Below are 46,791 nucleotides of genomic sequence, written 5' to 3' on the forward strand. Positions count from 1 at the left end.
GGCCCCCCGGGGGGGCCGCCCCCCCGGGCCCCCCGGGGGGCGCGCGGCGCGCCGCGGGGGGGGGGGGGGGGGGGGGGCGCCGCCCGCGCCGCCCCCCCCCCCCCCCCCCCCCCCCCCCCCCCGCGACGAGGAACCCAGGGGGAACGAATGACGGTCAACCAGCCCGGTCAGGTCCTGATCACCGGAGCCGCCGGCCGGATGGGCAGCTGCCTGCGGGAGTTGCTGCCCGGGTACGGCCACCGGCTGCGCAGCTTCGACCGGCTGCCCGTGCCCGGCGAGCCCGGGGCCGTCACCGCCGACCTGCTGGACGTCGAGGCGCTGGCGGCGGCGATGGACGGGGTCGACGCCGTGGTCCACCTGGCCGGGATCCCGGGGGAGGCGCCGTTCGCCGACATCCTGGCCGCCAACATCGAGGGCACCTACCGGCTGTACGACGCGGCCCGGGCGGCCGGCGTCCGCCGGATCGTGTACGCCAGCAGCAACCACGCGACGGGCTTCACCGAGCGGCCCGCCGACGGCGGCACCGTGCCGGTGGACGCGCCGCAGCGGCCCGACACGTACTACGGGGTCTCCAAGTGCTTCGGCGAGAGCCTCGCCTCGCTGTACGCCGACCGGCACGGCATCGAGACCGTCTCCCTGCGCATCGGCTCCTTCACCGACCGGCCCCGCAGCATCCGGATGCTCGCCACCTGGCTCAGCCCCGGTGACTGGGCCCGCCTCGCGCACGCCGCACTCACCGGCCCGGTCACCGGCCACACCGTGGCCTACGGGATCTCCGCCAACACCCGCGCCTGGTGGGACCTCTCGACGGCCCGGGCGCTCGGCTACGAGCCGCAGGACGACGCCGAGCCCTTCGCCGCCGAACTGATCGCCGAACTGGGCGAGTTGTCCCCGGAGGACCCGGAACACCGCTACCTCGGTGGCCGCTTCACCCAGGCCGGGCGATGACGGCCGCCCCGGGCATGGAAGACTCGGCCGGATGATCGTGATGCAGCCCGTCCTGGAGGCGCGCCCCCTGGACGACTTCGACCTCTGGCCCGTCGCCGACACCGGGTCCACCGAGTTCCTCGCCCTCGACGGCGGGCTGTCGCCCGCCGAGGTCGGGACGGCCGTGCTGCTGGTCGCCCGCTGCAACGGCAGCGGTCCCGACCTCGATCCCGAGGGCGAGCGGCCGCCCCGGCCGGCCGACCCGCTGGGCTCCTTCCTGTACGGACTGCTGACCGTCGAGGACGTGTACGCGGCGGGCGGGCTGCGGGTCACCGACCGGGCCACCGGCATCGTGTTCCAGCCCGGCTGCTGCGACGGCCTGGAGGACTGGCGGGACTGGCACGGGCTGGCGGAGCACGGCGGGCTGGTCGGCTACGGGCACGAGCCGGTCTCCCCGGTCGCGGAGCGGTTCGGCAGCACCGTCCGGCTCACGGTCAACGCCGACGAGCCCGACAGTCCGGTGATCGTGCTGCCCGTCGTGGACCTGGGTGGGCTGCTCGCCGGGGTCGAACGGGATCTGGCCGACTTCCTCGGGCTGGCCGCCGACTGGGCCCGGCAGTACCTGCCGCCCGTTCATCGGGCCCCCGTCACCGCCGCCCTCGCCCGGGCCCTCGACCTGCCTGTGACGAGCGTGCCGACCGTGCCGGGCTCGCCGCCGGAGGGGTAGGCCGGCGGCTCGCGCTGCTCCGGCTGCCTGAGCAGGAAGTCGTGGACCGCCTGCCGTCCGACCGGGTCGGCCGCCCGGTTCTGCACCGAGTGCGCCGCCCCGGGGACGATCACGATCTCCGGGTCGTGCGCCAACTGGGCCTGTTCGTAGAGCAGTTCGTACGGGGTGGCGATGTCCCGATCGCCGCCGAGCAGCAGCACCGGTGACGGTGTGCACCCGGGGGCGGTGTGCGACCAACAGGCCTGGCAGTGGGGCGCGCCGGTCGCCCTCCCCATCCGGCGGGGAGGGCGACCGGTCGTGGCTCAGGAGACGTTGACGGCGGTGTCGTCGAGGACGAAGGAGGTCTGCTTGGTGTAGTCCTCGGCGCCGGAGAACTTGAGGGTCACGCTCTGGCCGGCGTAGCCGGACAGGTTGAAGCTGTGCTGCTGGTAGCCGGTGGCCGCGTTGACGTTGGAGTAGGTCGCCAGGGTGGTCCCGTTGGCGGTCACGGTCAGCTTGTCGAAGGCGGTGGTGCTGCTGGCGGCGGTGTCGATGTGCAGCCAGAAGCTGAACGTGTAGCTGCTGCAGCCGGCCGGGAGGGTCACGGTCTGGGCGAGGGTGTCGGTGTTGGTGCTGCCGTACCCGTCGAGCCAGGCGTCGTAGCTGCCGGAGCGCGGCGGCTCGCTGGAGCTGCTGTTGATGGTGCTGGTGCCGCTGGTGTTGGTCTCCGTCCAGCCGGTCGTCGAACCGGCCTCGAAGCCGGGGTTGGTGAGCAGCTGGGCGGCGGTGCAGCCGGTGCCGCCGCCGGTGGGCTGGACGGTCCAGGTGAAGGTGACGGAGGAGGACGGGCCGGTGGAGTCGGTCGCGGTGGCCGTCACGGAGTACGTCCCGGCGGTGGTCGGCGTGCCGCTGATCAGGCCGGTCGTGGCGTTGACGCTCAGGCCGGCGGGCAGGCCGGAGGCGCTGAAGCCCAGGGTGCCCCCGGCGGTGTCGGTGGCGGAGAGCTGGAGGCTGGTGGAGGTGCCGGCGGTGGCGGTGCGGGCGCCGGGGTTGGTGAGGGTGACGCCGCCGGTGGTGCTGCCGCTGCCGCCGGCGGCGAGCCAGGCGGTGGCGTTGAGGCCGAGGGCGGCGTCGGTGCCGGCCGGGTCGTTCCAGCCGTTGTAGACGGTCTTGCCGGGCTCGCCGGTGCCGTCGTCGATGGCGGAGCTGTCGCCCCAGATGGCGACCCGGCCCTTGCCGAAGCTGCTGGTGGCGAAGAAGGCGCCGGTGGTGCCGGAGTAGCCGGTCCGGTAGACGATGCCCTTGACGGCGGGGTTGTCGGCCGGCTTGAGGGTGAAGGTGGTGCCGTTGCGGATGATGCTGCCGGTGACGGTGCCGAAGGGGCCGTGCAGGACGGGGTCGGTGGCGTCGTTGACGGCGGTCGGGTTGTCGGTCTGGATGTTGAGCAGGTCGACGGAGAGCCCGAACGGGTCCTTGCTGTTGACCGAGTTGGTGGTCATCAGGTCGTTGATGACGGCGGGGGAGTCCCAGCCGTCGTTGTTGCGGTCGCTCTGCGTGTGGTCCGAGATCAGGAACAGGCCGCCGCCGTTCTGGACGAACGTCATGACCGCGGTCTTCTCGGCGTCGCTGAGCCGGACGTTGGGCTCGGGCAGGACGAACTCGTCGAAGTTGGCGAGGTCCAGCGCGCCACCGGTGCCGTAGGTGATGGTGGAGCCACTCGGCAGGGTCTTGAGGCTGTACTGGCCGGTCTTCTGGAGGGCGACGCCCCAGCTGGAGATGGCGCCGGTCCAGTCGGTCTCGGACTGCGGGGCGGCGTTCTCGGCGAGCGGGTCCGGCTGGCTGGTGCTGATGATCCAGTCCGCATTGCCGGCGGTCTCCGCCTTGCTGTTGTCGAACAGGACGCGGTGCTGGGTGGTGGTCGCGGAGGTGGTGGCCGTCCTCGCGGCCGCGGTGGTGGCTGCGGCGGCCGGGTGGGGGGCGGTGCTCGCGACGGCGAGCACGGTCAGGACGGCGGCGCCCAGGGCGAGCGGGCGTGTCGCGTTGACGCGTCTGAGCATGGGTCAAGTCCCTTGGCTTGTGGGGATGCAGGGGAGAGCTACGCGCGTAGGCGCAGTGGCACCGTCCCATGATGGGGTAATCGGAGCTTGAACGGAACGCGACGAAACGGCTCATCAGTGCGCCGTCGGGCCTTTCGGCGGAAGTCTGCACAGCTGCGACACGGCTGGGCCACCGGACCTCCGCGCCCGGGGCGCGGCCCTTGCCGAAGCCTTTAACGAGGGCTCAGGCAAGGGCCGCGGGGACGGGGCCCTGGCGGGCGGCGCGGGACTCCGGTGAGCGGAGTCGCTACCCCCGGAGTCGCCACCCCCGGAGTCGCTACCCCCGGGCCAACCGCCCCAGGGCCAGGCCCGCCAGCAGTGCGGCGCCGTCGCCGAGCACGCCGTCGTCGAACTCGGCCTCCGGGGAGTGGTTGTAGGGCGCGGTGAACGGGTCGCGCCCGTCGGCCGGGACGGCGCCGAGCAGCAGGTACGCCGACGGGACCAGCTCGCCCAGCACGCCGAAGTCCTCCGAGCCGGCGATCGGCTGGGGCATCTCCAGGTACCGACCCGACCCGAACAGCCGGGCCGCCAGGCCGGACGCGAACTCCGTCTCCACCGGGTCGTTGACGGTCACCGGGTAGCCGGGCTCCACCTCGGCCACCACCTCCAGTCCGTGGGCCGCCGCGATCCCGTGCACCACCCGCAGGGCCTCGGTGCACACCAGCTCGCGCGAACGCCGCGAGACGGAGCGGATGGTGGCCTCGAAGCGCGCCTCGTCGGGGATCACGTTGGCCGCCGTACCGGCGCCGAGCGTGCCCACGGTGAGCACCACCGGGTCGAAGGCGTCGATCCGGCGGGTCACCATCGACTGGAGCGCCAGGACCGTTTCGCAGAGCGCCGGGACGGGGTCGAGCGCCGAGTGCGGGCTGGAGCCGTGCCCGCCGCGCCCGCGCAGGGTGGCCCGGAGGGTGTCGGAGGCGGCGAGCACCGGCCCGGGACGGGTGGCGACCACCCCGTTGGGCAGGATGGCGGCGGCCACGTGCAGGGCGTAGGCGGCCACCACCCGTTCCCCGGCCGCGTCCAGCACGCCCGCCTCGACCATCAGCCGGGCGCCGTCCGCCCCCTCCTCGCCCGGCTGGAACATCAGGACCACGTTCCCGGCCAGCTCCGCGCGTCGCTCGCACAGCAGCCGGGCCGCGCCGACCAGCGCGGCCATGTGCAGGTCGTGCCCGCAGGCGTGCATCACGCCGGGGGCCTCGGAGGCGTACGGCAGCTCGGTGCCCTCCTGCACCGGCAGCGCGTCCATGTCGGCCCGCAGCAGCACGTTCGGGCCCGGTCGGCCGCCGCGCAGGACGGCGGTGATCGAGCTCAGTCCCTTGCCGAGGGAGATTTCCAGGGGGAGGCCGTCGAGCGCGGCGAGCAGCCGGGCCTGGGTCCGGGGGAGGTCCAGTTCGAGTTCCGGATGGCGGTGCAACTCCCGTCGGAGTAGCGCGAGTTCGGGTTGCAGACGAGCGGCCGAGCGAAGTAGTTCGGACAGGTCGAGCCGCTCCCACGGTGCGGCGGGCGCGCCGGGGGCGGCGCTGGGCAGGTCGGACACGGGGACCTCCAGGGGTGGACGGACCCGGGGGAGCCCGGGGCGGCTGGTGCCATGATCGGAGGTTGCCCACCCCGGTCCGGCCCGGCACACAGGACGGCCGGGAATCCGCTCCGGACGCCACGGGAAACGCTCCGGGGCGCGGCCGACCTCCGGGTTCGTTGAGATGGTCCGACGGAGTGACTATCTTCATGGGGTGAGTGAGCGTGTGATGCAAGAACCCACCGTGATGGTCCTGACCGCCCTCGCGGACGCCCCCCGGCACGGCTACGCCATCGCCCAGGAGATCAAGGCGATGACGGACGGCCGGGTCGCCCTGCGTACCGGGGCGCTGTACGGGGCCCTGGACCGCCTGCTGGCCGACGGCCTGATCGAGGTCGAACGCGAGGAGGTCGTCGACGGCCGGGCCCGACGGATCTTCACCCTCTCCCCGTCCGGCCGCGAGCGGCTGGCCGCGGAGGCCGAACGGCTGGCCGCGACGGCCCGGGAGGCCACCCGCCGGCTGTCCGCCGCCCGCCCGGCGGCGACCGGCACATGATCGACCACCTGTTGCGCCTCTACCCCGCCGCCTACCGGCGCGCCCACGGCGCGGAGATCGCCGCGACCTACCGTGAGATGACCGCCGGAGAACCGCTGGGCACGCGCCTGCGGGACGCGGCGGAACTGGCGGGGCACGCGCTGCGGCTGCGCGCGGGGCTGGGGCCGGGCTCCGCCGCCGCGCGGGTGCTCGGGACGGCGTACCCGCTCGTCCTGGCCGCCTCGGCCGCCGCCTGCGGACTGCACCTGCTGCGCTGGTACGCCGGCGTGGCCGCCTCACCGGCCCCCTTGGGGCTGCAGCTCCGGTCCGACCTGTCCGGGCTGTGGGGCGCGTTGCTGGTCTCCTCGCTGCTGGTGTTCGCGGGGGCGGCGGCCGCCCTGGCCGGACGGTGGCGGGCGGGCGTGCCCTGCACCGTGGCCGGGCTGCTCTCCTTCGCCGCGGCCGCCGTGGCCAGCGGTCCGGCGTTCGGCGACCCGGTCGCCGGCCCGGCCGCCGCCGTGCTGGCGGCGGCCGCGCTGCTCGGCTGCCCGCCGGACCGGCGTACGGAGGCCCTGGCGGCCGGCCGGGCGGGCACCGCCGGGGTGGCGGTCGCGCTGGTGCTGGTACCCCTGGCGGCGGTGGCCGCGCACGCCGTGCCCTGGGTCAGCACCGACTACGGGTGCTGGCCGTTGCTGGTGCTCGCCGCGGCCGCGGCGGTGACGGCCTGGCGCAACGGCTCCCGGGGCACCCGCGAACTGGCCGCGCTGGCCCTGGCCTCCCCGCCGTTGCTCGCCCAGGCCGGCACGGTGGCCTGGGGTGACCGCACCGCGCTCGCAGCCCTGGCGACCGTCCTGACGGCAGCCCTGGCGGCCGTCCCGCTCGCCGGGCGCCTGGGCCGGGCCTCGCGCTGAACGATCCGACCCCGCCGAGCGGCCGGTAGGACCCGTACCGGCCGAGCAGCGGGGTTCGTCGCGCTCGTATTACTCCGTTTGACGTAGCATTCCGTTCAACGGACTATTGGGCCGTCGGCTCCACCGGATCCGGCGGGCCCGCGCGAGAGGATGCCCATGCCGTTCACCCTGTCCCACCCGGCAGCCGTCCTGCCCCTGCTGCGCACGCCGTTCAGCCGGGCCGCGCTGGTGGCCGGGGCCGTCGCGCCGGACCTGCCGTACTTCCTGGTCGCCACCGGACTGCCGGTCAGCGCCCAGTCCTGGTACGAGCCCTTCGCCAACGCCACCACCACCCACACCCTGCCCGGCGCCCTCACCGTCGGCCTGCCGTACACCCTCGCGCTGTGGGCGCTCCTGCTGGCCGGGCGGCGGCCGCTCGCCGCGCTGCTGCCGCTTCCGTCGCCCACGGCGCCGACGGTCGGAGCGCCCGGTACGGCCGGAACGCCTGGTGCACCCGGTACGGCCGGGGCGGTGGCGCGGCGGGCCGGGTGGGTCCTGCTGTCCGCACTGATCGGCCTCGCCACCCACCTGGTCTGGGACTCCTTCACCCACTTCGACGGCTTCGTGGTCACCCGCGCGCCCTGGCTGAACACCACCCTGGCCGGCAGCCTCAGCTGGGCGCGGGCCCTGCAGCACGCCAGCACCATCGGCGGCCTGGCCGCCATCGCCGTCTTCGGCTGGCGCCGACGGGCCCGGCTGCGCACCAACGGCGGCCTGGCCGCCATCGCGGGCCGGCGCCGCCACGTCCTGCTCGCGCTGGCCCTGTGCACGGCCACCGGGGCCGTCGCGCACGCCTGGTGGTGGCTGGCCGGCCCGCAGGCGGTGGCCGGCGGGCGGCCGCTGGACGCCCTGCTCGAAGGCGTGCTCTCCGACGCGGCGAAGGGCGCGGGCGCGGGCCTGATCGCCGCGCTCCTGCTGTACACCGCCGCCTGGTGGGCCCGCCACGCGGCCGTCGCGCTGCGCGGCCGCACGGGCGCCGCACAGGCCGGTACCACGGCCTGACCGCGGTGGGCCGTCGTGCCGCCCGACGGGTCGGCAACTCCCGCCTGCCAGGCAGGACTTCGCTGCCGTTCGACGTTTCGGGGGCGCCCACCGGGCGCCCCCGAAGGGCCGGACGCTGGGTCCGGACGGTGGCCGGCTCCGCTGCATCGGAGGGCGGCCGTGGTCCCTGGGTGTCGATTGCTCGCGACCGGGACATCGGGTTCAAGGCTGGCGGGGAGCGCGGCCGGAACGCCCAGTTGCGTGCTGCGGAGCCGGACGGAGCGGTGGCGGCGGCGATGGAACCGGCCGGGTCGGCGGCGGATGACCTGGGCCTTTTCCCGTTCCGCCGGGCGAGATTGTTGCGGCGGGTTCCGGACTGCTGCGCAAGAAATACCGGGAGTGGCGTTCGTCGGGGAGGAAAACCCGGACATGGGCGCGATCCGGCGTGTGCGGGGGCGCTCACAGTGGCCGCGAGCTGCGGATACCTCCGTTGATCATGCGATGTTCTTTCAGAGAGGAATGCCGGTTGGGCCGTTCGGGGAAATCGCGGGGCTCGTCTTACCCGAGAATGAACGCCGGGTGCTGGGCGGGAGCTGCAATCTCCGGCCCGGGTCTTCACGACTCGATTGAACGTCATTTCGATTTTAGGGACTTCGTATGAGTGTGCCGCGTCCGCGGCGGACGGCGGCGGGCAGCAGTGTGCTGCCCGTTCCGGTCGTCGTCCTGGCGTTGGGTGTCCTGACCGCGGTCGTCGTTCTCGCCCTGGCCGGGGTGTCCACCGAGACGATCATCGCCCTGTCGAGCGCAGCGGTCTTCGCCGCGGCCGAGCTGACCAGAAGGCTGGTCGCCGCCGTCGCCCGCGGACGCCGGCGCAGGTGAGCGTGCGGTATGGGACGGCACAAGAAGGCGGTGCCGGACGGTGCGTTCGCGAAACGGCTCGCCGTCTACCTGCGCGGCCTGCGGGAACGCAGCGGCAAGACCTACGAGGCCATGGGACCCTACTCCGTCGCGACCTTCTCGCGCGCGGACTCCGGTGCTTCCAAGCCGAGTTGGCCCGTCGTCGAGGCCTACGTACGGGCCTGCGGCGGACGGCCGTCGGAGCTGCGCAAGGCCGCCCGGCTGTGGCAGGAGACGCCCGCGAGCCAGTCGGCGGCGGACGCCCTGGCCGACGGCGCCGACGCCTGGCCCGAACCGGACGCCCTGGTGGAGCCCCACCAGCTCGGTGAGGCCATGCGGATCGCGCGGAAGGCGTGCGGCGGCCCGTCGCTGCGCGAGCTGGAGGCGCGGGCGGCGCGGCTCGGCGAACAGCTCTCCCGCAGTACGGTCAGCGACGCGCTGCGCTCGCCCGGCGGGCCGCAGTTGCGGACGTTCTGCGCCTTCATGCGGGTGATCGCGGACTATCCGAGGTCACCGGCCGCCGGCTACCCGGCCCGGGTGTGGGCCGAGGCATGGCACCGCGTGCAGGAGGGGAGCGGCAGGGCGGTGCCCGACGTCGGGCCGGGGCATCCGACAGCGGCCCGCGGGCGCGCGCCGTCGGCCGGGGAGGGGCGGCGGCGCCCGCGGTTACTGACCCGTCCGTGGGCGCCACCGGGGCCGCTGCGCGACCTCAAGGACGCCCTGCACGACCTGTACCTCTCGGCCGGCGCGCCGTCCCTGGCCGACATCGCGGGCGCCGTCCGGCTGGACGACTCGCTCGCCGCCGCACCGGAGCGGGACAGCATCCGCCGGCTGCTGCGCTCGCCCCAGCTGCCGCCCAACCCGCACGACGCGGTGGCGGTGGCGTCGGTGCTGGCCCGGATGGCGGGGGTCGGGGCGGGGGAGGCCGCCCTGCGCGCCCGGAACCTGTGGATCGCGGCGGCGGCGGAGCCCCCGTACGGGCACGCCGTCGCGGACCTGCTCGATCCGATCGCCCTCGGGGTCCGTCCGACCTTCGCGTTCCCGGACATGCCCGACACCCTGCCGACCCTGACCCCGTACGTGGACCGGCTGCACGACCGGGCGCTGCTGGACGTGGTGCGGATGGGGGTCGGCGGGCACAGCGGCATCGTCATCGCGCGCGGTGAACCGTCGACCGGCAAGACGCGCAGCTGCTGGGAGGCCGTGCGGTCGCTGCCCGCCGACTGGCGGCTGTGGTACCCGGCCAACCCCTCCGACACCGGGCAGGTGCTCCAGGCACTGGCGGGGGCCGGGCCCAGGACGGTGGTGTGGCTGGACCGGATCGACCGCTACCTGGACACCGCCCAGGGGGTGACGGCCCAGCGGATCCACGACGAGATCAGGCAGGCGCTGTCCGACACCCGCCGCGCCCCGGTCCTGGTGATCGGGACGGTCTGCGACTCCGCCCGGATGCTGACGGGGGAGGGGAGCGAGGACCCCCCGAACGCCGCCGCCCTGATGCTGATCGAGGAGGCGGGCGTCAACGTCCCCAACTCCCTGACGGGCAGTGAGCTGCTCGGGCTGGCCGCGCTGGCGCACCGGGACCCCCGGCTGTCGCTGGCCCAGGCCACCGCCAAGGAGACGGCCGTGCAGTTCCTGGCCAGCAACCACGGCGCCCACCCGGTGGTCAACGCGTACTCCTTCCACACGGCCGTGACCACGAGGGACACCGACACGCTCGTGGTGGGGGCGCGGCTCCTGCACGAGACCGGTCGGCCGCGGGAGGCGGTGGCCTGGTACCAGGCCGCGGCGGAGGCCGGCGACAGCCAGGCCGTCCGGTCGGCGGCGAGCCTGCTCAGCGAGAGCGGCGACCTGGCCGAGGCGATCTCCTGGCTGCGCGAACGCGCCGACGCCGGCGACACCCACGCCGCCCTGGAGGCGGCCCGCCAGCTGGAGCACGACGGGCAGGACGAGGAGGCGATCACCCTCTACCAGCGCGCCGCCCAGACGGGTGGCAAGAGCCAGGCGCTGCGCTCGGCGGCGGCGGTGCTGCGCCGCCACGGCCGGGCGCCCGAGGCCCTGGCGTGGTTGCAGGGCCGGGCGCGGGACGGCGACGAGAAGGCGCACCGCGAGGCCGCCCACCTGCGCTGGACCACCGGTGACCGGGAGGGCGGACTGCGCTCCTACGAGGAGGCGGTGGCGGCCGGCGACACCACCGCGCTGCGCGAGGCGGCGGAGCACCTGCAGGCCGCGGACCGGGTCGAGGAGGCGATCGACTGGTACCGGCGCGCCGTGCGCGGCGGGGACAAGGTGGCCCTGCGGCCGCTGGCCGACCTGTTGAAGGCCGAGGGCGACCTCGACGGCGCCCTGCCGTACTACCTGCGGGCGGCGGAGCTGTCCGACGTGCTGGCCATGCACCAGGCGGCCGCGCTCTACCGGTTGGGGAAGCAGCCGGCCCGGGCGTTGCACTGGTACCGGGAGGCCTCCCGGCACGGGGACGACTCCGCGCTGCTGCACATCGCCGCCCTCCACCAGGAGGCCGGACGGATCGACACCGCGCTGACCTGGTACGCGAGGGCGGCCGACAGCCGGATCCGGGACGCCTACCGGGAGGCCGTCTGGATGCTCTGGGACGCGGGGCGGCTCGACGACGCCTACGCGTGGCTGGCGGGCCGGGTCGACAACGGCGACCGCCGGGCGCTGCGCGAGCTGGGCGACCTGCTCCGCGAGGCCGGCCGGCTCCCGGAGGCGCTGGCCTGGTACCGGCGGTCCGCGGAGCTCGGCAGCAGGTACTCCCTCCGGCACGTGGCCCGACTGGAGGCCCGGCTGGGCAACCCGCCGGTCCGGTGATTCTCGGCCACGCCGCGGCCGGATTCCCCTGCGAACCCCACGAGTTACTTCACCTGCGAACGGTGCAAGGGCATCGCGTACTGGCCGGGCACGGGCATCGGCCACGTGCCGGGCAAGGGCATGGCCTGGCGGGACGTATCCGCGCCGGTGGCGGGCTGTGCGGGCCCCTGCCAGCGGTACACCGACACCCCGGCTCCCTGGGCCACCCGCCGGTAGCCGCCGCCGTCGACCAGCCGGGCCAGGAACCGCCGCTGCTCCTCCTCCGGCACCGGGAAGTCCTCCAGCGCGTCCCGCACCGCCACCCAGTCCGCCACGGGCCGTCCCCAGTCGTCAGGACCGCCCGGCGGCGTCAGGTACGGGAACAGCGACACCGTGCAACGCCCGGTCAGCTGCGGCGCCAGGTGGTTGCCGGCGGCGACCCGGGCGCCGTCCGGGACGACCGCCAGCACCGCGCGCACCCGCGCCGCCCGTCCGTCCCCCCGCCAGGTGTGCGCCGACAGCAGGTCCGCCACCGGACCGGGCGTGGTCAGCGCCACCGTGACCGCGAGCATCCCCACCGCCACCACCGGCCCCCGGCCCGGGCGCGGCCGGAGGCACAGCGGCCGCAGCAGCGCGGCCCCGTGCAGGCCGGCCGTGAACAGCAGCGGCACCAGCACCGCGTCGTAGTGCTGCCCCGTCCGCCAGTACACCGGATTGTCCACCCAGAACCGGGCGGCCAGCAGCACGGCGGGAAGCAGCACCAGCGGCGAGCGCAGCGCCAGCAGCAGGGTCGGCGCCAGCAACAGCAGGACGGTCTGCCCCTTGACCGCCGGCAGCAGCAGCCGGGCCAGCGGGTTCACGCCGTCGAACTCGCCCATGTGCGCGTACGTGTACTCGCCGCCCGGGTTGAGCGCCGGGATCACCACCAGGGTGACCAGCAGCCCGACCGCCACCGCCACCAGCACGGTGACCGTCCCCAGCCGGCGCCTTCCCCGCCACCACACGTAGGCGCCGACCACCGCGACGAGCAGCCCCTGGTCCTCCTTGACCAGCAGCAGCGGCAGCGCCCACGCCACCGCCGGGCCGTACCGCTCCCGGGCCAGCGCCACCGCCGCGGCCGCCGCGAGCGGCACCGCGAAGGCCACCTCGTGGAAGTCGAACACCACCGCGCTCTGCAGCCCCGCCGACAGCCCGTACGCGACCCCGGCGAGCGCCCCGCCCGCCGTCCCCAGCACCCGCGCCGCGTACGCCGTCACCGGCACCGCGGACAGCGCCACCAGCACCGCCTGCGCCACCAACAGCGTCCCGGCGCCGGGCCAGAGCCGGTAGAACGGCGCCAGCAGCGCCAGCACCGGACTGAAGTGGTCGCCCAGGAGGTTGAAGCCCGCGCCCTTGAGCGCGACCACCGGCGCTTCGAGCCGGGAGTAAGCGCGCACCGCCTCCTCGAAGATGCCCAGATCGAACCCCACACTCTCCAACCGGCCGTGCCGGGTGAGCGAGACGGCCGCGTACAGCGGGGCGAACAGGGCGGCCACCGACCACGGCAGCACACGTCGGATATCCATGCCCCGGACGCTAGGAATTCCCCGCTGAAGGGAAACTGAGGAAAGCTGAGGAAAACTTCAGCCCGGATATCCCGGGCAAGCCGGTCAACGCCGTTGCGGGAAACCAGGATTCCCCTAAGGTTGGTCGACATGCGGCTACTGATCGTCGAGGACGAGGAACGGCTCGCACAGTCCCTCAGGCAGGGGCTGGCGGCCGAAGGGTACGCGGTCGACCTGGCCGCCGACGGTATCCGAGGGCTCGAACTCGCCCGCACCGAACCCTATTCGGTGATCGTGCTCGATCTGATGCTGCCCGGCCTCAACGGCTTCAAGGTCTGCCGCGAACTGCGCGCCGCCGGGAATTCCGTACCGATTCTGATGCTCACCGCGAAGAACGGCGAGTACGACGAGGCCGAGGCGCTGGACTGCGGCGCCGACGACTTCCTCAGCAAACCGTTCTCCTACGTCGTACTGACCGCCCGGCTGCGCGCCCTGCTGCGCCGCGGCGCCACCGCCCGCCCGCCGGTGCTCGCCGTCGGAGCGCTGCGGATCGACCCGGCGGCCCGCCGCTGCACCGCCGCCGACCGGCAAGTCCGGCTCACCACCAAGGAGTTCGCCGTACTGGAGTGCCTGGCCGGCCGACCCGGCGACGTGGTCCCCAAAGGCGGCATCCTGGACACCGTCTGGGACGCCGCCTTCCGCGGCGACGTGAACATCGTCGAGGTCTACATCGCCGCCCTTCGGCGAAAACTGGACGTGCCCGGCATCGGCTGCCGCATCGAGACGGTGCGCGGCGCCGGATACCGGTTGGTCCCCGATGCGCGCTGACCGCCTCCGTCCGCTGCTGCGCCCCTGGCACCGGTCCTCGCTCCGCGTCCGCGCCGCCCTCGGCGCCGCCCTCGCCTCGGCGGTGGCCTTCTCGGTGGCCGCCCTCTGGGTCGGCGGCGCGGTCCACGACCAGTGGACGGCGGTCGCCGAGGAACAGGCCCGGAACAGCGCCCGGCTCGTCACCGACGACATACCCACCGGCTCCCAGGTCTGGGACGCGACCCTGAAGGAGTCGTTCCTGCTGGTGCTGGCCGACGGCCGGCCGGCCTTCCCGCTCGCCCCCGACGGCCAGGGCAGCATCACCGTCCACCGCGGCAGGACCGGGACCGCGGCCAACACCCTGCTGGGCGAGTACGCGGGCCTGCCGCCCCAGCCCTTCGCCGCCCTCCCGCCCTACCCCCAGGACGTCGCCCCCGCGCGCACCGAGCGGGTCCGGGTCGCCCTGCCCGGCCACACCCGGCTGTGGCACCGGCCGGAGAACGGCCCCTCCCTCACCGGCCGGGATGTCGCCCTGATCAAGCGGGTCACCGACCCGGCCACCTCCGAGGCCCTGCGACGGTACACCGGCATCGAGGGCCTGCCGGACCAGCGCGTCACCGTCTACGTGCTGGTCAACCCCACCGTCGCCGACCAGGCCGAGGACCGGGTCACCGGCATCCTCGCCCGCTACGTGCTGCCCGGCGCCACCCTGTTCACCGCCCTGACCGCCTGGCTGGTCACCGGCCTGGCGCTGCGGCCGGTGGAGTCGATCCGCCGGGGCATGGCCCGGATCGGCGCAGGCGCCTTCCACGAGCGGGTCCCGGTGCCGCCCTCGCGGGACGCCATCGCCCGGCTGGCCGAGACCACCAACACCACCCTCGGCCGCCTCGAACACGCGATCGACGAGCAGCGCCGACTGGTCTCGGACGCCTCGCACGAGCTGCGCAGCCCGCTGGCCGCGCTGCGTAGCTCGCTGGAGGTCCCGCTGGCCCACCCCGCGGGCGTGGAGTGGCCGCAGGTGGTCCGCGACGCGCTCGCCGACACCGAGCGGCTGCAGCGGCTCACCGACGACCTGCTGCTGCTCGCCGCCGTCGAGGAACCCGACGGACCGCTCGCCGGCGAACCCGTGGACCTCGCCGACCTGGTCGGCGAACAGGTCGCCGAGCGCACCCACCTGTCGGCCGGCCGACCGGCCTTCCTCGCCGTCTCCCTGGAACCCGCACCCGTCCCCGGCGGCGAGCTGCGGCTGGGCCGGCTGGTGCGGAACCTGCTCGACAACGCCGCCCGGCACGCCCGTACCGCCGTCGCCGTCTCGGTGACCGCCGAGGACGGGCTCGCCGTGCTGACCGTCACGGACGACGGCCCGGGCATCCCTCCGGAGGACCGGGAGCGGGTCTTCGACCGGTTCGTCCGGCTGGACGACGCCCGCTCCCGCGACGCCGGCGGCACCGGTCTGGGCCTCGCCCTGGTCCGCGCGATCGCCCGCGGCGTCGGCGGCACCATCGCCTTCACCGACCCGCCGTCGCCCGGCCCGGGCGCCCGCGCGGTGGTCCGTCTCCCGCTCGCCCTTGGGGACGAACCCGCACCGCGTGAACCCGCACCGCGTGAACCCGTCGCGCGTGAATCCGGTCCAGCGGCCTGATACCTCTCCTCCTGGATGCCGCCCGAGTCCGTGATCACAAGAGCCGGTCCAGACGCGGTCCGACGTTCTCGCGCCGGTGCAGTGCCAGCACGATCGGCGGGGCGTCGTGCGGCAGGAGCTGCTTCTGGGACGTGTATCGGAAGCGAGCAGTGCGCATAGGGTGTCGGCATGTCGCTGAGCCACATAGTCCTCTCGTCCGGTCGTTCGATCGAGCTCACTCACCTGCGGATGTCGTCGACCTACGGCGGATTCCTGGAGGGCTATCCATGCAAGCCCGTCAACGACATGACGGTCAGCGGCCTCCAGCGGGAGGCCGAACACGCGTTTTCCACGCCGGTCCATCTCGTTCCGCCCTGCCGCGAGTACCCGGACCAGACCGCCGGTGCCTTCGGCCCTGTTGAGGTGCTGCCCAAGGTGGCTTGCATAGGCCTCTTCCGCTCGGCAGCGGTCGCTCCTGAGCTCAACCCGGTGCTGCACCGTTCCGCCCTCACCGTGGTCTGGTTCCAGCCTGTCCTGGATGTCCCGTCAGGTGAGAACGCTGGTCCTGAGCTTCGTAGCATTCGCTGGGAGGAGCTGGCCCAGGATTACGAGCTCTGACGACGCGTAGTGATCACAGCCACTCGTCGATGGCTGCGATGAGGACGGTTGTTTCGTAGCGGACCGCGAGAGCGCGCTGACGGCCTCCCCCCAGCGGAAGTGTCGGGTCAACGTCGGGTGAACGTCGTGGTCGGGCGGGACGGGCCGCGGTGAGGATGGACCCCGCGCCGACGACGGCGATCCCTACCGACTGGGGGGCAACGAATGAGGTACCGGTACACGGCCGTGCTCGGCCTGGCGGCCGCGCTCGTCACGGTGATCGGCACGTCGGGAACGGCGAACGCCTACTACAACCAGGACAACCTGGTCATCGGCAGTGTCCAGTTCATCGACCACCACCTCGGGAGCGTGTACGGCAGCTACGAGCTGAGCTCGACCACCTACAGCACCGGCGCGGCCAACCTCCGCTGGAAGGTCGCGTCCGCCGCGCCCGACACGGGCTACCCGAACGTCCAGCTCCGCAACGACAGCAGCGGCCGCTGCATGCGGGCCATGAGCGCCGGCACGGTGCAGATGAAGTCGTGCGACGACAAGGACCCGTACCAGATCTGGGCGATGACCAACGGTGCGTACGGCACCCAGTTCTTCAACTTCGCCGTGCGCTCCTGCCTGGACAACGGCAACAACAGCCCCTACCTCTTCCACGAGGAGGGCTGCAACACCAACAACCCGTACCAGAGCTGGTACCTGACGCAGTAGAGCGCGGGCCGGGACCGGAGAGCAACCACCGACAACACCAGGAGACACCGATGATCACGAAGCGCACCGCCGTCCGCCTCGGCGCCGTCGCCACCGTCGCCGCGGTCGGCTTGGGCCTCAGCACGGGGATCGCGTCGGCGAACACCACCTACCCGGCCAACGTTCCCGGCTGCGCCGGGGGCATGGTGGTCTCGTTCTACAGCGGGCACGACCACGTACAGGGCTACGCCACCTCCACCGGGGGAAACGCCTGCAGCGTGGTCCTCCAGCAGTCCAACGGCGGGAGCTCGAGCAACTGGACCAACATCCCCCACGACACGGCCTGGACCGACACCCTCCTGGACGCCGGGATCACCTCGTACGTCGTGGTGTGCAACGGCGACACCGGCCGGTGTGCCACCAGCGCCTCGTACTGACGGGCGCCGCCGGTCCCGGCCCGGCCCCCGAGCGGGGGTCAGGACGGGACCGGTGCCGGTTCCGACCGCTCGGCCCACGGGGCCGGGCGGTCGGCCGCGATTCACCTCGTGATGTCGCCGTCCGGCAGGTCCTGGACGGTGACCTTCCCGCGCGGCTGGCCCAGCAGGCGGGCCACCGCGTCGCCGATCCCCTGCGCGTCGCCGGTCGGTCCGGGCGGGGCCGTGTCGGTGTACCGCTCGATGGCCTTCCGGAAGTACGAGGGGTTCCAGGCCCCGACGGCCCCGCTGACATCGACGGCCTGCACCGGCCGGTGGCCGACGGCCCGCCTGATGGCGGGGAGGATCTCGTCCGAGCTGTACTTCCCCGGGACCTGGAACAGGCTCGCATGGCCGCCGACCTTGCCGCCGTCCCGCAGCAGGACGGTGACGACCAGGCAGCTGGTCACCGACGGGTAGGTGATCGTCCCGCGCGGCCCCACCTCGCCGACCTCGCCCTCCGTGATCCGGACATCGGCCGGCTCGGCGGCGGGCCGGACCACCGCGCCCGACCCGAGCGGGGCCGCTGACGCCCGGTCACCCCCGCCGGTCGCGCCGACCGCCAGCACCAGCGCTGCTCCGAGGACCAGCCCCGCCCTCGCCACGCCCCGCCCGGACATCACCAACGTCATGACCCCACATCACATCCCAGAGAACCGGCCCGCGCACACCTGCGCACACCTGCGCACACCCGCGCAATGCACGCGGCCACACATGCTCCCGAGTACGAACGATCACGTCAACTCGATGCCCCGAGGCTCATCCTCTCGGGCAGTGGCCGGGACGGCCGGGCGGCGGCCACCACCTGTCCCGGCACCTGTCCCGGCACCCGTCCCGGCGCCAGTGCTGCCGCTGACGCGGGCAAGGTCAGTCGGCGGCCCGGGCGGCGGCCGGCAGCGGTTCGACCCCGACGACCCGGCGGATCCGGGTGGGCTCGATGAACACGGTGACCCGCCGCTCGCCGGGGATGCGCCAGCCGTACTCCTCGACGCCGAGGTACTTGTGGGCGAGTCGGTCCATCTGCCGGTCGGCCTGCTCGCCGGTCACGAACTCGACCGCCCGGCCGTGGATCTGGACGCGGTCGTAGGGATCGGCCGGGTCGGAGCCGGAGAGGCAGACCCGGGGGTCGTGCCGCAGGTTGCGCTCCTTGATCCGACCGATGGAGGTGTTGAAGTACACCCGCTCACCCTCCAGGCCGACCCACATCGGCGTGACGTGCGGGGCGCCGTCCACCCCGCTCGTCGCCACGAACCAGATCCACGGCTGCGCCAGCCGCGCCCGGAGGTCCTCGGTCCAGATGCCCACCGGCCGTCCTCTCACGTCGTTCCGCGGCGGTCCCCGACGGACACCGCCCACCTGATGCCGCCTCAGCGTAGCGAGCCGCCCGTAGCGGAGTAGGAAGTCGACCGGGCCGACTTCCTACTCCGCTACGGGCCGCACCGTGTGGCCCGGTTGCGTGGCCCCGGAAGGCATCCGCCGAGACCAGCTGGGAACCTGACCCCGACCCCGACCCCGACCCCGGGGACTTCGCCGAGAGCGCACGGATTACGCCGTTCGGGTGAGCGCGGGGTTCGGTGGGGCGGCCCGGTGGGCAGAGCCTGCGACATGACGACACCCGGAACCAGCCGCCGCCACCGCCGCCGTTCCACCGCGCCCGCGTCCGCCGCCCAGGCCCGGTCCGTGCGGCAGCCGGTTCCGGCTCCACCGGGCGGCCGGTGCTGCCGTACCTGGTCCAGCGAACACCTCACCCGGAGCGGCCGGGCCGTCCGCACCACCTGGCACGAGCCCGCCTGCCCGTCCTGGCACACCGGCCCGTGACGGACGGTGGCCGTGCCGGGGGAGCGGCGACCGGTGCGTCGCAGTTGGTGACCGGGCGGGCGCCGGACCTGATCGGCGGCACGACGGGGACGCCGCCGCTGCCTGGCCCGGCTGCCGGGCGGACCCCCGGCCCGCCGCGCCGAACGCCCGGGCGATCTACCCTGAGAGGCGAGGTCTGCTGAGGCCCGTACCTTCCCTCGCTGAAACGGTAGGGAGGCCGGCATGGAGTTCGGGACCGGATCCGTAGGAGGGGGCGGGGGCGGAGCGCGCTATCTGCCGATCGCCGAGCACGGGTTGATCGGTGACCTCCGCACCGCCGCCCTGGTGGGGACGGACGGCACCATCGACTGGTACTGCTGCCCGCGGTTCGACGCGCCCAGTGTGTTCGGGTCCATCCTGGACGCCGAGCGGGGCGGGTCGTTCGAGCTGGCCGCCGACGTGCCGGCCCGGACGCGGCAGTTCTACTTCCCCGACACCAATGTGCTGATCACGCGGTTCTACGCGGCCGACGGCGTGGCGGAGATCCAGGACTTCATGCCGGTCGTCGACGAGTCCCGCGAGGCCTCCCGGCACCGGCTGATCCGGCGGGTGGTGTGCGTGCGGGGGACGCTGCCGTTCGCGGCGCGGATCGCACCCCGCTTCGGTTACGGAGCGGAGCCGCACACGGTGCGGGTGCGGTCCGGCGAGGCGGTCTTCGAGGCCCCGTCGATGGCCCTGGCACTGACGTCGACCGTGCAGCTGGAGGGCGACGGCCGGGACGTCCGCTCGCACTTCAAGCTCCTGGAGGGCGAGTCCGTGGTGTTCGCGCTGGACCGGATCGGCGAGGACGTGCGCCCCCGGGCCTGCCCGCACGCCGAGGCGCAGGCGCAGTTCGAGGCGACCGTCCGGTTCTGGAGCAACTGGCTGAGCCGCTCGCGCTACCGCGGCCGGTGGCGGGAGATGGTGCACCGCTCCGCGCTGGTGTTGAAGCTGCTCACCTACGCGCCGACCGGCGCGATCGTGGCCGCGCCGACGACCAGCCTGCCCGAGCGGGTCGGCGGCGAACGCAACTGGGACTACCGGTACGTGTGGGTGCGCGACGCGGCCTTCTGCGTCTACGCCATGCTCCGCCTGGGCTTCACCTCGGAGGCCGAGTCGTTCATGGGCTTCCTGTCGGAGCAGGGGATCATGCGGGGCGCCGGCCCGTCCGGCCCGCTGCAGATCATGTACGGCATCGACGGGCGCAAGGACCTGCCCGAGTCCGAACTGGACCACCTCGAAGGGCACCTGGGCTCGGCGCCGGTGCGGGTCGGGAACGACGCCACCCACCAGCTCCAACTGGACATCTACGGGGCGCTGATCGACTCCGTCTACCTGTACGACAAGTGGGGGCAGCCGGTCAGCAGCGCCCACTGGGACGAGGTCGGGGCCGTCGTGGACTGGCTCTGCGACCACTGGGACCAGCCCGACGAGGGCATCTGGGAGACCAGGGGCGGCCGACGGGACTTCGTCTACTCGCGGCTGATGTGCTGGGTGGCGATCGAGCGGGCGATCCGGATGGCCAACCGTCGCGGCCTGCCCGCGGACCTCGGCCGCTGGCTGCGGAACCGGGACGCGATCTACCGGCAGATCATGCGGGAGGGCTGGTCCGCCGAACGCGGGGCGTTCGTCCAGTCCCTGGGCGCCGACGTGCTGGACGCCTCGGTGCTGATGATGCCGATGGCCAAGTTCGTCTCGCCCACCGACCCCAAGTGGCTGGCGACCCTGGACGCGCTCACCCGGGACCTGGTCTCCGACTCGCTGGTCTACCGCTACGACCCGGCGGCCAGCCCGGACGGCCTGCACGGCACCGAGGGCACCTTCTCGATCTGCTCCTTCTGGTACGTCGAGGCGCTCACCCGGGCCGGCCGCCTGGAGGAGGCCCGGCTGGCCTTCGAGAAGATGCTCACCTACGGCAACCACCTCGGCCTCTACGCCGAGGAGATCGGCCGCACCGGCGAGCAACTCGGCAACTTCCCCCAGGCGTTCACCCACCTCTCACTGATCAGCGCGGCCTTCAACCTCGACCGCGCCCTCGGCTGAGGGCGCGGTCGAGGATCAGGTGAGGGAGGCCGCCCGGTCAGCGCGTCAGGGACGGCTCCGAAGGTCGGCGACCATGGTCAGGGAGCCCTCGCCCTCGCGGGGGCCGTGCGCCAGGAAGCCTTCGCGCTCGTAGAGCCGCAGGGCGGGGTTGGCCCGTTCGACGCTCAGCGAGACGCGGTCGACGCCGGACTCCCGGGCGATCCGCAGCAGGCGCCTGAGCAGTACGGTGCCGACGCCGCGGCCGCGCTCCGCCGCGTGGACGCCGATGCTGAGCTCCGGGACGTCGGGGGCGACGAAGCCGTAGCCGGGTTCGTCCTCGGTGAAGTAGCGCAGCCACGCGGCGCCGACCGGGGCGTCACCGTGGGCCGCCCGGGACGCGACGGCCACCAGGCCCAGGTCGCCGTGTCGGGGCCAGCCCTCCACGTAGCGGGAGTTGGCCGGATCGGACAGCACCGCCTCGGGCGAAAGGCCGTGACCGGGTGCCCAGTTGACCGCGGAGACCAACAGCTCGCGGAGAAGTTCGGCATCGCCGGTGAGCGCGAAGCGGGTGTCGATGTGCGAGGGTGCGCGAAGGGGTTCGAACTCCCGGTCCCGGCCTTCGGGTGCCAGCTGCCGCAGCTGTGCGCCGTGGAACATCCACACCCGGAAGTAGAGGTCGGACTGGTCCTTCACGAACAGCTGGAAGAAGTCGGGCTGTTGCCACGGGATGCGCTCGATGTGGGCGATCAGCCCGGCGAGATCGGCGTGGTTGAGCGCCCCGGCGTAGACCTCACACTCCGGGTACTTGCCGCCGCCCCAGGTCGTGTCGCGGCCGGTGGTCTCCCGGAGCGCGCCGACCCAGCCGACGACGCCGGGGCCGAAGCCGCGCTTCGGGGCGGCGGTCTGCAACCACCGGCTCAGTTCCTCGACCGCCGGGACGTCGTCCATTTCGACGGAGATCATGACGTTCGTTACGTGACTCACCCCGGCATTGAACGCAGATCGATGATCTTCGCGCCAGTGAGTTCCCGCACGATCGGCCCGGTCCGGGGCGCCGGGCGGGGGTGGTGGTGCAGTTCCGGGCACTGAGTGACATGTTCACGACAGTAGCGTGATCTCCCCGTCACTGTACGTGCCAGTAGCGCCATGCTGTTCCTACGGAGACGAACGGGCTGCCGGAGCATTGATGGCCCGCCGTCGCCTCCCGTGACGCGTCCACATGATCGAGTGGTCGTCGTCCCATCCTGCGGGCAAGTGACGCGACGTCCGTCCTGGCCACGGCTGACGAGCAGCTGCTGCAGGTCTCAACGTCCTTATGAGCAAAGGGGATCGATTCATGCTGCCCACCATGTCGCAGAACGCCCGGGAGGCCTTCCTCGCCGACCGCCGAGTCGGGGTGCTGAGCGTCGCGGACCCCAGAGAAGGCGACCGGGCGCCCCTGTGCGTGCCGGTCTGGTACGGCTACGAGCCCGGGGGCGAGATTCTCGTCCAGACGGGGCGCGAGACGGTCAAGGGCCGACTGCTGCGCGCCGCCGGCCGGTTCAGCCTCTGTGTGCAGGACGAGCGGCGGCCCTACCGGTACGTGAGTGTCGAAGGGCCGGTCGTCGCCGTCGAGGACCCGGTGCCGCCGGCCGTCCGGGACGCCCTGGCCCACCGCTACCTGGACCCGGACGAGGCCCGCGGCTACCTCGATGCCACCGCCGACCAGCTCAAGGACGACATCCTGTTCCGGCTGCGCCCGCAGCGCTGGCGGACCGCCGACTTCTCGGCCTTCGCCGCCGACTTCACCGAGCCCGCCCACCCGGCGGCCGACTCCGCCGAACCGCCCCGGCCCGCCGAGCCCATCCGGTCGGCCGAGCTCACACGGCCTGCCGAGCCGACCCGGCCCGCCGAACCCGCCGCCGACAGCGCGGACTGACCTGGCGTGCCGTCGGCACCGGCCCGCAGCCGCGGCCGACGGAGCCACCTCCTGAGAAGGATCCATGACCGACATCGACGTTTCGTCGCGCCCGCTCCACCTCCCTGCCCCCCGCCCCGCGGCCCGCGCCTCCCGCGCCGACCGGCCGCAGGACCTCACCCTCCCGGAGCTCTTCGCCCGGCAGGCGGCCGCCCGCCCGTGCGCACCGGCGGTCCGCCACCGCGACCGCACCCTCAGCTACGGCCAGTTGGACGCCGGATCGACCGCGCTGGCCGCCCGCCTGCTGGCCGCGGGCATCACCCCCGGTGAGCCCGTCGGCGTGTGCGGCAGCCGCTCCCCGGAAGCACTGATCGCCCTGGTGGGCATCCTCAAGGCCGGCTGCGCCTACGTCCCGCTGGACGACGACCTGCCCCCGGCCCGCCTGCGCGCCATGGCCGAGGACGCCGGGCTGCGCGCCGCCGTCACCCTGCCCGGCACCGAACGCCGGGTCCGCGGCCTGCGGGTGAGCATCCCGGCCGTCGACGACGGGGACTCCGCGCCGGCGCCCGTCCGGACCACCGGCGTCCTGTCGGCGCCCGGTGACTGCGCCTACGTCGCCTTCACCTCCGGTACGACCGGCCGCCCCAAGCCGGTGGCGATCCCGCACCGGGGAGTCGCCCGACTCGTCCTGGCCGACCGCGAACTGCCCCCGCCCGGGCCGGGCGACCGGATCCTGCACGGCTACGGCCTCTCCTCGGACGCCTCGACCATCGAGATCTGGGGCGCCCTGCTGACCGGCGCCTGCCTGGTGATCGCCGACCGCGAGGAACTCCTCTCGCCGACCGCGCTGGAACACCTGCTGCGCAGCCGGGGCGTCACCGTCGCCTACCTGACCACGAGCGTCTTCCACCTGCTCGCCCGGACCCGCCCCCAGTCGATGGCGGGCCTGCGGTTCGTCTCGGCCGGCGGCGAGGCGATGGACCCGCGCCTGGCGAACGCCGTCCTGGCCGCCTGCCCCGGCACCACCGTGGTCAACTTCTACGGCCCGACCGAGAACTCGGTGGTCTCCACCGCCCACGTCGTCCGCCCGCTGCCCGAGGACGCCGACGGAGTCCCGATCGGCCGCCCGTACGCCGGCACCACCTGCCATGTGCTGCGCGCCGACGGCACGCCCGCGGCGCCGGGCGAGGAGGGCGAGCTGTACGTCGGCGGGGAGGGCCTGGCCCTCGGCTACCCGGGTGACGAGCAGCTGACCGCGGAGCGGTTCGTCCGGCTGCCCCAGGTCGAGCCCGGCGGCCGCCTCTACCGCACCGGCGACCGGGTCGTCCGCACCGCCGACGGCCTGCTGGAGTACCGCGGCCGGGCGGACCGCCAGGTCAAGCTGCGCGGCGCGCGGATCGAACTGGACGAGGTGGAGGCCCGGCTGCGGGCCCACCCCTCGGTCGCGGAGGCCGTCGTCGAGACCGACGGCGAGGCGCTGACCGCCTACCTCACCCCCACCGCCCCGGCGGAGCCCCTGCCGCTGCCCGAGCTGCGCGGCTACTGCGCCCGCTGGCTGCCGCCGCAGGCCGTGCCCGTGCTGGTCGCCCTCGACCGCTTCCCGGTGACCAGCGGCGGCAAGGTGGACCGCAAACGCCTGCGCGCCACCGCCGCCGCCACTGCCGCCACCAGCGCCACCGCCGCCGCCAGCGCCACCGCCAGCACCGTCACCGCGGACCGGATACCGCACCAGCAGCCGGCCGAAGGGCTCGCCGGCCTCCTCGCCGGGATCTGGCAGCAGGTGCTGCGCACCCGGCCCGCCCCCGAGGACGACTTCTTCCACCTCGGCGGCGACTCCCTGCTCGCCTCCGAGGCCGTCACCCGCACCCTCGCCGCCCTCGGCCTCGACGCCGCACTCAGCTCCACCCTCATCCGGGCGCTGCTCACCGCCCCCACCCTCGCGCGCTTCACCGAGGCCGTCCGGGCCGCCCGCGACGGTTCCCCGAGCGAGGCCGGGCAGAGCACCGTCGACTTCGTCCGGGAGGCCGAACTCGACTTCCGCCTCCCGCCCGCCCAGGGCCCCGCGCCCCGCCCCCGGGACCCGGCGCACGTCCTGCTCACCGGCGCCTCCGGCTTCGTCGGCGCCTTCCTGCTGACCACCCTGCTGCGCCGCACCACCGCCCGGATCCACTGCCCCGTCCGCGCCGCGAGCCCCGGCCACGCCGAACAGCGCGTGCGCACCGCCCTCGCCCGCTACGGCCTGCACCTCGACGAGACCGACCGGCAGCGGCTGGAGTGCTTCCCCGCCGACCTCGCCGAGCCCGGCCTCGGGCTGTCGGCCGAGCGGCGCGCCGAGCTGGCCGCCCGCCTGGACCTGATCGTCCACAACGGGGCCCAGGTCAACTTCCTCTACCCGTACGAGCAGCTGCGCGCCCCCAATGTGGACGGCACCCGCGAGATCGTTCGCCTCGCCGCGCCCCGCCGCGTCCCGGTCCACTTCCTGTCGACCGTCGCCGTCGTGGCCGGCGCCGGGGCGGCCGGGGTGCGCGAGGTCACCGAGGACGCCCCCCTGGCCCACGCCGACGGGCTGACGATGGGCTACGCCGAGAGCAAGTGGGTCGCCGAAGGGGTGCTGCGCCGGGCCGCCGAGCAGGGACTGCCGGTGGCCGTCCACCGCCCGTACGAGGTGACGGGGGACCAGGTGAGCGGCGTGAGCAACACCGAGACCGCGATCTGCTCGCTGTTCCGGACGATCGCCGAGACCGGGCTGGCCCCGGACATCGCCCTGCCGATGGACTTCGTCCCGGTCGACCACCTCGCCGAGGCCGTCGTCCACATCGCCACCCGGCGGGACGCCGACGGCCGTACCTACCACCTCACCAACCCCCGCCCCGCGATGCTGTCGGACGTCATCGACCGGATGCGCGCGGCCGGGTGCGCGGTGCGCACGCTGCCCTACCCGCAGTGGGTCGACGAGCTGGTCCGTCACGTGGCCGCGAACCCCACGAGCGCCACCGCGCCCTTCGTGTCGCTGTGCGTGGACCGCAGCCGCACCGCCGACATGTCCGTCAAGGAGCTCTACTTCGAGGGCACCTTCCCGGTGCTCGGCCGGCACAACGCCGAAGCCGCCCTGGCGGACAGCGGACTGCACTGCCCGCCGGTCGACTCCGCCCTGCTGGACCGGTACCTGGAGTACTTCTTCGCCTCCGGCTACCTCCAGCGCCCCACCGCCGGCTCCGCCACCGCTACCGGCTCCGCCACCGGCCCCGCCGCCACCGGCCCCGCCGCCGCCGTCACCGCCGCCGTCCGGGAGGGCACCCGATGACCGACACCGCCGTCCCCGCCCAGATCCCCACCCCGATCCCCGTCCCCGAGGTGACACCCGGGACCGCCGGACCGCCCTGCGAGTACGCCCGGCTGCGCGCCGAACAGCCCGTCGTCCAGGCGCAGTTGCCCAACGGCGAGACCGCGTGGCTGCTCAGCCGCTACGCGGACGCCCGCGCCGCCTTCGCCGACCCGAGGCTGGTGCGGCCCCTGCTGTCCGCCTGGCCGCCCGTCGAGGGCGACGACGCCCCGCCACCGTGCCTGCCGACCTTCCTGGAGATGCGGGGCGAGCACCACGAGCGGGTGCGGCGCGCCGTCCTGCCGCTGTTCGGCCGTGGGCGCCTGGAGTTCATGCGACCCCGGATCCGCGCCATCGCGGAGGAGCTGATCGACGCCATGACGGCCGGTTCGCCCGACCGCACGGCCGACCTGGTGGCCGGCTACGTCGAACCGCTGCCGCTGCGCGTGCTGTGCGAGACCATCGGCCTCCCGCACGAGGACCGCGACCGTTACCTCCCGCACACCCTCACCCTGCTCAGCGCCGCCGGGCTGACGATGGACGAGATCCTCACCGCGCTGTACGTCCTCCAGGACTACGCCTCGGAGCTGATCACTCGCAAGGAGGAAGAAGAGGGAGGAGGAGCGCCGCAGGACGGGGACCACATCCGGCTGCTGCTCGCCGAGACCCGCCGCCCCGGCAGCGAGCTGGTCAGGGACGACGTGGTGAGCTTCGTGGTCACCATGCTGATGGCCGGCTACAAGACCAACATGCAGCACACCGGGAACGCCCTGCTCACCCTCCTCACCCACCCCGACCAGCTCCGCCGGCTGCGCGAGGAACCCGCCGGGATCGCCACCGCCGTGGACGAACTGCTGCGCCACGTACCGCTGATGAACGCGATCAACATCCTCGTCGCGGAGGAGGACCTCACCCTCCACGGTCAGCTGATCCGGGCCGGGGACGCCGTCGTGCCGGTGCCCGCCTCCGCCAACCGCGACCCCGGGGCCTTCACCGACCCCGACCGCCTCGACCTCACCCGTACGCCCAACCCGCACCTCGCCTTCGGCCACGGCCCGCACGCCTGCACCGGTGCGCACCTGAGCCGGATGCAACTGGCCGTGGTGATCCAGGTGTTGCTGGAGAAGCTGCCCGGCATCGAGCTGGCCGAGCCCGCCGAGTCGCTGCCCTGGGACGAGGCCACGCCGCTGCGCGCGCCCGCCCGGCTGCCGGTGCGCTGGTGACGGCGGCACCCCCGCCGCCTGCCCCCGCCCCACGGCACCGCCCCGCACCCCGATCCCGTACCGAACAGAGAGGACCGCGCCGCATGAGCGCACCCCAGGCGCCCGCCACCACCGACCAGGCCCCGGCTCCCGGCCCGGGTCAGGCCCCGGCCCATGCTCCGGACGGGGAGGCCCTGCCCCGCTACCCGTTCAGCACCGACGGCGACCGCCTCGCCCCCGAACTGGACGAGCTGCGCAGCCGTTGCCCCGTCGCCCGGGTCAGGACCAACGCCGGCGGCGAGGCCTGGCTGGTCACCGGCTACGAGTTGGCCCGCGACGTCCTGCGGGACCGCTCCTTCGCCCGCTCCGTCCTCGGCGAGGCCGACAGCCCGACCCAGGACGCCCCGATCCTGGCGCCCGAACTGCTGGACGCCATGAACCACCTCCAGCAGGCCGGACTGCGCGACGAGGTGCTCGCCGCGCTCGGCCGTAACCAGCCCGAACTGCCCGCCGACTGGGTCGCCGAGGTGACCCGGGAGGGCCTGGAACGGATGGTCGCCGAGGGCGCGCCGGGCGACCTCCAGCGCCACTTCGCCGAGTGGGTCGCCGCGCAGTGCCTGTGCCGCCTGCTCGGCCTGCCGTTCGAGGACCGGGAGTGGCTCGCCGAGCGCGCCGACAAGGACCTCACCATGGCGACCTACTCCGATGAGGAACTCGCCGTCAACTGGGAGGAGCTCCGCGCCTACATGGCGGCCTTCCTGGCCGCCCGCACCCCTGGGCAGCCGCGCGGCCTCGCCGACCGGCTCGCCGACCTGAACTCCGAGCGGCCCTCCGAGCGGCTCTCGGAACGGAAGGGGCTGAGCGACAAGCAGCTGTCCAACATCGTCTCCGTGCTGTTCGTCAGCGGCTACGAGGACTTCGCCAGCTTCCTGGGTGTCGCCGCCGTCAACCTCCTCCAACACCCCGAGGCGATGGCGGAGTTGCGGGAGAGCCCGGAGGAGACACCCAGGCATGTGGAGGAACTGCTGCGGTGCAGCGTCGTCCTCGGCAACGCCATCCCGCGCTTCGTCACGGAGGACACCTCCCTGGGCGGCGAGCGGGTCAAGGCCGGCGATCTGGTCCTGCTCTCGCTGGACGCGGCCAACTACGACCCCGGCACCTTCGCCGACCCCGCGCGGTTCGAGCCCGCCCGCTCGCCCAACCCCCACCTGCGGTTCGGCCACGGCCGTCACCACTGCCCGGGCGCCCACCTGGTGCGGCGGCAGTCCGACACGGCCTTCCGGGTCCTGCTCCAGCGGTTCCCCGGGCTGCGCCTGGCGGTGCCGGTGGACGAGGTGCCGTGGCACCCGAACCGGATGGCCGTCATGGCCGCCGCCGTTCCGGTCACCTGGTGACCTGACCTGACCTGACCTGCCCTGCCCTGACCTGACCGTGCCTTGATCGGACCTGCACCCCCTGCCCACCGTCGGCAGGGGGTGCAGTCGTGCCCGGGCGGCTCGGGTCGGGTCCGGTCCGGTCGATCAGGCGCTCAACGGGTAACGGCCGTCCAGGTCGTGGAAGACAGCGCCGTTGAGCACGAAGGCCCGCTTGCACTCCTCGACCACCCGACGCCGCTCCACCTCGTCCATCGCCGCGCCCGCCGCATCCAGCTTGGCCCGGTAGTCGCGCTTGAAGGCGGCCGGGTTGGTGACGTCCTCGAAGACGTAGAACCGCACGCCGTCGCCCTTGCGCTCGAAGCCCCAGGCCTTCTCGGCCAGGCCCCGGATGATCTGGCCGCCCGACAGGTCGCCCAGGTAGCGGGTGTAGTGGTGGGCGAGGTAGCCGGCCGGCCACTCGGCGGCCAGCTCCTCGATCCGTGCCGCGTACGCGGCGGTGGCGGGCAGCGGTCCGAGTCCGGCGCGCCAGTCGGGCCCGCGCAGGTGTGCCAGGTCGCGCTCGATGGCGGCGGTGCGCAGCAGCGCCGGGTCGATGAACGGGCCCGCCAGCGGGTGCTCCGCGAGCTGCTCGGCCCGCTCCTCCAGTGCCCGGTAGACGAACCAGAGCTGGCCGGTGAGGTCGGCGTAGGCGTCGATCCCGAGCTGCCCGCCCAGCAGGTGGCTCATGAAGGAGGAGTGCTCCGCGGCCTCGTGCTCCTCGCTGCTGGCGGTGCGGAGCACGGTGGAGAAGGGGACGGGCTCGGGCGTGGGCATACGGCCTCCAGGGATCGGATGCGGCCGGGGCGGAAGGACCCCGCAAATTTCGGTTAGCCTAATCTGAGTTCACAACTTCCCGACACTCTGTCGGTAAAGGTAGCGGAGCCGCCCCGGAAACGGCAGGGGCAGGACGGAGGCGGCCCCGCACCGGCGCCGACACGCCGACACCCGGATACGCCGACGCCCCGCCGGTCCGGCCCCGGAGGGAGCCGGCCCGGCGGGGCGAGGGGCCCGCAGGTCAGCGGGCGCTGCCGCGACGGCGGCGGAACACGAGGACGCCGCCCGCCAGCGCCAGCGCCGCGGCCGCGCCGCCGATCACGACGGGCGCCGAGGACGGGGCCGTCGCCGTCCGCGCCGCGGTGCCGTAGCCGCTGGACATCCCGGCGGCGGCGTACTCCGAGCCCGGCAGCTTGTCGGCGTACCGGGCCTTGACCAGCTTCTGGTACTCGCTCAGCGAGGCCGAGGGCCGCCCGTTCAGCCCCTGCCGCGCCTGGTCGTTGAGCGGCTCGACCGTGGTGAGCCGCAGCTGGTACCAGCCGCGGATCTGCGGCTCGCTGAACACCAGCGTCCCGGGCGTGGCCTTTCCGGCGTACCCGGCGTCGCTGGCGCCGTCGCGCACGCCGGCCAGGTGCCAGCCGCCGCCCTGGGTGGGGGCGAGCATGACGGTGGCGTTGCGCCCGTTGACGGTGGTGTTCAGGGCGGAGACCAGATAGCTCAGTCGGATCGCCTGGGAGGCGATCGGCAGGGCCGTCCCGGCGACGAACCCGGGAGTGAGCTCGTTCAGGGCCAGCGGGTCGTTGACGGTGAAGGCCGGGAGGTCCGCGCACGGGTCGGCCCGGTCGGGGATCGGCTGCGCCATCCCGGTCGCGTCCCCCTGGGGCAGCGGAACGCTGAGGAAGCGGCAGACGGCGTTGCGGACGTCGGCGGACTTCACCAGGTCGAGGGCGGCCCCGTAGTCCGGGATGTCCGCCGGGAGCGGGTCCTTGACCGGGGCCGCGTGGACGGGGCCGGCGAGCGGCAGGAGCGCGCAGGCGGCGGCCGCCAGCAGGGCGGCCGGGCGGAGGCGGCGGGTGGCCGCCGGCCCGGCGGGTGTCGTGGTCCTGTGCATGGCCGTCCGCCTCACCTGGAGATGCCGATCCGGGAATGGGTCCACTTGAACGAGCTGTTGCTGACGTAGTCGTTGTAGTTCCACCACGTGTAGGTGGCGGTGTCCGGCCACGGGTCGGCGACCCCGATGGTGTTGTTCGAGGTGTCGAAGCCGTAGACCACGTTCATGTGGCCGCCGCCGGACGTCCAGCCGATCCGGGCCGCGACCGGCCGGGCCGCCTTGACGTCGGTGTAGACCTGGTTGAAGGTGGCCGCGCTGGTCAGGCCCGTGCCGAGGTGGGCCATGCCGAGGCTCTGCCAGCCCCTGGCCATGTCGTCGAGCGTGGCCGGCTGGTTGTTGCAGCCGTAGTAGGGCTGGGCCCGGTTGCAGAAGTCCGTCTGGGTGGTGCCGTAGCCCTGGAACTTGGCGATGGTCAGGCCGGAGGCGACCCAGCACCACTGGGACTTCTCCTGCTTGAGCATGGTGATGGTGTCCTGGCCGGCCTCGGCGTGGGCCTGGCCGCCCGCGGTGGCGAGCAATGCCGGAGCCGTCAGGAGGACGGCCGTCGCCGCGGTCGCGAATCTGGGTCTGCCCATGGGTCTGCCTTCCCGCGCGGAGCGCGATGTGTGGCGGGGATTTTGCAGAGCCATGACAGCACGGAACGGTGCGATTACGGAGCGTATGCGAAGGAGTGTTGCGAACGCGTTCGCATCGCGACGCCGGAAGTCGGTCCGGTGGCCGCCCGCCCGTTGATGCAGCGTCGGCATCTCTCGCGTCTCGCGCACTGAACCGCAAAGGATTCTTCGCGAATAACCCTTTGCGAAGAACCCTTTGCGGTCTACCGTGTGTCGCATGGCTGATGCAGTGGAGAGGCCGGACGGCCCGAAAGTTGACGAGGACTCGGTTGTCCTGGATGCCAAGGGGCTGCGTGCCCTGGCGCATCCGGTGCGCGTGCAGCTGGTCGGGCTGCTGCGGAAGTACGGCCCGTCGACGGCCACCCGCCTCGCGGAGCGGCTGGGCGTGAACTCCGGCACGGCCAGCTACCACCTCCGGCAGCTCGGCGCGGCCGGTTTCGTCGAAGAGGACACCGAACGCGGCAACGCGCGGGAGCGCTGGTGGCGTTCGGTGCACCGGACGACGTGGTTCAACGATCCGGAGCTGGCCGAGCAGGAGCCCGAGGCCGCGCTGGCCTACCAGCAGTCACTCGCCGCCATCTACACCCTGCGCACCCAGCAGACCCTGAACGGGCTCCAGACGATGCCCCGCGCATGGCGGAACACCTTTGACATGAGCGACTGGTCCCTGCGGCTCACGCCTGAGGAAACCACGACCCTGTACCGGGAGTTGGCGGAAGTCATCGCACGCTACCGGCGAGACACTCCGGAGGCGGCGGCAACCGCCCCCGAGGGAGCCGAACGGGTCGCCGTGATCACGAAGATCCTGCCCGAACTGGATGCGCCCGCCGCGTCGTCGCTCCCTTCCGGCCCGCAGGAAGCGGAAGGGAGCCCGACGTCATGACCGACGACGCCGTGGAGACCGGCGGCATACCCGGCAGGAGGTCCTTACGGCCGCTGGGCGCGGTCCTGGCAGCCATGGCCGTGTCGCTGACCGGCACTCGGATCTCCGTGGTGGCGCTGCCCTGGTTCGTCCTCGTCACCACCGGCAGCGCCACCCAGACCGGACTGGTCGCCTTCTGCGAGATGACTCCCTACGTGGTGGTCAAGGCGTTCACCGGACCGCTGGTGGACCGGATCGGCCCGCGGGCCGTTTCCTGGACCACCGATCTGGCCAGCGCGACCGCCGCCGCCGCGGTTCCCCTGCTCCACACCCTGGACCTGCTCTCCTTCCCCCTCCTCCTGCTTCTGGTCGCGCTGGTCGGCGCCGCCCGGGGCCCCGGCGACCTGGCCAAGAAGGTGATGGTCCCGGAGGCGGCGGAGCGCGGCCGGGTGCCGTTGGAGCGGGCCACCGGTCTGTCCGGCGTGATCGATCGGCTCGCCTCCACCGTCGGCCTGGCGGTCGGCGGATCCCTGGTGGCGCTGCTCGGTCCCCTGACCGGGCTCGCCGTCAACGCGGGCTGCTTCGCCCTCGGATCGGTGATCATCAGACTCGCGCTGCCTCGTGGCATGGGGCACGCGGCCGAGGACGCCCCCTCGCCGGCGGGGGAAACGGGACCGGGTTACTGGCGGCGGTTCGGCGAGGGCTTCACCTTCCTGCGCGGCGAGCCGTTGCTGCTCACCGTCATCGTCATGGTCGGCATCACCAATCTGCTGGATGCGGCGTTCGCCTCGGTGCTGGTACCCGTCTGGGCCAGGGAGTCCGGCAACGGGCCGACCGCGATCGGCCTGATGGGCAGTGTGATGGGGGCCGCGGCGGTCGGCGGGAGCCTGATCGCCGCGGTGGTCGCGCACCGGCTGCGGCGGCGGGTGGTGGTGCTTGCCGGGTTCCTGCTGGCCGGGGCACCGAGGTTCCTGGTCCTCGCTCTCGATGCCCCGCTGGGAGTGGTACTGGCCGTCTTCGCTGTCAGTGGGTTCGGTGCCGGCTTCGTCAACCCAGTGCTGGGGGCCCTCCTCGTCGAGCGGGTGCCGCGCCGGATGCTGGGCCGGGTCAACGCGCTCGGTGACTCGCTGGCCTGGGCCGGTATCCCGCTCGGCGGGCTGATCGCCGGGGCGGCGGTGACCGCTGGCGGACTCGTGCCGGTGCTGCTCGCCTGCGGCGCCGCGTACTTCCTCACCACGAATCTGGCCGGCCTGCGGCCGGAATGGCGCGCGATGGACCGTACGCGGGGGCGGGGCGTCCTGACACCGCATTCCGAGGAGGAGGCCTCACAGGACAGTGCGAATGCGGCGGCCTGACGTTCACGACGCTCATGGTCGTCCACCTAGCGGGCCGGGGTGAAGTCCGGGAGGCGGGCCAGCCCGGCGGCGACCGCCGCGAAGCCCCGGTCGAGCATCCGCAGCTCGTACTCCTGGACGGCGGCGGGCAGTTCGGCCTCGCCGCGGTGGACGGCGGTGAGCGAGCGGCAGAGCAGTGCGGCGTCGCGGAACGCCAGGTTGGCACCCTGGCCGGCGCTGGGCGGCATGGGGTGGATCGCGTCGCCGAGCAGGGTGACCGCGCCGGTGCCCCAGTGCGGTACCGGCTCGGAGTAGCGGAGCGTCAGCGGTGAGCTGTTGCCGACGTCGGACCGCCGGACCAGCTCGACCAGGTCGGGGTGCCAGTCGCGGACCAGGGTGAGCAGCCGGTCGCGCACCTGCGCCCAGTCCGTCGGCGCGGGGCCGGCGAGGGGCTCGGGGAGCATCACCACCCAGCGCAGGTAGCTCCCGGTGTCCGGCAGTTCCACCTCCGGTGCCAGTTCGGCCGCCGCGAGCCGGGGCGGGCGGCGGAACTCCATCCGGCCGATCAACAGGCTCGCCCCGGGCCCCTGGACCAGGGTGCCGGCGCCCGGCACCAGCGCGGCCAGCCGCTCGGTCATCGGGGTGCGCCCCAGCAGCGCGCCACCCGGTACGGCGGTGACCTCGGCCCCGGGCAGCAGCTGCCGCCGTACGGCCGAGCCCACGCCGTCCGCCCCGACCAGCAGGTCGCCCACCGTGCCGGTGCCGTCCGCGAACCGCGCCTCCACCCGGCCGTCCGCCCGCTCCCGGTACCCGACCACGGCCCGCCCGAACTCCACCCGGTCCCCGAGCCCCGCGAGCAGCAGCTGCCGCAGCACGTGCCGGTCGGCGGCGGTGCCCCCGCTGGTCGGGCCGAGCTGCCGCAGCTCCGTCAACTGCTCGTCCACCACGCGCCGTTCGCCCGCGAGCGGCCCGGTCACCGCGGTCAGCAGTCCGTGCAGCCGGGGTGGCAGGCACTCCCGCAGTGCGGCCAGCCCGGGCTCGTCCAGCCCGATCCGGAAGCCCTGGTACCGGCTGTCCGCCCCGCCCTCCCGCTCGAAGACCCGCACGTCGATCCCGGCCCGGACCAGCCCCTGGGCCAGACAGAGCCCCCCGATCCCGGCCCCGGCCACCAACACCTTCATGCTGCGCATTCTCGTCCCGCCCGCCTGCTCGTCCGTTCCTTGCACCGTCAGCCTGGCCGACCACGGCCCCCGCGCGGCAGGTCGCTCCGTCACCGATCCGGTATGACAGCTGTCACCTCGCCGCCCGGGCGACCGATCCGGCGCTCCGTCCACCGAGCCGGGCGGGACGCGACGGAACGGCGGGGAACGGCGAGTCAGGCGCCGATGGCGCCCTTGTAGTTCTCGGCCTGGGCTGGGGTGAGGAGCTTGGAGGGCCGCGTCGGTAATCGCCAGTTGTAGCCATGGACCAAATGAGACAATCGTGGTTGTGCAGCTCCGGTACAACTACCGCGTGTTCCCCACGCCGGGTCAGCGTCAGTCGCTGGCCCGCGCGTTCGGGTGCGCCCGCGTGGTCTTCAACGACGGCCTTCGAGCACGTCAGGAAGCCCACGCGGCGGGGCTGCCGTACATCACCGACACCGACCTGCAGAAGCAGGTCATCACCGCCGCGAAGCGCACGACCGAGCGCGAGTGGCTGGGTGAGGTGTCATCAGTGGTGCTGGTGCAGTCCCTACGGGACCTGCACACCGCCTACCGGAACTTCTTCTCCTGCGTCACCGGAAAGCGCAAGGGCCCCAAGGTCGCACCGCCGCGCTTCAAGTCCAAGCGGGACAGCAGGCAGGCGATCCGGCTCACCGCGAACGGCTTCTCCCTCCGGGACAACGGCACGCTGTACGTGGCGAAGATCGGCGACCTCAAGGTCCGCTGGTCCCGGCCGCTACCGGCCGCGCCGACCAGCGCCACGGTCACCAAGGACGCCGGCGACCGGTACTGGGTCAGCTTCGTCGTGGACACCGAGCCGCAGATCCTCGAAGACCTGGATCTGTCCGGTCCGCTGGAGTCCGAGACCGGGATCGACCTCGGGCTCACCCACTTCGCGGTGCTCTCCAACGGCCGTAAGGTCGACGCACCGAAGTTCCTGCGCCAGGCGGAGCGCAAGCTCAAGCGGATGCACAAGGCCCTGAGCCGCTGCGCGAAGGGCAGCAACAACCGGGCGAAGGTCCGGAAGAAGCTCGCACGTCAGCACGCCAGGGTGGCCGACCGCCGCCGGGACTGGCACCACCAGGAATCCACGCGCATCATCCGCGAGACTCAAGCGGTGTACGTGGAGGACCTCGCGGTGTCCGGCCTCGGCCGGACCCCGCTCGCCAAGAGCGTGCACGACGCCGGATGGTCCGCGTTCGTCACCATGCTGGAGTACAAGGCCGCCAAGCACGGCCGGTACTTCGGCCGGACAGGCCGCTTCGAACCAACCTCGCAGGTCTGCTCGGCCTGCGGCGTCAAGGACGGCCCCAAGCCCCTCGGCGTCCGAGCGTGGACGTGCAGGGACTGCGGGAGCGTCCACGACCGCGACCTGAACGCGGCACGCAACATCCTGGCCGCCGGAAGGGCGGACAGGCTAAACGCCTCGTGGAGCGCAGGTAAGACCGGACCCGTTCCGGCGCAGCGCGTTGAAGCAGGAACCCGCCGAGACCGGCACATGCCGGTGGTAGGAATCCCCGTCCTCTAGGGCGAGGAGGACTTCAAGAAGTCGTATTCCGTCAGCGCGGGCAGCGACTTCACGGTGTCCTGGATGTACTTGGCGCGCTGTTCGGCGTCGGCCGGGGTGGCGAAGACCTCGATGGCGCCGCCGCGGGCCACCGAGTCGGCGTCCTGGCCGTCGAGGTCGGCCGCCTTGACGCGGGTGTCGGTGAAGGTGACCTTCGAGGTGTACTGGCCGGGTCGGCCGAGGAGGTGGTTCGGGTCGTCCTCGGCGGTCACGGAGCGGCCGAACTGCGCGCTGGGGACGGTCATGGCGACGGTGGCGAAGGTGCCCGCGGCGGTGCGGGCGATCGCGCCCGGGGCAACCCGGGTCGGGCTGGCGGAGGGAGTGTCCATGGTGAAGGCGGCACTCCCCGTGGCCGTGGGGGCGGCGGCCGCCGGTCCGGCACCGGAGGCACCGGGCCCGGAGGCACCGGATCCGGATCCGGAACTGCCGCAGGCGGCCGCCGTGGCGCTCAGGGCGACGGCGAGCAGGACAAGGGCGGTGCGGCGCATGGGGTTCCCCTGGGTCGTGGTGCGGGTGGTCGGAGCGACCGTAGCGGTACGCACGGTCGGGTGCGGGCGGTGTGACGGGTCCGTGATCGGTTCGTCAGCCGACCGTGCCGAGTGGGACGACCTGCTCGGTGACGGGGATCAGGCAGCGCTGTTCGCTGCACGCGCCGAAGCTGACGACGGCTTCGCTCGGCCCGGTCGCGGTCCGGCGGACCGGGAGGGCGACGGTGACCGCGCCGTCCGGGTAGACGGGCAGTTGCACTCCGAGCCCCAGGGGGCTGACGGTACGCAGCGGGCGGTCGGCCCGGACGGCGCCGTCCGCCGCCAGGCCGCCGCGCACGGACAGCCGGGTGGGCAGGCCGAGGCCGTCGATGCCGTCGGCGGGCAGGTCGACGCTGTAGAGGTGGAAGCCGGCCTCGTCGGGGGTGAAGGTGGCGGCGAGGAACAGGCGGCCGTCCTCCCCGGGGGCGAGCCGGAGGGCGACGGTGACCCCGCCGCCCCGGTAGGTGGCGGCGGGGGCGTCGGCCGGGGCCGGGTCGGCGGCGCAGCCGGCCGCCCCGAGGAGCAGCAGTGCGGCGACCGCACCGGGCGCCCGTCGGGTCACGGTCATCCCTGTGCCCAGCGCTTGAGGAAGGTGGCGACCGTGCCGGCGCTGAGGGCACGGGCGTTGGAGAAGGCGCCGTCGTTGCTGGCGGTGCGCACGGTGCCGTCGGGGGAGAGCACCACGAGGGCGGGGATGCCGCTGGTCCGGAGGTCGACGTACCGGGCGGCGAGGTCGAGGTTGTGGTCGAAGCGGCCGACGTCCACCGCGACGACCCGGTAGTCGTCCCGCAGCAGCGGGGTGACCTGCGGGGAGCGGAACAGCTTGTCCAGCACCTTGCAGTCGGGGCACCAGTTGGCCCCGAAGTCGAGCAGGACCGGGCGCTGGTCCCCGGCGGACCGGGCCAGGGCAGCCTTCACATCGGCCTCGGCGTCCCGGGTCGCGTCGTATCCGTCGGGCAGGTCGGCGGCTCCCGTCCCGGCACTCGCGGTCGCGGTGCCCGTCGGCGCGGCCGGGGTGGAGACGGCCGGGGCGGCGGTTGCCGGGGCGGTGGTGGGGCCCTCGGCGGCACGGGTGGCAGAGCTGCCGCCCGAGCCGCAGCCGGAGATCAGCACGGTCGACAGGACGGTGCAGGCGAGCAGGGCGCGGTGGTACCGCATGGGTTCCCCTTCGGGCGGGTGGTGGTGGGTGGTGGGCGGTGGTGGTCGGTGGTGCTGACGGAAAGTGAACTGCCGGGTGTGCAGCGGGGGTTGATGTGCTGAACGGCCTGGGTGGAGAGCGGCGGGTACGTTCCGGAGCGGTCACGGATCCGCCACACCGCCCCCACCGACCGGCGCGCGCCGATACGGTTCCGGCACTGTCCGCAGTGTCCGCACCACGTCCCAGGGGGGACCATGCGCCGCACCGCCCTCGTCCTGCTCGCCGCCGCCACCGCCGTACTCGGCCTCGCCGCCTGCGACCCGACTCCGGTCACCACGACCACGAGCTCGGGTTCACCCGTCCCGGCCACGACGGTGGCCGGCCCGGCACCGGGCGGCACCCAGGCCGCGCCGGGGACCGCCGCTCCGACCGCCGCCCCGGTCGGCGGCGGGGGCGACGCGACCAAGGACGTCGAGATCTCGGCGTGCGAGGTGGACAGTGCGATCCACTGGCCGTCGGCGGCCCTCAAGGTCACCAACCACACCGCCAAGGCGTCGAACTACCTGATCCAGGTGGAGTTCGTCGACGCCTCTGGCACCCGGGTGGCGGAGGCCCCCGCCGCGACCAACGACCTGGCCGCGGGGCAGACCGCCTCGCTCAAGGCGCTCGGGGCGACCGCGGTGAAGGACAAGGTCAGCTGCCGGGTCACCAGCGTCACCCGATTCCCGGCTCCCTGACCCCGGCTCCCTGAGCGGTACGCGAAGGACGCTCCCGCCCGGCTGCGGCCGCAGCCCGGCGGGAGCGCCCGGTCAGGCCTGCTGCCGCTCCGCCGCCGCGACCGCGCCCTGGACCGCGGCGACCCGCAGGTCGATGAAGGCCTGCCGCGGGTCGTTGAAGTTGGTGAACGGCTGCGGGATGTACCGGCCCAGTGCCTGGAACTGCGTCAGCGCCTCGGTCGGCCGCCCGGCCCGGGTCAGCGCGTACGCGAGCCAGCCGTGGGCGTACCGGATGCGGGGGTGGCCGGGGTCGGCCGCCGCGAGGTCGGCGAGCGCGGCATCCAGGGCGGCACCGACCTCGGGGCGCTGCCAGGCGGTGAGCTTCTCGCCGTCCTTGGCGAACTGCTCGAAGTAGGCCTCCAGCTTGATCGGGGCGAGCAGGCTGCCGGCCGGGGCGGCGGCGATCGCGTCGTCGATGAACCCGTGCATCAGCTCGTGGCTGCCGCGCCACTTGGCACACCAGTACTGCAGCGCCCGGTTGTGCGCCGCCCAGTGCTGCGGGTCGCGCGCGACCAACTCGGCCCACAGCTCCCGGAAGCGGTCGTTGGACCAGCCGAGGCCCATGGCGATCGGGATCTGCGCGACCCACGGGTTGGGGTCGCCCTCGGGGGCGAGCGCGGCGGCCGCGACGGCGGCCTCCTCGGCCTCGGCCAGGACGCGGTGGAAGCCCGCGAACTGCTCGCGGCTGACCTCGGTCGCGCGGGCGCTGCTGCGGATGTTCCAGGCCAGGTAGACCAGGGCGTCCGCGTGCAGCAGTGCGGCGGCCGGGTCCTGCGGCCGCTCGGTGCGCCAGGCGCGCAGCCAGGCGTCGTCCTCGGCGGCCAGTTCGGCCAGTTGGCGCTGCCGCCGCCAGCGGACGTCGGCGGTGGCGTCGGTGGCGAGGTAGTCGGCGGCGGTCCGCCAGTCGCCGGCCTTGGCGGCGGCGAGGACGGCGGCCTCCTCGTCCTCGGGCCGGTCGTCCAGGAGCAGTTCGCTGCCGAGTAGCAGCCCGTGGTCGGCCGGGATGATGGTGTTCTTCGCCCGGGCCTCCTCCGCCAGCCGTGCCTCGTGCCCGGCGATGGTGGCCTTGGCCCGCTCCAGCTGGGCCAGCTTGCGCTTGGCCAGCCGGGTCATGACGACCGGGAACAGCAGGACGAGGCCGACGACGGACAGCACGATGATGCCGAGCAAAGGGTGTTCCTCCGATGGTGCGGTGTGGGCGTGGACTGGCGTGACGGGCGTGGACGGGTGCGGTGTGGGTGCGCCCGGGGGTGGCGGCGATCGAGCAGATCGATCGGAGCGGTCGGAGCGATCGGAGCGATCACACGGCGGCGGCGGAGGCCGGCAGCCCGGCCGCCGCGAGCAGCGCCCGCAGCGGGGCGGTGTCCGGGTCGTCCGCGCAGGCGGCGTCCAGGGCCGCGTCGAAACCGTCCGCGAAGCCGTCCGGCAGCCGGAGTTCGGCCGGTCCGCCCCAGGAGAGTTCCCAGCCGGCCAGCCCGGCCTCGGCCAGCGCGACGACGGTGGCGTGCGCCAGTTCCTCGCGCAGCGCCGGTCGGGCGAACTCCCGGGCGGCCCGGCCGGTGGCCGCAGCGGCCTGTTCGCTCTTGGGCAGCCGGTCGGTGAACTCCCAGGCGCGGCCGGCGTCGAGGGCGTCGAGCAGCCCGTGGGCGGTGGGCGGCAGGCCCAGCCCGGTGAGCGCCCGGCGGGCGTCCTCGCCGGCCTCGCGGGCGCGCGCCAGCATCGCCGTACGGACCAGCTCGGGCCAGTCGGCCCGGTGCTTGCCGGAGGCCTCCGGGACCAGCGAGACGACCTCCAGCTCGGCGAGCACCCGCTCCGAGTCGTGCAGCAGCGCCAGGGCGGGGCCGGCGGCTCCGGGGCCGCGGCCGTCGTCGGGCAGCGCCTCGATCGCGGCGACCCGCAGGTGGATCGGCGGGTGCGAGTCGTACGGGTCGGGCTGCTCCTCGGGCAGTTCGAGCGCGTGCTCGGCGAGTTCGGCGCGGCGCTTCGGGTCGCTCAGCAGGTGCTGGAGGCCGCCGTAGACCTGGCCGGGCGGCGGGAGCAGCCCGGCGTCCCAGCCGATGGTCGCGTAGCGGTTGAGGTAGAAGTTCTGGGCGGCCTCCAGCGCCGGGATCCGGCGCAGGGCGGCGGCGGTGGCGTCCCGGCCCGCGAGCTGGGCGGCGACCTGGTCGGCCGCGTACTCCTGGCGGCGGCCGACCGCCTCGGAGACCCGGAAGTAGAGCTTGGCGTAGCCGGTGAACAGCTTGGCGAGGACCCGGTCCACGCCGCCGCCGGCCTGCTCCGTGGTGGGCTTGCGGCCCTTGGCCAGCCGCTTCTCGGCCTTGGCGGCGAGCTTGGCGGCCTCCTGGGCCTGGTGCTGGTTCGCGCGGTGGTGCAGTCCGCCGATGGTGTGCAGGATGGCGCGGCGGCCGGCGACGGTGACGGCGGCGAGCCGGACGTCCCGGTTGCTGTAGTGGCCGAACTCGTGCGCCAGCACGGACTCCAGCTCGCCCTCGGAGAGGCCGATCAGCAGCGGGGCGCCGATCACCAGGTGGCGCTTGCCGGGGACGAGGCCGAGCAGCCTGCTCTCCTCCATGACGCCCGCGTTGACCTCGGGCACGAGGCGGATCTCGGCCGGGCCGCGGACGCCGGTGCGCTCGGAGATCCGGTCGACCATCGCCCAGATCTCGGGCTGCCGCTCGCGGGTGAGGAGCACACCGGGCAGTTCGCCGTCGTCCTTGCGACGCCGGGTCAGGAACACCACCCGGACGACGGGGTAGCCGACGGCGGCGCTCAGTGCCCAGATCTTGATCAGCCCCGGGCGGAACGTGCCGGAGGCCTGGTACAGGGCGACGTCGAGGGCGATCAGGCCCACGACGATGCCGAGCGCGAGCAGGTAGAAGCCGATGAGCAGGGTCACGGCCGTGACGGCTCTCGTTGACGTGCTCATGGCAGCAGAACGCTGGGGCGCGCCCATGCGATGGTCCTCCCCCTGGGCGCGACGACAGGAGCGGCGCGCGATTGTTGCATGGTGAACGGGTGTGCGACGAGTGGAGATGGTAGCGGTCCCGGGGGGCCCGCGCACCGGGGTTCTCGCCTCCGGATCACCGCTCCGACCTGCGGGTTCGTCGCGGGTCCGATTCGTGCGGGCTTGACGGCATTCGGCCGTCGACGGCCCTCCGCCCGGCCGTCGACGACCCTCCCCGTGCCCCCGCCGGCGCGCCCCTCCGACCGTCAGCGCCCGCCGGCCGCGATCGCCTCACGGACGGTCACCAGGCAGGGGTCGCAGTACCGGTCCGGCACCGGCGAGCCGTCGCCGGGCGGCAGCACACGCTGGGACGGCTCGAGGAACCGCCCGCACAGCGACGACGACGCGTCGTCCTTCGCGACCACGTGCCACACCACGGCGGGCGGCGACACCGCCGGGTCGTGCTCGGCCCACATCTCGTACACGGTGACCTCCACGGTCTCGGGGCTCGGTCACCCCATGCAAACCCGGGTCACCCCGCTCGGCCACCGGGCCGGACCCGGTGGGATGGTTCCAGCGCGCCGGGTCGGACGGCGGACGGATGCTCACCGCCGGTACCGAAGCCGAGAGTCGGCGTCACCCGGACAGCGGGTGCGCGCCGCGTCGGCCCGGCCGGGAAGGGCTTCGAGCGCCCGACCACCCCGGGGGTATCCTGCCGGGATGTCCTCACCAGTCGCCGGGCCCGTGCCCCCGGCCGCGCCGGGCGACGACCCCGCCGCTGTGCTGTCGGGCGACGACCCCGCCGTCGTGGCGTCGGCCGACGACCCGGGGGTCGTGCTGTCCGGCTACGGTCCGGTCGGCCGCGCCTTCGCCGAGCGGCTGCTCACCCACGCGGACGGGCTCGCCCGCGACCACGGCGTCCGGCCGAGGCTGGCGGCCGTCCGGGTCGGGTCGGCCGAGGTGGAGCTGCGCGACGGCGGGCCGGTCCCGCCCCGGGCCGAGTGGGCCCCGCCGGGCCCGCTGGAGCGGAACCTCGACCGGACCGGTGCGCGGGTGCTGGTCCAGGCGCTGCCCTCCTCCCCACAGCTGCGGCAACAGGCCGCCGAGGAGGCCGTGCTGGCGCTGGAACGCGGCGTCCACGTCGTCACCGCCACCAAGAGCCACCTGCTCGGCCACTGGCGTGAACTCGCCCGGGCCGCCCGGGCCGGCGGCAGCCTGATCAGGATCTCCGGCGCCACCGGAGCCGCCCTCCCGGCGGCGGACCTGGCGCGCACGGGGGTGCGGGGCCTCGGCTGCCGGACGGTCCGGGCCTGCCCCAACGGGACGGCCACCTTCGTGCTCGACCGCCTGGCGGCGGGCGACCCCCTCGACCGGGCGGTCGGCGAGGCCCAGCGGCTCGGCATCGCCGAGGCCGATCCCTCGGCCGACCTCTCGGGCGCCGACGCCGCCACCAAGGTGCGGCTGCTCGCGGCCCTGCTGTGGGGCTGGGACCCGGCGGCCGTGCGGGTCGACACCGAGGCGGTGGACGCCGGGACGGGCGCGGCGGCGCTGGCCGCGGCCGCCGAGGGGCGTCGGCTGCGGGCGGTGGCGAGCGCGAGCGCGGACCGCCCGCTCGTGGTCGAGGTCCGCCTGGAGCGGACCGCGCCGGGCGACCCGCTGCACGCGCTGACCGGCCCGGAGAAGGCGGTCGTCTACGGCTGCCCCGAGGCCGGGGACATCACGGTGAGCGGCGGCCGGTCCAGCCCGCTCGGCGCGGCGCTCGCGATGCTGCGGGACACTCTTGACGTCACGGCGCCCCGCGGGCACGGCTTCGGCTGAGCCGCGCCCAGCCCTGCGCCGATCCTCGTGGCGATCGTGGAGGCGTGGTGGGCACCGATCCAGCGGCTCGGCGGGCGGCCGAGCAGGCCGGTGACGGCACGGGCATGCGGCCGTGGCGGTTCGTGGTGTGGTTCGGCATCGTCAGCCTGCTCGCGGACTTCGTCTACGAGGGCGCCCGCTCCGTCACCGGCCCGTTGCTGGCCTCGCTCGGCGCCTCGGCGACGCTGGTCGGCGTGGTGACGGGCGCGGGGGAGGCGGCGGCGCTGCTCCCGCGCCTGCTGTTCGGGCCGCTCGCCGACCGCACCGGGCGGTTCTGGGCGCCGGCGATCGGCGGCTACGCGCTCACCGTCGCCGCCGTGCCGCTGCTCGGCGTGGCGGGCTCGCTGGGGGCGGCCAGCACCCTGGTGATCGCCGAGCGGGTCGGCAAGGCGGTCCGCTCACCGGCCAAGGACACCCTGCTCTCGCACGCCACCGCCGCCACCGGCCGGGGCCGGGGCTTCGCCGTGCACGAGGCCCTCGACCAGGTCGGCGCGGTGATCGGCCCGCTCACCGTGGCCGCCGTGCTCGCGGCCACCGGCGGTTACGGGCCGGCGCTCGGCGTGCTGGCCGCCCCGGGCGTGGCGGCCCTCCTGCTGCTCCGGTGGCTGCGCTCCCGGGTGCCCGACCCGTCGCGCTACGAGTCGGCGCGCTACGAGTCGGCGCCGCCCGCCCGGCCGCCGGTGACCTCGGCCCCGCCACAGCCCCAGCCCCAGGCGCCCGTCCGCCGCCCGCTGCCCCGCGCCTTCTGGGCGTACGCGGCGTTCACTGCGGCGACCATGACCGGCTTCACCACCTACGGCGTGCTCTCCTTCCACCTCGTCCGGCACCACCTGCTCACCGCCTCCGCCGTACCGGTGCTGTACGCCGGGACGATGCTCGCCGGCGCGCTGGCGAGCCTGGCCACCGGCTGGCTGTACGACCGGATCGGCCCGCGCACCCTGGTGGCGCTCCCCGTGCTGGCCGCAGCCGTGCCCCCGCTGGGCTTCGCCGACGCGGTGGCGCCCGCCGCGATCGGCGCACTGCTGTGGGGCGCCGCGCTGGGCGTCCAGGAGTCGACCCTGCGGGCGGTCGTCGCCGACCTCGTCCCCGCGCCGCGCCGGGCGACCGCCTACGGGGTGTTCGCCGCCGTGGTCGGCCTCGCGATGCTGGCCGGCGGGGCGCTCACCGGCGCGCTCTACGCGGTGTCCGTCCCGGCGCTGGTCGTCACCGTGGCCGCCGTCCAGGCCGCCGCCCTGGCGCTGCTCGCCACGGTCCGCCCGGGGCGCCGCCCGGTCACGCCGGGGTGACGGCCTGGGGGAGAGCGAAGAGGCCGTCCGGGGCGTGGGCCGTCAGGGGCACCTGGTTGCCGTCGCCGCGGCGCGATGACTGAATGGAGCAGGGACGGATCCCAGCGGGTGAGGAGCGGGACCATGCCGAAGGTCCGGGTGAACGGCGTCGACCTCCACTACGAGCTGACGGGTGCGGGCGAGCCGCTCGTGCTGGTGCACGGCTCCTGGGCCGACCACGCCCACTGGGACCTGGTCCGGCCGGTCCTCGCCGAGCGGTACCGCGTCCTGGTGTACGACCGGCGCGGCCACAGCCGGAGCGAACGCCCGCCCGGGCCCGGCTCCCGGACGGAGGACGAGGACGACCTCGCCGCCCTCGTCCAGGCCCTCGACCTGGCGCCGGCGCACATCGCGGGCAACTCCTTCGGCGCCTCGACGGTCCTGGGCCTGGCCGTCCGCCGCCCCGAACTGTTCCGCACGGTCATCGCCCACGAGCCCCCGCTGATGGCGATCGTGCCCCCGGAGCCGGACCTGCTGCCGGTGATGCGGGCGGTGGAGCGGCGGATCGACTCGGTGCTGGCGCACCTGCGTGCGGGCGAGACCCGCGCGGGCGCGCAGCAGTTCGTGGACGAGGTCGCCTTCGGGCCGGGGACGTGGGAGCGGCTGCCATCGGAGGTCCGGGACACCCTCCTCACCAACGCCCCCACCTTCCTCGACGAACAGCAGGACCCGGGCTGGCCGCTGCTCGACCTCGCCGGGCTGTCCGCCCACCCGGGCCCGGCCCTGCTGACGGTCGGCACCGAGAGCCCGCCCTGGTTCCCCGCGATCATCGCCCGGCTGGCGCGGGCGCTGCCCCGGGCACAGGTGCGGACCTTCGCCGGGGCCGGCCACACCCCGCACGTCACCCACCCGGCCGAGTACGTGCGGACGGTGAGCGGCTTCATCGAGGCGCACCGCTGAGAGACGCACCGCTGAGAGACGCACCGCTGAGGGGCGCACCGCGGAGAGGCGCACCGCTGACCGGGCGCCCGGGTCAGCGCGCGGCGTCCGCCTCCGCCAGCCATTCGGCCAGCACGGCGGCCTGGCTGTGGTCGACGTCCCTGGTGGCGGTCAGCAGGGTGAGCGCGTCCTGGGCGGCGAGTTCCCGCAGGTGGTCGGCGGCCTCCCGGTGCTGGGCGTCGCGCAGTTCGACGAGGTAGCGGCGGCGGAACTCGGCGAAGCGCTCCGGGGCATGGCCGTACCAGGTGCGCAGCCCGGTCGACGGGGCGACGTCACGCAGCCACTCGTCCAGGTGCGCGTCCGCCTTGGTCACACCGCGTGGCCAGACCCGGTCCACCAGGACCCGCCGGCCGTCCTGCGGAGAGGGTTCCTGGTAGATCCGCCGGTAGGCGATCCGTGCGGTCATGTCCGGTCCTCCCGGGTGCGTGGGAAGCGGTGCCGCCGCTACCTGGACTAATCGCAGTGCACCGGGCTTTGGCCCGGTGGTGAAGCGATTCTGAACCCTGCCGTGACGTGCGCGTTCGCACCCTCCCGCGCTGTTGTCAGTCCCGCCCGGTAGGTTGATCATCGTGCAGCTTCGGTACTCCTTCCGCCTCTACCCGAACGGCCCTCAGCGTTCCGCGCTGGCCCGCGCGTTCGGGTGTGCGCGGGTGGTGTACAACGACGCGTTGCGGGCCCGTGAGAGCGCCCGCGCGGAGGGACTGCCGTTCCCGAGGACCGGCGACCTGTCGAAGGCGCTGATCACCGAGGCGAAGCAGACTCCGCAGCGGGCATGGCTGGGCGAGGTTTCCGCCGTGGTGTTGCAGCAGTCGCTGCGGGACCTGGAGGCGGCCTACCGGAACTTCTTCGACGGGTTGAAGGGCAAGCGTCCACGGATGGGCGCACCCCGGTTCAAGAGCCGTAAGGACAACCGGCAGGCCGTCAGGTTCACCGCGAACGCCCGGTGGAAGATCACGCCGGGTGGTGACCT

Annotated in this window: 44 protein-coding genes; 26 read left to right on the plus strand and 18 right to left on the minus strand. The window is 74.1% G+C overall.

Annotation, left to right across the window (positions count from 1 at the left end; translation table 11 throughout):
- Positions 1-147 precede the first annotated feature (147 nt).
- Together ACIQWA_RS38520 and ACIQWA_RS38525 are read left to right on the plus strand one after the other, a co-directional pair.
- A complete protein-coding gene (locus ACIQWA_RS38520; protein ID WP_360231566.1) occupies positions 148-948 on the plus strand; it encodes an NAD(P)-dependent oxidoreductase in 801 nt (266 codons plus the stop codon).
- A 31-nt stretch (positions 949-979) separates the two neighbouring features.
- Positions 980-1,654, plus strand: a complete 675-nt coding sequence (locus ACIQWA_RS38525; RefSeq protein WP_402491173.1) for a hypothetical protein — start codon at positions 980-982, stop codon at positions 1,652-1,654.
- On the opposite strand, the gene ACIQWA_RS38530 is transcribed toward ACIQWA_RS38525, so the two are convergent.
- The 3 genes from ACIQWA_RS38530 to ACIQWA_RS38540 all read right to left on the minus strand — a co-directional run bounded on the left by ACIQWA_RS38530 (position 1,561) and on the right by ACIQWA_RS38540 (position 5,206).
- On the minus strand, positions 1,561-1,929 hold the full coding sequence (locus tag ACIQWA_RS38530; protein WP_402491175.1) for an alpha/beta fold hydrolase: 369 nt from the start codon (positions 1,927-1,929) through the stop codon (positions 1,561-1,563). The two genes, ACIQWA_RS38525 and ACIQWA_RS38530, sit on opposite strands and share 94 nt — an antisense overlap.
- Before the next feature lie 27 nt (positions 1,930-1,956).
- A complete protein-coding gene (locus ACIQWA_RS38535; RefSeq protein WP_402491178.1) occupies positions 1,957-3,690 on the minus strand; it encodes a putative Ig domain-containing protein in 1,734 nt (577 codons plus the stop codon).
- A 316-nt stretch (positions 3,691-4,006) separates the two neighbouring features.
- On the minus strand, positions 4,007-5,206 hold the full coding sequence (locus ACIQWA_RS38540; RefSeq protein WP_402491281.1) for a M20 family metallopeptidase: 1,200 nt from the start codon (positions 5,204-5,206) through the stop codon (positions 4,007-4,009).
- A gap of 268 nt (positions 5,207-5,474) precedes the next feature.
- On the opposite strand from ACIQWA_RS38540, the gene ACIQWA_RS38545 reads away from it, so the two are divergent.
- The 5 genes from ACIQWA_RS38545 to ACIQWA_RS38565 all read left to right on the plus strand — a co-directional run bounded on the left by ACIQWA_RS38545 (position 5,475) and on the right by ACIQWA_RS38565 (position 11,437).
- On the plus strand, positions 5,475-5,801 hold the full coding sequence (locus ACIQWA_RS38545) for a PadR family transcriptional regulator (protein ID WP_360231557.1): 327 nt from the start codon (positions 5,475-5,477) through the stop codon (positions 5,799-5,801).
- Positions 5,798-6,691, plus strand: a complete 894-nt coding sequence (locus ACIQWA_RS38550) for a hypothetical protein (protein ID WP_402491181.1) — start codon at positions 5,798-5,800, stop codon at positions 6,689-6,691. Before ACIQWA_RS38545 ends, ACIQWA_RS38550 begins: the two co-directional genes overlap by 4 nt.
- A gap of 156 nt (positions 6,692-6,847) precedes the next feature.
- On the plus strand, positions 6,848-7,732 hold the full coding sequence (locus ACIQWA_RS38555; protein WP_402491184.1) for a DUF4184 family protein: 885 nt from the start codon (positions 6,848-6,850) through the stop codon (positions 7,730-7,732).
- Positions 7,733-8,368: 636 nt separating this feature from the next.
- Positions 8,369-8,590, plus strand: a complete 222-nt coding sequence (locus tag ACIQWA_RS38560; RefSeq protein WP_360231548.1) for a hypothetical protein — start codon at positions 8,369-8,371, stop codon at positions 8,588-8,590.
- Positions 8,591-8,599: 9 nt separating this feature from the next.
- Positions 8,600-11,437 carry a hypothetical protein gene (locus ACIQWA_RS38565; RefSeq protein WP_402491188.1) on the plus strand — a complete coding sequence of 946 codons (2,838 nt, stop codon included), beginning with the start codon at positions 8,600-8,602 and terminating at the stop codon, positions 11,435-11,437.
- 44 nt (positions 11,438-11,481) lie between these two features.
- On the opposite strand, the gene ACIQWA_RS38570 is transcribed toward ACIQWA_RS38565, so the two are convergent.
- Positions 11,482-12,981: a DUF2079 domain-containing protein gene (locus ACIQWA_RS38570; RefSeq protein WP_402491191.1), complete on the minus strand. Its 1,500-nt coding sequence runs from the start codon at positions 12,979-12,981 to the stop codon at positions 11,482-11,484.
- A gap of 129 nt (positions 12,982-13,110) precedes the next feature.
- On the opposite strand from ACIQWA_RS38570, the gene ACIQWA_RS38575 reads away from it, so the two are divergent.
- The 5 genes from ACIQWA_RS38575 to ACIQWA_RS38595 all read left to right on the plus strand — a co-directional run bounded on the left by ACIQWA_RS38575 (position 13,111) and on the right by ACIQWA_RS38595 (position 17,121).
- The gene (locus ACIQWA_RS38575; RefSeq protein WP_402491194.1) at positions 13,111-13,788 is read left to right on the plus strand and encodes a response regulator transcription factor; all 678 of its coding nucleotides are present in this window, start codon (positions 13,111-13,113) and stop codon (positions 13,786-13,788) included.
- On the plus strand, positions 13,778-15,409 hold the full coding sequence (locus ACIQWA_RS38580) for a sensor histidine kinase (protein ID WP_402491197.1): 1,632 nt from the start codon (positions 13,778-13,780) through the stop codon (positions 15,407-15,409). Before ACIQWA_RS38575 ends, ACIQWA_RS38580 begins: the two co-directional genes overlap by 11 nt.
- A gap of 168 nt (positions 15,410-15,577) precedes the next feature.
- Positions 15,578-16,006: a hypothetical protein gene (locus ACIQWA_RS38585; protein WP_402491200.1), complete on the plus strand. Its 429-nt coding sequence runs from the start codon at positions 15,578-15,580 to the stop codon at positions 16,004-16,006.
- A gap of 204 nt (positions 16,007-16,210) precedes the next feature.
- On the plus strand, positions 16,211-16,705 hold the full coding sequence (locus tag ACIQWA_RS38590; protein ID WP_402491202.1) for a ricin-type beta-trefoil lectin domain protein: 495 nt from the start codon (positions 16,211-16,213) through the stop codon (positions 16,703-16,705).
- 50 nt (positions 16,706-16,755) lie between these two features.
- Positions 16,756-17,121 carry a hypothetical protein gene (locus tag ACIQWA_RS38595; RefSeq protein WP_402491205.1) on the plus strand — a complete coding sequence of 122 codons (366 nt, stop codon included), beginning with the start codon at positions 16,756-16,758 and terminating at the stop codon, positions 17,119-17,121.
- Between the two features lie 101 nt (positions 17,122-17,222).
- On the opposite strand, the gene ACIQWA_RS38600 is transcribed toward ACIQWA_RS38595, so the two are convergent.
- Together ACIQWA_RS38600 and ACIQWA_RS38605 are read right to left on the minus strand one after the other, a co-directional pair.
- Entirely contained in the window at positions 17,223-17,789 is a 567-nt protein-coding gene (locus ACIQWA_RS38600) for a hypothetical protein (RefSeq protein ID WP_402491208.1), read from the minus strand.
- 235 nt (positions 17,790-18,024) lie between these two features.
- A complete protein-coding gene (locus ACIQWA_RS38605) occupies positions 18,025-18,462 on the minus strand; it encodes a PPOX class F420-dependent oxidoreductase (RefSeq protein WP_402491211.1) in 438 nt (145 codons plus the stop codon).
- Positions 18,463-18,762: 300 nt separating this feature from the next.
- On the opposite strand from ACIQWA_RS38605, the gene ACIQWA_RS38610 reads away from it, so the two are divergent.
- Both ACIQWA_RS38610 and ACIQWA_RS38615 read left to right on the plus strand, forming a co-directional pair.
- Positions 18,763-18,975 (plus strand): hypothetical protein, encoded by a 213-nt coding sequence (locus ACIQWA_RS38610; RefSeq protein WP_402491213.1) that lies wholly within the window; start codon positions 18,763-18,765, stop codon positions 18,973-18,975.
- Between the two features lie 222 nt (positions 18,976-19,197).
- The gene (locus ACIQWA_RS38615; RefSeq protein ID WP_402491216.1) at positions 19,198-21,036 is read left to right on the plus strand and encodes a glycoside hydrolase family 15 protein; all 1,839 of its coding nucleotides are present in this window, start codon (positions 19,198-19,200) and stop codon (positions 21,034-21,036) included.
- 45 nt (positions 21,037-21,081) lie between these two features.
- Here ACIQWA_RS38615 and ACIQWA_RS38620 read toward each other — a convergent pair whose 3' ends face one another.
- Positions 21,082-21,999: a GNAT family N-acetyltransferase gene (locus ACIQWA_RS38620; protein WP_402491219.1), complete on the minus strand. Its 918-nt coding sequence runs from the start codon at positions 21,997-21,999 to the stop codon at positions 21,082-21,084.
- A gap of 352 nt (positions 22,000-22,351) precedes the next feature.
- Here ACIQWA_RS38620 and ACIQWA_RS38625 point away from each other — a divergent pair, with 352 nt between their 5' ends.
- The 4 genes from ACIQWA_RS38625 to ACIQWA_RS38640 all read left to right on the plus strand — a co-directional run bounded on the left by ACIQWA_RS38625 (position 22,352) and on the right by ACIQWA_RS38640 (position 28,830).
- The gene (locus ACIQWA_RS38625; RefSeq protein ID WP_402491222.1) at positions 22,352-22,933 is read left to right on the plus strand and encodes a pyridoxamine 5'-phosphate oxidase family protein; all 582 of its coding nucleotides are present in this window, start codon (positions 22,352-22,354) and stop codon (positions 22,931-22,933) included.
- 64 nt (positions 22,934-22,997) lie between these two features.
- Complete coding sequence (locus tag ACIQWA_RS38630; protein ID WP_402491225.1) at positions 22,998-26,216, plus strand: amino acid adenylation domain-containing protein; 3,219 nt, start codon at positions 22,998-23,000, stop codon at positions 26,214-26,216.
- A complete protein-coding gene (locus tag ACIQWA_RS38635) occupies positions 26,213-27,457 on the plus strand; it encodes a cytochrome P450 (RefSeq protein ID WP_402491228.1) in 1,245 nt (414 codons plus the stop codon). Before ACIQWA_RS38630 ends, ACIQWA_RS38635 begins: the two co-directional genes overlap by 4 nt.
- Before the next feature lie 83 nt (positions 27,458-27,540).
- Positions 27,541-28,830 (plus strand): cytochrome P450, encoded by a 1,290-nt coding sequence (locus ACIQWA_RS38640; RefSeq protein WP_402491231.1) that lies wholly within the window; start codon positions 27,541-27,543, stop codon positions 28,828-28,830.
- A gap of 126 nt (positions 28,831-28,956) precedes the next feature.
- On the opposite strand, the gene ACIQWA_RS38645 is transcribed toward ACIQWA_RS38640, so the two are convergent.
- From ACIQWA_RS38645 to ACIQWA_RS38655, 3 genes are all read right to left on the minus strand, one after another.
- Positions 28,957-29,625: a heme oxygenase (biliverdin-producing) gene (locus tag ACIQWA_RS38645; RefSeq protein WP_402491234.1), complete on the minus strand. Its 669-nt coding sequence runs from the start codon at positions 29,623-29,625 to the stop codon at positions 28,957-28,959.
- Between the two features lie 241 nt (positions 29,626-29,866).
- Positions 29,867-30,736 carry a hypothetical protein gene (locus tag ACIQWA_RS38650; RefSeq protein ID WP_402491237.1) on the minus strand — a complete coding sequence of 290 codons (870 nt, stop codon included), beginning with the start codon at positions 30,734-30,736 and terminating at the stop codon, positions 29,867-29,869.
- An 11-nt stretch (positions 30,737-30,747) separates the two neighbouring features.
- Positions 30,748-31,311: a papain-like cysteine protease family protein gene (locus ACIQWA_RS38655; RefSeq protein WP_360231506.1), complete on the minus strand. Its 564-nt coding sequence runs from the start codon at positions 31,309-31,311 to the stop codon at positions 30,748-30,750.
- Between the two features lie 256 nt (positions 31,312-31,567).
- Here ACIQWA_RS38655 and ACIQWA_RS38660 point away from each other — a divergent pair, with 256 nt between their 5' ends.
- On the plus strand, positions 31,568-32,233 hold the full coding sequence (locus tag ACIQWA_RS38660; protein ID WP_402491240.1) for an ArsR/SmtB family transcription factor: 666 nt from the start codon (positions 31,568-31,570) through the stop codon (positions 32,231-32,233).
- Positions 32,230-33,567, plus strand: coding sequence for an MFS transporter (locus tag ACIQWA_RS38665; protein ID WP_402491243.1), 1,338 nt, complete (start codon positions 32,230-32,232; stop codon positions 33,565-33,567). The genes ACIQWA_RS38660 and ACIQWA_RS38665 overlap by 4 nt, the downstream gene beginning before the upstream one ends.
- 26 nt (positions 33,568-33,593) lie before the next feature.
- On the opposite strand, the gene ACIQWA_RS38670 is transcribed toward ACIQWA_RS38665, so the two are convergent.
- Entirely contained in the window at positions 33,594-34,727 is a 1,134-nt protein-coding gene (locus tag ACIQWA_RS38670; RefSeq protein WP_402491245.1) for an FAD-dependent oxidoreductase, read from the minus strand.
- A gap of 307 nt (positions 34,728-35,034) precedes the next feature.
- Here ACIQWA_RS38670 and ACIQWA_RS38675 point away from each other — a divergent pair, with 307 nt between their 5' ends.
- On the plus strand, positions 35,035-36,276 hold the full coding sequence (locus ACIQWA_RS38675) for an RNA-guided endonuclease InsQ/TnpB family protein (RefSeq protein WP_402491284.1): 1,242 nt from the start codon (positions 35,035-35,037) through the stop codon (positions 36,274-36,276).
- Here the strand turns inward: ACIQWA_RS38675 and ACIQWA_RS38680 are convergent.
- From ACIQWA_RS38680 to ACIQWA_RS38690, 3 genes are all read right to left on the minus strand, one after another.
- The gene (locus tag ACIQWA_RS38680) at positions 36,273-36,803 is read right to left on the minus strand and encodes a hypothetical protein (protein WP_402491248.1); all 531 of its coding nucleotides are present in this window, start codon (positions 36,801-36,803) and stop codon (positions 36,273-36,275) included. The genes ACIQWA_RS38675 and ACIQWA_RS38680 overlap by 4 nt on opposite strands.
- Positions 36,804-36,897: 94 nt before the next feature.
- Positions 36,898-37,410, minus strand: coding sequence for a hypothetical protein (locus ACIQWA_RS38685; protein WP_402491251.1), 513 nt, complete (start codon positions 37,408-37,410; stop codon positions 36,898-36,900).
- Entirely contained in the window at positions 37,407-38,000 is a 594-nt protein-coding gene (locus tag ACIQWA_RS38690; protein ID WP_402491254.1) for a thioredoxin family protein, read from the minus strand. Before ACIQWA_RS38690 ends, ACIQWA_RS38685 begins: the two co-directional genes overlap by 4 nt.
- A 234-nt stretch (positions 38,001-38,234) precedes the next feature.
- Between ACIQWA_RS38690 and ACIQWA_RS38695 the strand changes: the two genes are divergently transcribed.
- Entirely contained in the window at positions 38,235-38,717 is a 483-nt protein-coding gene (locus ACIQWA_RS38695; protein ID WP_402491257.1) for an FxLYD domain-containing protein, read from the plus strand.
- Between the two features lie 72 nt (positions 38,718-38,789).
- Here the strand turns inward: ACIQWA_RS38695 and ACIQWA_RS38700 are convergent, their stop codons facing one another.
- The 3 genes from ACIQWA_RS38700 to ACIQWA_RS38710 form a co-directional block, all read right to left on the minus strand.
- A complete protein-coding gene (locus tag ACIQWA_RS38700; RefSeq protein ID WP_402491260.1) occupies positions 38,790-39,926 on the minus strand; it encodes a hypothetical protein in 1,137 nt (378 codons plus the stop codon).
- Between the two features lie 130 nt (positions 39,927-40,056).
- Positions 40,057-41,682 (minus strand): M48 family metalloprotease, encoded by a 1,626-nt coding sequence (locus ACIQWA_RS38705; protein WP_402491263.1) that lies wholly within the window; start codon positions 41,680-41,682, stop codon positions 40,057-40,059.
- A 284-nt stretch (positions 41,683-41,966) separates the two neighbouring features.
- On the minus strand, positions 41,967-42,197 hold the full coding sequence (locus tag ACIQWA_RS38710; protein ID WP_360231476.1) for a hypothetical protein: 231 nt from the start codon (positions 42,195-42,197) through the stop codon (positions 41,967-41,969).
- A 223-nt stretch (positions 42,198-42,420) separates the two neighbouring features.
- On the opposite strand from ACIQWA_RS38710, the gene ACIQWA_RS38715 reads away from it, so the two are divergent.
- From ACIQWA_RS38715 to ACIQWA_RS38725, 3 genes are all read left to right on the plus strand, one after another.
- Positions 42,421-43,518: a homoserine dehydrogenase gene (locus ACIQWA_RS38715; protein WP_402491267.1), complete on the plus strand. Its 1,098-nt coding sequence runs from the start codon at positions 42,421-42,423 to the stop codon at positions 43,516-43,518.
- 47 nt (positions 43,519-43,565) lie between these two features.
- The gene (locus ACIQWA_RS38720) at positions 43,566-44,843 is read left to right on the plus strand and encodes an MFS transporter (protein ID WP_402491270.1); all 1,278 of its coding nucleotides are present in this window, start codon (positions 43,566-43,568) and stop codon (positions 44,841-44,843) included.
- Positions 44,844-44,966: 123 nt separating this feature from the next.
- Complete coding sequence (locus tag ACIQWA_RS38725; protein ID WP_402491273.1) at positions 44,967-45,782, plus strand: alpha/beta fold hydrolase; 816 nt, start codon at positions 44,967-44,969, stop codon at positions 45,780-45,782.
- A gap of 73 nt (positions 45,783-45,855) precedes the next feature.
- On the opposite strand, the gene ACIQWA_RS38730 is transcribed toward ACIQWA_RS38725, so the two are convergent.
- On the minus strand, positions 45,856-46,227 hold the full coding sequence (locus tag ACIQWA_RS38730) for a DUF488 domain-containing protein (RefSeq protein WP_402491275.1): 372 nt from the start codon (positions 46,225-46,227) through the stop codon (positions 45,856-45,858).
- A gap of 163 nt (positions 46,228-46,390) precedes the next feature.
- Here ACIQWA_RS38730 and ACIQWA_RS38735 point away from each other — a divergent pair.
- Positions 46,391-46,791: helix-turn-helix domain-containing protein (locus ACIQWA_RS38735; protein ID WP_402491278.1), on the plus strand; the 401-nt coding region annotated here is incomplete at its 3' end.

This window comes from Kitasatospora sp. NPDC098652 (genome assembly GCF_044760155.1).
Taxonomy (GTDB): Bacteria; Actinomycetota; Actinomycetes; order Streptomycetales; family Streptomycetaceae; genus Kitasatospora.

Bases quoted from the DNA above. Each gene is read 5' to 3' on its own strand.
- ACIQWA_RS38520 (WP_360231566.1), top strand. From the start codon at position 148: ATGACGGTCAACCAGCCCGGTCAGGTCCTGATCACCGGAGCCGCCGGC.
- ACIQWA_RS38550 (WP_402491181.1), top strand. From the start codon at position 5,798: ATGATCGACCACCTGTTGCGCCTCTACCCCGCCGCCTACCGGCGCGCC.
- ACIQWA_RS38725 (WP_402491273.1), top strand. From the start codon at position 44,967: ATGCCGAAGGTCCGGGTGAACGGCGTCGACCTCCACTACGAGCTGACG.
- ACIQWA_RS38690 (WP_402491254.1), bottom strand. From the start codon at position 38,000: ATGCGGTACCACCGCGCCCTGCTCGCCTGCACCGTCCTGTCGACCGTG.
- ACIQWA_RS38655 (WP_360231506.1), bottom strand. From the start codon at position 31,311: ATGGGCAGACCCAGATTCGCGACCGCGGCGACGGCCGTCCTCCTGACG.
- ACIQWA_RS38585 (WP_402491200.1), top strand. From the start codon at position 15,578: ATGTCGCTGAGCCACATAGTCCTCTCGTCCGGTCGTTCGATCGAGCTC.
- ACIQWA_RS38615 (WP_402491216.1), top strand. From the start codon at position 19,198: ATGGAGTTCGGGACCGGATCCGTAGGAGGGGGCGGGGGCGGAGCGCGC.
- ACIQWA_RS38580 (WP_402491197.1), top strand. From the start codon at position 13,778: ATGCGCGCTGACCGCCTCCGTCCGCTGCTGCGCCCCTGGCACCGGTCC.
- ACIQWA_RS38545 (WP_360231557.1), top strand. From the start codon at position 5,475: ATGCAAGAACCCACCGTGATGGTCCTGACCGCCCTCGCGGACGCCCCC.
- ACIQWA_RS38610 (WP_402491213.1), top strand. From the start codon at position 18,763: ATGACGACACCCGGAACCAGCCGCCGCCACCGCCGCCGTTCCACCGCG.
- ACIQWA_RS38670 (WP_402491245.1), bottom strand. From the start codon at position 34,727: ATGAAGGTGTTGGTGGCCGGGGCCGGGATCGGGGGGCTCTGTCTGGCC.
- ACIQWA_RS38575 (WP_402491194.1), top strand. From the start codon at position 13,111: ATGCGGCTACTGATCGTCGAGGACGAGGAACGGCTCGCACAGTCCCTC.
- ACIQWA_RS38665 (WP_402491243.1), top strand. From the start codon at position 32,230: ATGACCGACGACGCCGTGGAGACCGGCGGCATACCCGGCAGGAGGTCC.
- ACIQWA_RS38600 (WP_402491208.1), bottom strand. From the start codon at position 17,789: ATGACGTTGGTGATGTCCGGGCGGGGCGTGGCGAGGGCGGGGCTGGTC.
- ACIQWA_RS38595 (WP_402491205.1), top strand. From the start codon at position 16,756: ATGATCACGAAGCGCACCGCCGTCCGCCTCGGCGCCGTCGCCACCGTC.
- ACIQWA_RS38530 (WP_402491175.1), bottom strand. From the start codon at position 1,929: ATGGGGAGGGCGACCGGCGCGCCCCACTGCCAGGCCTGTTGGTCGCAC.
- ACIQWA_RS38565 (WP_402491188.1), top strand. From the start codon at position 8,600: ATGGGACGGCACAAGAAGGCGGTGCCGGACGGTGCGTTCGCGAAACGG.
- ACIQWA_RS38625 (WP_402491222.1), top strand. From the start codon at position 22,352: ATGCTGCCCACCATGTCGCAGAACGCCCGGGAGGCCTTCCTCGCCGAC.
- ACIQWA_RS38630 (WP_402491225.1), top strand. From the start codon at position 22,998: ATGACCGACATCGACGTTTCGTCGCGCCCGCTCCACCTCCCTGCCCCC.
- ACIQWA_RS38680 (WP_402491248.1), bottom strand. From the start codon at position 36,803: ATGCGCCGCACCGCCCTTGTCCTGCTCGCCGTCGCCCTGAGCGCCACG.
- ACIQWA_RS38705 (WP_402491263.1), bottom strand. From the start codon at position 41,682: ATGAGCACGTCAACGAGAGCCGTCACGGCCGTGACCCTGCTCATCGGC.
- ACIQWA_RS38590 (WP_402491202.1), top strand. From the start codon at position 16,211: ATGAGGTACCGGTACACGGCCGTGCTCGGCCTGGCGGCCGCGCTCGTC.
- ACIQWA_RS38645 (WP_402491234.1), bottom strand. From the start codon at position 29,625: ATGCCCACGCCCGAGCCCGTCCCCTTCTCCACCGTGCTCCGCACCGCC.
- ACIQWA_RS38685 (WP_402491251.1), bottom strand. From the start codon at position 37,410: ATGACCGTGACCCGACGGGCGCCCGGTGCGGTCGCCGCACTGCTGCTC.
- ACIQWA_RS38570 (WP_402491191.1), bottom strand. From the start codon at position 12,981: ATGGATATCCGACGTGTGCTGCCGTGGTCGGTGGCCGCCCTGTTCGCC.
- ACIQWA_RS38695 (WP_402491257.1), top strand. From the start codon at position 38,235: ATGCGCCGCACCGCCCTCGTCCTGCTCGCCGCCGCCACCGCCGTACTC.
- ACIQWA_RS38525 (WP_402491173.1), top strand. From the start codon at position 980: ATGATCGTGATGCAGCCCGTCCTGGAGGCGCGCCCCCTGGACGACTTC.
- ACIQWA_RS38640 (WP_402491231.1), top strand. From the start codon at position 27,541: ATGAGCGCACCCCAGGCGCCCGCCACCACCGACCAGGCCCCGGCTCCC.
- ACIQWA_RS38660 (WP_402491240.1), top strand. From the start codon at position 31,568: ATGGCTGATGCAGTGGAGAGGCCGGACGGCCCGAAAGTTGACGAGGAC.
- ACIQWA_RS38730 (WP_402491275.1), bottom strand. From the start codon at position 46,227: ATGACCGCACGGATCGCCTACCGGCGGATCTACCAGGAACCCTCTCCG.
- ACIQWA_RS38715 (WP_402491267.1), top strand. From the start codon at position 42,421: ATGTCCTCACCAGTCGCCGGGCCCGTGCCCCCGGCCGCGCCGGGCGAC.
- ACIQWA_RS38535 (WP_402491178.1), bottom strand. From the start codon at position 3,690: ATGCTCAGACGCGTCAACGCGACACGCCCGCTCGCCCTGGGCGCCGCC.
- ACIQWA_RS38560 (WP_360231548.1), top strand. From the start codon at position 8,369: ATGAGTGTGCCGCGTCCGCGGCGGACGGCGGCGGGCAGCAGTGTGCTG.
- ACIQWA_RS38555 (WP_402491184.1), top strand. From the start codon at position 6,848: ATGCCGTTCACCCTGTCCCACCCGGCAGCCGTCCTGCCCCTGCTGCGC.
- ACIQWA_RS38635 (WP_402491228.1), top strand. From the start codon at position 26,213: ATGACCGACACCGCCGTCCCCGCCCAGATCCCCACCCCGATCCCCGTC.
- ACIQWA_RS38650 (WP_402491237.1), bottom strand. From the start codon at position 30,736: ATGCACAGGACCACGACACCCGCCGGGCCGGCGGCCACCCGCCGCCTC.